This is a genomic window from Agrobacterium sp. Azo12 (genome assembly GCF_029193765.2).
GTDB lineage: Bacteria > Pseudomonadota > Alphaproteobacteria > Rhizobiales > Rhizobiaceae > Agrobacterium.
Map to the genome: position 1 here is coordinate 1,151,336 of NZ_JARFYO020000002.1, position 57,671 is coordinate 1,209,006.

Here is a 57,671-nt window from a genome sequence, read left to right on the forward strand (position 1 = left end):
AGATAGGCCGTGTCGCGTGCAAAAAGCGAACCGACTGATGCAACGAGCGATTCCATGAACTGCCCGACATCGTCACGCACCACTTCCGCACGTTCACCGTGACGGCGGCGTACCAAGCCTCTCGTTTCAAGGATTTGCAGCGCCTCACGCACCGAACGCGTGCTGACACCAAAGTTGCGAGCAAGCTCTGCCTCCGAAGAAAGCCGCTCTCCCACCTGCAATTCGCCGGTCAGGATGCGGGTTTCAATATCCGCGACCACCTGCATATGCAGCTTGCCGCGATCAGGTGCAGAGATTGCCGTTGCGTTTACCATGCAGTGAACCCACCATCGACCACGACGTTTGAGCCGGTCATGTACGTTGAAGCATCGGAAGCCAGGAAGCGGATAACACCGTTATACTCACCCTTCTCCGCTTGGCGTCCCAAAGGCACGCGCTCCAGAAATGCGTCGACAAACTCCTTATCGAAGCTGCCGGTCTTAACACCACCAAACGAAATGAGATTGCAACGGACATTTTTTGGCGCCCAATAGGTGGCCACATAACGTGTCAGATTAAGCAATCCGGATTTTGAAGCCGCGTAGGAAACCGCCTTGATGAAAGGGACGCCGTCGCGTTTTTCGCGGTAGGCATAAAGCGCCTGATTTGGCGAGACCATCCCGTAGATAGAACCGACATTGATGATGCTGCCGCGGCCAGCCTCCGCCATGCGCGCACCGACAACCTGTGAACACAACATCACGCCGGTCAGGTTAACATCGATGATTTCATCCCAGTATTTCTGGGGATAGCTTTCGAACGGGCCATTCTGATCTGCCGCTCCGTTTGGTTTGCTGTCGATGCCGGCATTATTGACCAGGGCGTGCGGCACGCCCCATTCCGAGCACAGAGCATCCGTCACCGCCTCAAGCGCTTCCTTGTCGGTGACGCTCGCAACATAGACCTTCAGGCGACCGCCATGTTGCGGAAATTTTTCATCGATTGCCGCAGCATCAATCGGCCGACGGCTATAAATGGCGACCTTCGCGCCAGCATTCAAAAGCGATGAGGCAAACTCTGTCCCCAACTGGCCAAGACCACCGGTTACAACAATCACCTTGCCCTCAACGCTAAACAGATCAGTCATAAAGCTCCTCCTCTTCTTAACTCATGACATATGTCATATGTCATGAGTAGTCAAATCGAATCTCCCTATACTCACGACATGACAACTTGTCGCCGTATCCAACGACAGCAACGCGCTTAGTGATTGAAAGGAGAGAGAGAGAGAGAGAGAGAGAGAGAGAGAGCACAACTCATTGCCGCACTACTCAACAACGTTTCGGTGAGGGCATGCGAGGATCAAGGACACCTTATTCCGCAGCACCTTCAACTATGGGCAGAGCCCCCGCGCGCGCCCAATTCGACAGGGACGACACCAGGATTGGTTGCCCTGACACCAGACAAAGAAACAGCGCGCCGCATCACCATCTTGGCCAAGCGCCCGCAACGTACCCCAGGGCATTGCGCACCCACACAGTTGAAGAAGCCACAAAAAAAGGCGGCCCACATGCGTGAAAGCCACCTTTTACGAAGTCAAATCAGCGACAATTACTGCTGTCAAATCAAACAGAAGCCCTGCGACCACACCATCAGCTGGAAGAACAGAACACCCTTTAAACGAAGCTTCCCTTCGTGTCGCGGCTCCAGCGGCTCATCACGTCATTGAGCGTCTCAGGGAATTGGAATTCGTTTTGCTTCAGCCAGTCAGGATAGATATCAGTCGAGCGAACCAACTTCGTCACACGCTCTGGGTGAATGCCGACCTTCGACAAACCAAGCGACTTGATAAGCGTTGCGGCAGATGAGACAGCGCCACGCGGCACCATATATTCCCGCGCAGTTGGGAAGTGATCCTTGATAAGGACCGACACAATTTCTTCCAGCGTATATCTGCCGGGATAAGCGCCATTAAACAAAACAAACTTGTCCTCTTTCGCTTCAGCAAAGAGAATAGCGTTTATGAGGTCCTCAACGTAAATACATGCTTTAATTGTATTTTTTCGACCAGGATAAATAAAGAAGCCTTTTTTTAGCAACTGCGCAAGACGCGTGAAATTTCCACCCTCACCCTGACCAAACACCACTGCTGGGCGCACGATAACCAGCTTATTATCAGCCGCACGATCGAGCCAGGCCAAATGGATCTTTTCAGACAGCAACTTCGAGTGCCCGTAATCAGACTGAGGCGCAGGTACACTGCCCTCGGTCTTCATCTCTTCACTCGGCCCATAGACAGAAATAGAACTGGTAAAGGTGATTTTTTTTACACCATTTTGCTCTGCAAACTTGGTGATCTCGCTGGCACCAGCGACATTCGCAGAGTAGTACTCATAGGGCTGATGTCCCGGCGTCGTGTGCACAGCGGCAAAATTATATATGTGATCAACCTCAATGCCTGCCTTGAAACCAGACAGATCCCGAACATCAGCCACGCGATAATCAACGTTTGGCAATCTTTCTCTGGGCTCTTTTAGATCCAGCGAAATAACTTTTGAGCCCTCAGCAACCAGCCTACGCGTAAGTGTTGTTCCGATGAAACCGGATCCACCTGTCACGAGATATGTTGGCATAGGTTTATGTCCTTAAAAAACTGAATGAAAATCTCTGGTACAAACAATTCAAAAAAAATCTGTTCGATTTTATCTATCTAAATCATATGCAAATTCGAGCGACTGTGAAGCACGATGTCTTGAGCAGGGGCCTGAAATACACGCACCAATGTGGCGCAACAGACGAATCTGCACCAACACCAACTTTTAAGTCCCAATATTTAATATTGTTCAAATTTTGACATTGAGCGCAAATCATCGCATTATCAAAAAACAAGAGCCGACGAATTCAGCTTTCTAGAACTTCATAAAATGCTCATCACCATCAAACAAGAAGGGCCCAGACCTCCGTCAGAGAAGGCCTGAACCCCGTTTTAAACTCAATAAACTCGAGAGACTCTCATTTTCACAATGAGGAATTCTCTAAGTCGATCGACAATCACCTAGGCAAAAAGCCTGGGCAAAGCATGATACAGACAACCTCCTATTGGAGCATGTCTACTTAAAGCTACACCAACATGCCCCGCACAAAAAGTGACGCGGCAGCCCCGCCGCTATCAATAGAAGCCGAAATCGCCCTTGACGAGATCAGCGCCGTTTACGGACTTGATAGCGATGCTATATTCAAGGCCAGTAGCACTGTCGGTCAGCGTGTAGATGCTTAGACCTGGATTGTGAACGCCCGCGTCAGCCGATAGGGCAACATTCTTCACCAATGTCGATTCTGCACCAAAGCCTGTGAAGCGAAGGAAATCGTTTCCAGTAGCGCTCCAGCCACCAGCACCCTCAAAGTCCCAGATGTAGTCCTGAGCGCCGTGCCCCAGACCAGAATCGAAGTCATTCTTCGAAAACGCGAAAGTGTCGTTGCCTGCGCCACCGTACAGGTAGTCAACGCCCTTACCACCCATGATGAGATCGTTACCAGCGCCGCCGTCAATACGGTCAGAACCTGCACCACCGTAAATTTTGTCGTTGCCTGCGCCGCCACGAATAACTTCGCTACCTGCAGTACCGGTAAAAGTATCATCCCCTGGGGTCAAAACTGTTGTTGCCATTTCATTAATCTCCAATTAGAAAATTTAATAGGTGATTAATTATACGTTGCCCAACCTGTGTCAATATAGAAAAGTCGACTTTAAAACATTAAGATTAATTTAACCATTGCAACTTGAAACAATCAACAAGTAGCCGGAAAAATAAAATACATAACATATTATTAAAATTGCCTACAAGTTCGTAGACTCAAACGAACAACTGAGAAATACCCTCAACAGTTCTACGTTGATTCTGCACCACCACCAAAGAAGCCGCAATCATCACGCTTAAAGCCCTGACAATAATAAGAAAAGCTAGTCGAGGCTCCATCTATGCTATCGCAATGAATAAATGCGAGCGCAAAGTTCCTGACAAAGGGCACCATGACGCCCATAAAAGAGGGTGTAGTTTTCATCCGTAACAGATGGCAGATCTATCGGACTCTCAGAATGCCCCAAACGGACGAAACAAGCGATGCAAGTCAGCAGTAGATCGGCTTCATGAATTACATTAGCCACTTAAGCGGCGTTATTCCGGCGTCATATCGCCAAGAAAAACCATGCACCAAATTAATAATTGGGTGCATCTGCTCCTAGTCCATGCCAGAAAATGGTGAAATATCGATCAGCAGAGCAAGACGCAATAGACAACCGCCGACCACTAAAATTGACAGCGATGCGGCAGTTGGCATATTTTCAAGCCAATTATCTTACGGTCACCGCGCAATCCGGAAACCAAACATCGACCCGCATTCAAAATTAATGACTTTAAACAATACAACACCGCACCAGCTTACACCTGATACAAACCACAAAAGAACAGTATCTCATAGTGCAAACATTATATTATAGCCTATAAAAATACGGGTATTTACATTGGAAAACAAAAACAAAACTCACGTGAGCACGGAGTTCATTAAACCGCTAATATCTGTAGTGATGGCAAATTATTGTGGCGAGCTATATATTGAGGACGCAATTAATTCGGTCCTGCAGCAAAGCATCAAAGAGATAGAGTTAATCATATCGGACGATGCATCATCTGATCGCAGTGTAGAAATCGTCCGAAACATGATGAAGTCTGACAATAGAATTAGGTTGCTGACATCTGAAATCAATCAAGGGCCAGCAAGGGCTCGCAATAGAGCGCTAGACGAAGTACGCGGTGAATGGGTATCGATCGTTGACTCTGACGACTTGCTCCATCCATGCAGGTTTGAAAAACTGTTGCTTGCTGCTGATCATTTTAATGCTGATATCGTCGCAGATGACCTACTCCACTTTAACACGTCCGATAGCAACGACGTATCCTTTCTCCTAAGCGGACGGTATTTTTCTCAACCTTTTAATCTAACACTGGACAGTTTTCTTGGAGATCAAGACCAAAACGCACCTGCGTTCGGCTATTTAAAACCACTGTTTCGTGAGACGATCCTCAAGGGAGTTCGATACGATGAAACTTTGAAAATTGGCGAAGATTATGAATTGGTTTTGAGGCTGCTTATCAAAGGCGCACGATATACCGTCATACCGCAACCATTTTATCTATATCGACGACACAACAGTTCTATTTCCTATCGATTATCAGTGAAAACCGTGGAAGCAATGATTGTCAGCCACGAAAAAATTCGGTCTGCTCACGGACCATTCAGCAATAGCGTCGAAAAAATCTTCGATGCGAACATACGCTCACTCAATAACGCGCTCTTATTTGAGCGTTTCATTGCTGAAATCAAAGCTCGGCATTTTGTTTCCGGTGCGAAACTGGCGATCCGCCACCCGGGGCTTATCGGGAAATTTGCCAGAATATTTGGTGAGCGAACAGCCAAATTACTTAAGCGTCGCGACAAAGTCGCTCCTGAAACCCAAGCAAAAATTACGATTTTTTTTGAAGACACGCAAACGCTCCCGGTCGACCTGACCACAGCAAATGACTTCGCATTGAAGCACAATTCGACGCTTCTGATCGAAGCGGTTCCTGATTTACAAGACACAGCCACTTTATGGGAAAAACCATACGACGTACAAAAGAAACAACACCAGCGACTGGCCCGTTTCTCGGGCCTGAACACCGTAGCGCTGCTTTACAATAATCCAGCAGGTTACTACTACTCTGGTTTTATCCCTGCACCTGAGAAACGAACCAAACTGACGCCGATCAACAACTAAAGCGCATATACCCGGCGGGCCAAAAGACATAGAGAAAAGCGTTAATTTTCAAATACACCAGAGCCAAAACTAATATTTTAAGACGATTCACAAGGTAAGTAGTCAGTGGTTAATCGCTCAAAATTAAATATTCTTGCTCCTGTAGGTTATCCTTGGGATTTCAGCGGGCCTCGTCATTCAAAAAACAACGTAAAACGCAAACGTTTCGTTCCTTTCAACAGAATAAGAGGTGGACTTGACGGCTTTACGGTGTTCAATCCGGTCGACACATGGTCGTCCGATTTAATTCATGCATTCAACCGCATACCGTTAAACGCCAAAAGATTTGTGATTGGTTACGAGTCTCATCTCCCTCGCTTCTTCGGCAATCATAGCGGTTCATACGAAAAATTTCTGTACGGTCAGCTCCTATCTAAACGTTGCAAGAAGATTGTTGGTATTTCCAGATACGCTCAAAACAACTTCATCGAAGCGTTAGATAACGCCGATCTAAAAGACGAAGAGCGGTCGCTACTGAGGGGGAAACTCGACATACGATATCCCAATATGGATATTCCTGAGTGGAACAACCACGGACCGGTTTGGGAGGGTGAAATCAATCTGACGTTTGTCGGAAATCACTTTTCCAGAAAAGGTGGGTGTACGGTTCTGCGAATGGCAGAGCTGGCTTTCGAACAAAAGCTTCCTTATGTTTTTAACATTGTTTCAGCTTTGCAATGCGGTGGCTCCATCTGGACGGACCCATCGCGTGAAGAATTTTACACCCCATATCTTCGGTTGCTCTCGCTACCAAATGTGAGACATCATAAGACGCTACCTAACCCTGAAGTCATGAAGCTGCTGGAGCGTAGCCATTTTTCGTTGCTCACAACCTTCGCAGATACATTCGGCTACAGCGCGATAGAATCTATGGCGAAGGGAACGCCTGTTATTTGCACAAACCAGGGTGCGCTGCCGGAGTTTATCTCGGACGGCGTCAATGGATTTTCGCTGGCACCAGCCACGACCCAAGGCGCACCAGATTGGCGTCCGGACTTTAATAGTCGTGGTAATGCAGATTTCGAGCAGTTATTCGCTGGCAATGTCGAAAGGTTGGCAACCGGCGCAGTAAAGAAGCTGACACAAATCACAAATCCAGATCAATACGCTAACATGCGCAAAGCCGCGCACAACACCGCAAAAGACTTTTTTGATGCAAATACTGCGAGTGCGTATTGGGACGAATTGTATAACGTCGTATTAGATAGAAAATAGAGCTGTATGCAGATTTTTATTATTGGTTCAACAAGCCTTAGGGGTGCTCCACAATCGCAATATGCGAATTAGCGATCCTACCGTGACACACCCAAAAATCCGCGCAGACCGCCTTCGACGATCTCAATAACTCAGTCGTCTCACCTCTCTCCAGGCGGAGAATGATGAGTAACTAGCCAACAGGTATTTAACCTTCTTTCGGCAGACAGAAGGCGCTCGCTCAATTACCGGGTGCTAGGTTTGTTCGCTTTTAAGAGCTTTATTTCGAAGCCTAAAATACACTCCAAGGAGGACTGTTCAGGCGTGTGTCAATTCTCGACAGGTTACCATATTTTCGCGATGCGAGTACAACTCCTGACAACAGGCCGTGCAGCACGTTGACTATTCCTCTCTGAAGGCTCTTTCCAGCTGATCTCTGAGCGGCTTCATCAGGTAGGATAGAACTGTTCTGTCACCGGTCTGAATAAGAACTTCAGCCGGCATGCCAGGCACCAGAACAAGGCTGCCAAGCTTCTCAGTTTCATCTCTGCGAAGGAATATACGCACCGCATAATACGACATACCAGTTCTCTCATCCAACGTGAGATCGGCAGCGACACGGCTGACTTCACCTTCCATTTGCGGTGTAGTGCGTTGGTTAAAGGCTGTAAGCCTAAGAAATGCCAACTGGCCAACCCTAACCTGATCAATGTCCTTCGGTTGGATGCGCACATCAATGGCAAGCTCGTCTCCAACAGGAACAATCTGCATAATCGTTTCCGCCGGCGTGATGACACCGCCCACCGTATGAGCGGTCAGTTCGTGCACAGTACCGCTCAAAGGAGAGATAATGTTGATACGCTTGAGATCGTCTTCGGCAGCGATTTTTCGCTCGACGTACTCGCCGATCTGTGCCTGAACTTCTCTAAGTTCTGTTCCAACCTCAGTCCTGAAATCTTGATCAATCGCGAGGATTTCAAGCTCAGCTTCGGTGATTTTACCGGCAACCTGAGCTTGGAAGGCAACTTTCTCACCACGCTCACCGCCATAGGTCGCAGCCTGTGTCTTCAGACTGTTAAGTCTCTGAACAGATACGGCGCCCTTGTTTCGCAACCCCTCCAGTGAGGTAATTTCTGAATGAAGCACAGAAAGTCCATCGCTGTAGGCGACTTCCTGTGCCTTGAGTCCATCAATTTCATGATTGAATTGGATAATACGTTCCCTGAGGCGCGCTTTTTTACTTTCGCGGGACTCTTTTCTGAACGTAAAGATACGTTTCTCGGCATTTACCTCGTCCACGTCGTTTGTGAGCGCGAATGGTGCCGTCGCTTCGTCAGGTGCAAAGCCGTCTCTGTCATCACGCTCGGCTTCCAGACGTAACCGGCGCGCATTGAGTTCATCAAGACGCTTGCTCACGATGGCCAGGCTTGCCTGTACTTGCGTAGGATCCAGACGCATAAGTGTCTCACCAGCTTTGACGACTTGCCCCTCAGAGACCAAGATTTCGTCAACGATGCCACCTTTAGGGTGCTGTATCTTCTTTACGTACGTATTAACAACGAAGTGCCCCGACCCGACAATAGCGCCTGCGATATTCGTCAGGGCAGCCCAAGTGCCGACCACGCCGAAAAGCAAAACGGACGCAGCGAATCCAACCAGAAAATGCCGTTTGATAGAGCTGTAGGCTTGTGTGTCTTCAATGTCGTTCACTTGGGATCTCCGAAGTGTTGTTTTCTTCGGTCATATGCAAATCTTGCTTTGCAACGATCTTGAATTGCTGCCCACTTTGGCTCGGTTGAGAAGCACGCGCGGCGTTGGGCAACTGAAGAACCTTTGAGAGCACCTCATCACGCGGTCCGAAGGCCTTCTGCCTGCCGTTTTCCATCACCAGAACATAATCCACAGCGCTGATTGCGCTCGGCCTGTGCGCAACAACAATCACAATGCCACCGCGATTGCGAACAGCAAAAATCGCACGGACAACTGCTGCTTCACCTTCTGCGTCAAGATTGGCGTTTGGCTCATCCAGGACAACCAGAAACGGATTTTTGTAAAGCGCGCGAGCAAGACCAACACGCTGACGCTGTCCTGCGGACAGTGCATTGCCAGCTTCGCCGATATTGGTTTGATAGCCATTTTCAAACTGCAATATCATTTCATGCGCACCAGAAATCTTGGCAGCTTCAATAATTGCAGCTTCGTCTGGATTTTCCTCAAAACGAGCAATGTTATCTGCAATCGTTCCGTTGAATAGCTCGATCCCCTGCGGGAGATATCCAACGTGTTCCCCCAAAGCACGAGGGTCCCAGTGCTGGATATTCGCGCCATCCATTCGGACCTCACCAGCTGCCGGTTTCCAAGCGCCGACGATGGCGCGCGACAAGGTTGATTTACCTGACCCGGAGGCTCCCACAACACCAACTGCACTGCCAGCATTAACAAAAAAATTAACGCCTAATACGGAAGGTCTATTTTCACCAGGAGGTACAATGACGATGCCACTTAGTCTCAGTTGCGAGGTCGGAGGCGGAAGGGCCGTCAGTTCCGTTTCCAGTTCAATTTCTGCAGTTGAAGCCGTAAGCTTTCTCCAACTCTGAAATGCCATCTGCACGGATTTCCAGCTTGCAACAGCCTGTTCAATCGGTGCGAGTGCGCGTCCCATCATAATTGAGCTTGCGATCATAACGCCGGCCGTCACTTGTCTATCTACGACCAACCATGCGCCAACCGCTAATATCGCAGATTGCAGGACAATGCGGATAGTCTTCGACAAAATTCCAATTCCGCCAACAACGTCGCCGACTTTTCTGTTTTCTTCGATGTAGGCGAGGTTGGATTTGATCCACTGGTCCCGAAAACGGGATTCGAGGCCCATCGCCTTGATAATTTCAGCATTACGACGTGCAGAATCGGCAAGACTATTACGTGTAATGTTTTTTGTAATTGTTTCCTGAATGGGCTTTTTGGATAAAAAGCTGTTCAGAATAGACAGGGCGATCAACAGAAATGTTCCAACCGTTGCAGTCACGCCAATCCAGAAGTTAAAAAGAAAACAGACAGCAAGATAAAATGGCATCCACGGCAGATCGAAAATCGCAGCGGGCCCTGGGCCGGCAAAAAAGCCTCGAACATTATCCAAGTCTCGCAATGGCTGCAGACCGTCGCCGGTCATCCGCGAGGTCAATGGACGTCGAACGATCGCGGTGTAGACTTTTTTCGAATACACATTATCGAATAACTCACCCACTCGTAAAAGCAGTCGCGATCTCGTTGTGTCCAGAATAAATTGGAAGAGGTAAAGGATGATCGCGAGAAGTGACAGCCCCAACAAAGTTGGCACACTTCCGCTGGCAAGCACACGGTCGTAAACCTGTAGCATAAAGATGGGTGATGTCATCACCAGAATGTTGATGACGCAACTCATTAAGAAGAGGCTAAATGCCATAGATTTCGCATGAAATTTCATAACAATACCGATTGAAAAGACCGTTAGTATCTACGGCAAATAAAATCGACTTATTAGATGTTGTGCGAAAAAACACAAATAAAAAATTATGTATTGCTTAATATCAATGATTAATTTTCTGCCGCAGCAAACAAAAAAAACAAAATCTTACAACACTGCATTGCGATTCATGGATTATCACACAAAATCACTCAAGATTTCAAAAGAAACCCAGGCTGTATCTCCTTAAACCACAAATACAATTGCAATGTTTACGTTACCAACGACAAAGGCTCGACGACCCAACGCTAAAGCAGCAGCCGGCCTGACGTGACAAGGAAGAAATGCTCGTCCCCATGTACGGGCACGGGCGAATAGCGGCGGGCGACGCACAGACGCCCGCCTCGCTCCTCTCTGACGCGATATCTTAGAGCCAAGTCGTTAGTGCCTACAGTTGACCGGACGACTAAACCTTTAAAACGACATGAAATTTAGACAAGCCTACCGACGGCACGCCGCATCTTCACAGGCATTAATCTCCGCAAACACTGCTAGCGCTGCGCTTTTTCACGGGATTGTGGGATGCCTTACCTTACTCAAGAATTCGTAAAACTCCGGGTAATTTTTTCCCACAACGCGGATCAACAAACCTCGCGACATCGCTTTCAGCTTCGCACGGAACGTGAGTGCATGTGACTGATGAAATCCGATAAGGAACGATTTTAACAAACCATATTCTCTTTCGGAAATGCTGGAACGAAATGCTTCATTTGTAATATAATTTTCTTTTTCATTTTTGCCCGCAGAAAGCCACGCCAGACGCTGCAAGCTTTGAATACACCTTTTGAGGTCCAGTTCTCTTTTGAGATAGGAAGCATCAATTTCGGCATTACGTGTTGTCTGCTCCGCATTCTCCGCCCAAGCAGCAAGCGGCGTCATAGCTACGTAAACAGGCTCGCTAATAGCGTATGTTCTGAGATATTCTTGCGCCGTAGCGGTGCACTTTACACCAATTTCTAGTGTGCTTTTCGTATGCCGTGACCAGAACAAGCCACCATTTGACACACCTATACCAGTGATCAGCGAGAGCCGAAATCTTTCTGGCGGATACAGCCCTTCCTTAAAAAGATGGTTCAGTACTCCCACGTCACTTAATCTGGCATTCTCAGTTCCACTGGCAGTTTCAATCACTTGGTTACGTAGAACGACATTCACGTTGTGGAGATGACATAACTCTATATTCTCCTCGATAAATCGTTCGAATACGAAATTATCGTCCTCTAATACGAAGAAAAAATCTGCTGAGTGAGGATTCTTTTTCGTGAAGCACTGGTCGATATTTTTAGAGGCAAAGTTCTGCGGTGAGTTGTGGTTGTAGCGTATACGGTCATCATTGAGAGAAGCGCAAACCTCTCGGCCTGCGGCATCCGGATCGTCATCATAAACATCACAAATCCAATTGGACCACGTCTGATTGATGAGCGACTCTAATGCACGACGCAGCATAACTGGCCTGCGGTAAGTTGGAGTGCGAACGTGAACCAATTCATTCGATAACATTAGAATTTGCCCTATAGTTTGCCCCTGAAAACGGGAAAAAGAGATTATTCAATTCAAACAAAATATAATCAGATGTGCTTTGCCGAGAAGTAACCCTTTGCCAATCTGATGGCAACGCCTAGATAACCGGCACGCGAAGCCTCATTGCAAAAAACACCTTGCTGCCTCCTCATACGACACATGCAACGTGCTTTACCCTCGACGAAACCCATTAATCCGATACGGCTGACGCCCGATGATTTGGCGCTCCGTAGGGACGTTCGATGCTTCTCTTAAAGCGCGAGAGCTTTGCGCAATTTTTATATACGCGATGTATGGCAAGAATGATTGGACAGTAAACTCAGTAAAAAATGTCACCTCACTGAAACTACGAGAGATGCTGAATGCGACAATCGTGAACCATAGGACATTGTCTGCAGAAGGTGCTGAAACACATAGCTTGAAACCTCTGTAGAGCGCCAAATACAAGATTGCTACTTGTATTGCCACTCCAACATATCCAAGCTCCACGGCGTTAGAGATATAGGTGTTGTGAAAATTAAATCCGGCACCAGATGGAACATCAAATTCGGCCCAAAGCATTTCTGCGTCCGCGTTACCGATCACCCAGAAACCTCGGTAACCTACTCCAAACAGCGGATTCTTGGCGATCAGATAATAGGCGTAATCCCAAAGCTCTGTGCGACCCGTCAAGTCGGGACTCTTTCCAAAATACTCCAGCACACTCGATGTTATTTCTTCTGAGTACGTGGAGAGAATTGATCCCATGATTACAAAAAAAGCCACCAGAGCGAAGGTCGCTATGATCCGTACCGTGTGAGACATCCTTACAAGCATGCGAAAAAAAACGATACTCGCCAGGATAGGCATAATTGCCAGAATGGCTCCGGCGGACTGAGCAAGAGCAATAAAGATCGGCCCAACAAAAATGTAGCCTAGTGCAACAAGCCTCCACATCCGCATTTCCGGCATTTTTTGAACAGCAAAAGATAGTATCCACAAAATGGAGGCAAGAGCGGCAAATCCGTTTTTACTTCCAAAAAATCCAGCCCATGCTTGCCCTCGATTACCAGCCAATTCCATCAAGACACATATAACGCAACCTATCAGATAGGCGTAGAAAATCGCGCGTATTAATTTGGTCGAACTCAGCGACGTCGCAAATATTATAGCTATGCTCAACGTTATTAAGAGTTGAATTGCATAGCGGAAGGTAATGTCAGGATAATTAGACCATAACGCCGAAATTATGCAGTAAGCTGGAAGTATCAAAAGATGGCTATATTTCGCGGCATCACTGACAATCGATGGAAATCGTACAATACAAAAAGCTAGCCCGAACAGAATGAAACCTGCAGCTCCAAGATTTCCGACAAGTGGAATCAGCATCAACGCGAGAATCGAAAAAAAAGCGTTTGCAAACAACCACAACTCTACAGAAAGCCCGGAACTCTCTCCTCTACGAGCATTTTTTGACACAATATTCAAACTAACTTCCAATCATTGTAGCCGTTACCCCGTAGGTAAAAATTTGTTGCAATAAATCCGGCGACGTTCGTGTATGTGTCAGCAATGAATCATTGTCCTCAATATAACGTCACAAACCGCGACCACATTTCCAATAATATTTTTTCCCCAAACTCACAGCATAATCGCGAAATCGGCAATAGTACGACTTTCTTACGCGACACGTAATTTGTCGTCATGTTTCACCGACGCAGCGGTAACGACTTTAAGCCCTCACCGCTGCACCTTGCGACACCTTAAATCCCTGTCTTACTTACACAGTGAGGGAACCCACAAAAATCGATATCGACACGCTCCATCCTATACGAACGCAAATCGAAAGTATGGTTATCACAATGCGGTGACCTTGTAGCCGAGGACTTGCATGGTTAGTTGTTCGCCACCTGACAAGGGTTGCCAAGCACCGGCCCAGCCAGGATCTACACCATTGGCGGCCCAAAGGTCGAAAAATGCCTTCATTGGTAACGACGGAAATGATCCTTTGGTATCATTTGAAGTAATTGTTATTAGCTTCTGGCCATCAACATAGTAGGTGATCGACTTACCAGCCTCGTACTCAATGCCCAATTTGTAGCGCTTGCCAGAGAGATTTCCGGGAATAATCGGCTGATTGGGCCCCCTGCTCCACACCGCTGACTTAACGCCATTAACATTGGTCCACGTTGTAAGCGTAAGCCCCTTGGTGCCAAGGAACTCGAAATCAACTTCGTCCGACTTGTCGCGGCTCATCAACCAGAGAGGCGCAGCAACAAGACCGGAACGCATCTGGGGTAGGACGACGTCAATTTCCCAGAGCGCGTGGCTATAATATTGATTAGCTTGCACCTGAGCTGATGCTTTTTCGGAAACACTTAACAGAAGAGTGCCGCCAGATATGCTCGCATTGGCAGCCTGCCAGTTATACCCACCGAGCTTTGCCTCTCCCCATTGCGAAGGAAAAAAATCATTGGTGTAATTCCAGGTTTCAAGTTTAACTCCGGCCCAACTTGGGAGAGATTGCGCTGACACCGCGAACGGAACGAGAAATGCGAAAAGGAACGGGAGTAGCCTAGTCATCATTTGTCTACCTTTCGTAATTGATTGGTTACATGGATTTCTTTGCAGCTTATGTCTGCGAAAATAAATTGGCATAACGAAGGGGCACTACGTCAAATACCCACCCGAGGAGCGCAGGTAATACACTCCCAAAAACAGAACGACGCGTCGGAGAGGTCCGGTGCGCAAATCACTATAAAAAAGTGGTGTATGTGAGGGCAACCCAAAATCCGTCGCTTTGAACTCAATCTAAGGCATCCCGCAACAAACGCCCTAAAACGGCTAGAACAAAGTCAAAGAGGCGTCAGCACTGCAAAAAACTACTAATCCCAATTTTTCTTCGACCATAATTGCCGTACTAACTTAATATGTCCTTGATTTAAAAATTAATGTGATACGCGTCGCCACATATAATATCAGAATAATTATACGGAGATCATTTTATGAAATTGACCTATTTCAAGGGAACAGTGCCAAATTTTGGTGACGAACTAAACGAATATATGTGGCACAAATTGGTACCGCCCGGTTTTTTGGATGAAGACGAAAGCGAACTGTTTCTGGGAATTGGCTCAATCATTTGGAACAACCTGCCTAAAACCGCGAAAAAGCATGTTATCGGCTCTGGCTATGGCGGATATACCGACATGCCAAACATGAATGATGGCTCATGGAATGTGGTTTTTGTACGAGGCCCAAGAACAGCCGCCCTGTTGGATATTCCTGCGGAGAAGGCAATCGGTGACAGCGCAATTTTGCTGAGGCTTCTGGAGTTGCCCGCGCCTGAAAAGAAGCTTGATATCGCCTTCATGCCGCATTTTCACAGCTTCGACAGAGGCTTTTGGCCCGAGGTTTGCAAATTGGCTGGCATTCGGCTCATCGATCCACGCGGTGATGTCGAAACAATCCTGTCAGAAATTCGCGGCGCAAAGGCACTCATCACCGAAGCGATGCACGGTGCCATTGTTGCTGATGCAGTGCGAACCCCTTGGGTGGCAGCAAAACCGATACATGTCGAAAATCAGATGAAGTGGCTAGACTGGGCCGAATCGCTGAATATTTCTTTACGGCCACACGCTCTCGCTCCTTCGAGCCTGCTCGAAGCACATCTTCGGCTTTCGAAGACACGCAAAAACCATGGCCAAAGGGCATTCAGGTTGAACAAATCGGCATTGGCGAAACCTTTCAACCAAATCCTCACCCATTTCGCTGCTCGTCAACTACAAAAGCTTACCTCGGTCGAACCACAACTCAGCCAGGATAGCGACATAGCGCGCGCCACAGAAAGAGCGTCAACTGCCCTCGATCAATTTGTCGCCGGTCGCGCTTAGGTTAGAACGCTGTTAAAATAAAATGTTTTACCGATGAATTCGCGGCCTGACTTTTTGTCGGCCGCGAAAATCTCTGATGTAAGAACTATAATCTGACGTACTGCTTTGCCTTGATGTTCGATGAAATGCCGTTGCGAAACTGAGTTTAGAGCAAACAGCTTGGTCTCTCGTGTTGAAGCGGCGATGGCCTGGCCGTGATGGTGACACAATCTTTTCAGACAGGCTTCATAAGAGCAGTCTACTACACATTAAAAAGGCGCTTTGGGAACCTCAACTGTAAGAAAAAACACCCGTTAACTTCTACAGCAATGTCAACTTTCCAAACGCTCAACAATAAACTAAGATGCCGATAAAATTCTAAATATAAATATCTATAATCAGTATAGGTTAGAATTAATACCCGCGTTAACTTATTAATTTTCCACAAGGACTGTATTTTACATAATAGCCGCTGCTCCGACCTTGCGCGCCTTTATTGAACTACAATTCTATCGTCTACAGCGCTGCCGAGCCGCACATAATCATTTTGAAACGACGAAAACACAAAAGAACTGATGTTATGAACGTTTTATATCTTGTTCACGATTTAGCAGACTCAGCGGTACGAAAACGTATCAAAATGCTGAAGGCAGGCAATGCCACAGTATCGGTGGCCGGCTTTGTCAGAGAACAATCTTCCGGCGCCGTAGATATTGAAGGCTGCCAACCGATAGTTCTTGGAACAACCAGAGACGGCAAATTTGGCGACAGAGTTCTAAAGGTTCTCTTCAGTAGATCTGTTACGCAGCTCCACAACCAAAAATACGATGTGATTATTGCAAGAAATCTGGAAATGCTGGCGCTCGCGAGACGCGTCACCTTTTCCTCGAGGTCAGCGACAAGAATCGTTTATGAGTGCCTGGATATACACAGGATCATGCTCAATCAGGGCACGTTAGGAAAATTCGCCAGAGCAGTCGAACGATGGTTGCTTCGTAGCACATCAATGCTCATAACCAGTTCACCTGCTTATTTGACTAATTACTTCAAACCCAAACAACAACTGACGAAGCCTGTATTGTTGGTCGAAAACAAGGTTCTCGATCTAGAACAAAACGATGCTACCGCTGTAACAGAGCGCAATTCTTCTGCTGCGCCAACATGGCGAATTGGCTGGTTCGGTATATTGAGATGCCGTAAATCTCTCGCCATATTGAGCGCATTCTCGCGAATGATGGATGGCAAGGTCCAGGTTGTCTTGCGTGGAAAGCCTGCTTATCAGGAATTCGATAACTTCGATGCTGAGGTGGCGGCTGAACCTTACTTGTCGTTTGAAGGTGCGTACAAGTCTCCCGAAGATTTAAAATCGATTTATGAAGACGTGGACTTCATCTGGGCGATCGACTTTTTTGAAGAAGGATTGAATTCGAGTTGGCTTTTGCCAAATCGAATTTATGAAGGCTGCCGGTATGGCAGAGTGCCGATTGCCGTAAACGGGACCGAGACTGCAAACTTTTTGAAAAATAGTGCAATTGGGCTAACGGTGAAAGAGGCAACTCCCGAGGTTTTACGGGACATTTTTTCACAGATTACGCCATTAGAAGCAGACAAACTTAAGCAACGTGTTCAGCAAAGTGATCCGCGAAAGTTCACTTTCACCAAGGCATCATGCAGCAGCCTGGTAGACGAGATTAGTAAAGAGCGAACCGGGTCCGCTCAAATCACGATTTTAGAATAAAATATTAGGAGATAAAATTGAAAAACATCATCGTTATCCCCTGCCTGAATGAAATAAACCACATCAGCTCAATCATCGACAGCATGGCCAAGCAGGCTACTCTCATCGGTGCTGATTTGATTGTTGTCGATGGCGGCAGCACAGACGGGACTATTCAAGAAATAAAATATAAAGAGAATCAGTACGACAATGTATTTTTTCTGGACAACAAAAAGAAAATACAAAGCTCGGCAATCAACCTCGCCGTAGAGCATTTTGGCGCAGGTGCAGAATATCTGATCAGGATTGATGCTCACGGCGGTTATCCGGAAAATTACTGTCAAATCCTGATAGAAGAAGCTACGAAAACTGGCGCAAGTTCAGTTGTTGTTCCCATGAAAACAGAAGGTTTTGGTCTTTTTCAACGGGCAACGGCGATTGCTCAAAACTCCAAACTTGGTACCGGAGGGTCAAAGCACCGGGTAGGTTCGGATGGTTGCTGGGTGGATCACGGACACCACGCATTAATGCGCATTGATGCGTTCCGCAGTGTGAATGGCTATGACGAAACATTCACGCACAACGAAGATGCGGAGTTGGACTACCGCCTCCTGAATGCCGGGCATAAAATATGGATGACTGACAAGACCAGGATGATTTATTACCCACGTCGAACCGCGAAAAGCCTCTTCCGGCAATATCTTGGTTACGGCAGAGGCCGCGCCAGAAACATCATGAAACATCGCGCAATTCCTAAAATTCGACAGATGGTACCCTTGTTGGTTGCTCCGTCTGCCTTTCTTGTTGCGCTTTGCGTCATCCACCCGGTTGCAGCTTTGCCATTTTCTCTCTGGGCAGGAATTTGTATTGCAATTGCGGTTCTCACAATGGCACGCGAACGCAGTTTTGCCGCCCTTTTGTCCGGACTGCCAATCATGATCATGCACATGGCATGGTCGATTGGTTTTTGGCTCCAGATAATTGGCATGCAAAAAAAGAGCTACACCTAAACAAGCTGATAGCTGTGATGACGTGTAACGTGAGTTCCAGAGAGAACTCCGTTATGCGTCCTATGAAAACAACCCGACTTCGTGTATGGTCAAAAGCCTATTGATTAGAGCTTTGATAAAAAACGTAATTTCAAATAAGTGGATGATTATTCATGGTGCCGGAAACGGTAATTACGATTTGCATATGTACCTTTAGACGGCCTCAAATAACACTTACACTAGGATCTCTTTCCGGTATCAAAACGGACAAGAGCTGGAACGTTAACGTTATTGTCGCTGATAATGATTTTACGCCAAGTGCCCGCGAACTGGTTGAGGCATCTGCAGTGGGGTTTCCATTCCCTATCCGGTACATTCACGCGCCCGCTAGCAATATCTCTATCGCAAGAAACGCATGCCTTGGCGCGGCAAAGGGCGATTACCTGGCATTTATTGACGACGACGAAACCGTTACCACTGACTGGCTTATCGAGTTGATGAATGTGGCAACAAAAAACAATGCCCATGCCGTTCTCGGTCCCGTAAGAGCAATTTTCTCCAAAGACTCGCCAAACTGGATGGTGCAAGGCAATTTTCACTCAACGTTCCCCACGTTTGTAAATGGAGAAATCATAACGGGCTACACGTGCAACTCCCTTCTGGATATGCGCCAGCCTACACTTTCCGAGCTAAGATTCGATATTGGTCGGGGCAAAAGTGGAGGAGAAGATACTGACTTCTTCGATCGGATCTACAGCAACGGCGGTCGGATTTCTTATGCCGAAAATGCTTGGGTGGAGGAGATCGTGCCGTCTTCTCGGGCAAGTTTAAAATGGCTTGCGACACGGAGATATCGCTCGGGTCAAACACACGGCAAAATCCTCTTGAAAAAGAAAAAGCAGGCCATAGCTCGCGCCTACGCTTTTCTAATCACAAGCTTCAAGGCGGCGTATTGTTTTTCCGGCGCGGCGCTCACTGTTTTTTCTCCCGTATCCTGGCGGCGAAACTATATAAGGGGCGCGCTCCACATTGGCGTGCTCTCCGCGTTGGTAGGCGCCCAGGAAATCGAACAGTATGGAGCCACGCTCACGGATGGAAAAAACACCAATGCCAGGTGAGAAAGACAAGCTTCCCTCACAACAGGCCGGCGATTCTTATCAGCATTTGAAATCCGGACGCGCTAAAGCCGCCATCGTTGGTGTCGCATGGTCGACGATGAACAGCCTAGTTCCTCTGGTCGTGAGCGTTGGCGTATTTACGATTACCTCTCGCTATCTGTCGCCCGCCGAATTCGGCGTCGTTGCGTTCGCAGCAGGTATTGCCAGTTTCGCGAGCGCGATTGCACCAATTGGATTTGGCGAAGCAATCGTACAAAATACTAATATCGAAAAAAAACACCTGGACAGTGTTTTCTGGCTTTGCGTAGCGGCAGCCGTAATCATATACGGCGGTCTACTTCTTGCGGCGTGGCCATTATCAGGCATGTCTGGTGAAGAGCAGCTAGCGGCATTTATTGCCGTTATTGGCGCTCGTGTAATTTTCGATCTGGCAGCAACTGTGCCAAATGCCCTGCTCACTCGCTCAATGTCATTTGATCGACTAGCGCTTCGAACGACATTGGCCGCAGTTGTTTCCGCGGTTGTGTGTCTCACGACGCTCGCAATGGGTTATGGCGCATGGGCCTTAGCTATTTCTCAATTGTCAGCGGCAATGGCCGCCTCTGTAGCCGCTTTTCTGTCTGTAAAGTGGAAACCAAGTCTGCACGTAGACAAGGCATCTCTTTCTGAATTGAAAAGATTTGGACTTTTTGCGTCTGGAAACCGCATTCTTACAACAGTAAGCGTCGACCAGGTAATGGTAGGCTTTCTTCTTGGAACAACGCCTCTTGGCCTTTACGGTTTTGCTCAGCGTATTCACCAGATACTCAGCCAGCTTATTGTTGGTGTTTTGAGCTCGGTTTCCTTTCCTCTTCTTTCTTCACTTAGAACAGAGCAAACAAAACTCAGAGAAGTATTTTTATCGGCCACATTTGTATCTTCAGCAGTTTCATTTCCAGTTTTCCTAGGACTAGCCGTTGTCGCCCGCGACTTAATCCCCTTCGTATTCGGAACGCAGTGGGTTGATGCCGTGCTACCGTTGCAGGCTTTCTGTGTAATAGGCCTTCTAACCTCAATTGGTGTGCTGCAATCGTCTTTGATCCGCAGTCAGGGCAAAGTTGATTGGTGGATGTGGTATATGGCGACAAATCAATTACTGACGGCTTTAACCGTATTAATTTCCTACAGTTTTGGCGTAGGGGTTATGGTTTTCGCTATTGCGCTGAAAACATTGCTATACTGGCCTGTCTCAGCTGTATTGACTGCAAAAATCCTGCAAATGAACACATGGTCTTATCTGAAAATCTTCACGGTTCCGCTTGCCGCAGCGATCTTAATGCTATTAGGCACAAGCTTGTTGCATGAATACCTCGGCACGCAAAAAGAGATTGTGCGCCTACTCCTCGAGATAATTTTTGGAGCGAGTATTTATGTTTGCATAACGTTCTATTTTGCCCGAGATAAAATATCGAATTTAAAGTCTGTATTTAAGAAAACACGGTCGTAGGCACCACAATAAAGCTCGCCTCGTGTTACGTGATACTCAATTTTCAACATTGAACTTCGATCAATAAATCGACCAAATAAAAGGCTTCAAATGAAACTGGTTTATTTCAAAGGTACAGTTCCAAATTTCGGCGACGAATTGAATCCTTATTTGTGGGAGAAATTGCTGCCCCAGGGTTTTCTGGATAATGACAGCGCGGAACTTTTCCTCGGTATCGGCTCCATTCTCCATAAGCATGGTTACCCACAGGAAGCGAAGAAACACGTTATCGGATCAGGCTATGCTGGATATGGGGAACCGCCGCCCGTCAGTGATGGCTCTTGGAATGTCGTATTTGTAAGAGGCCCGCGCACGGCAGCGAAACTCGGTTTACCTCCTGAAAAAGCTATCTCCGATACCGCGATACTTCTGCGCACAATTGATCTACCCCCACCTAGTGATCCGTGTGAGATTGCCTTCATGCCTCATTATGAAAGTCTTGAGCGAGGCTTCTGGCCTAAGGCATGCCAACTGGCTGGGGTAAAACTTATCGATCCAACCGACGACCTCGAGAAAATCATGTCGCAAATCAAGGGCGCGAAGCTTTTGATCACAGAGGCCATGCACGGAGCAATCGTCGCAGACGCTCTTAGAACACCTTGGATATCGGCAAAACCAATTTACAGCGGCCATCATGCCAAATGGTTCGACTGGGCTGAATCTTTGTCAATTGAATTGCGCCAAACAAGACTTTGGCCATCCAGCATTTCCGAGCTTTATACCCGCTTAACGAGACGCGGCTCGCCGGAAAGCATCGTGGGACGGCTTAATAAAAAGGCAGTGGCGGCTCCAGCCAACGCAATCTTGACATATATTGCCGCACAAAGACTGCTGCAACTGGCAAAACTTGATCCGCAATTAAGTGCAGACAGTGCTATAAAGCTTCAAACTGAAAGAGCACAAGAGGCCGTTTTCGGTTTTGTTGCTCAACACAAGAAGTGAACTGAAAAGATTGTAGGCTTGCTTTCATCATTTCGCGAGAGACGGTCTGAAATTCAGGCCGTCCATGCTGTAATTTTCATGGCGCTCGCAAGCTGAGCCACGACGTTGTAGTGTCATAAGACACTAAACAGCCGCGAATTTTCAACCAACATTCGTTTGGCTCAATCGCATCGCTTGGCAACACGGCCAAATTGACAAAACCGCACCTAAGGTCAATATAATTCCTTACGACTTAACTAGCACTCCCTGACACATCTCAGCGTGCCCATCAGTAAAGTTTCGAAATGAAGATTGCTGTCGCCGGACTTGGTTATGTTGGACTATCTAACGCCGTACTCATCGCTCAAAACCACGAAGTCGTCGCCGTTGATCTTTTGCAGGAGCGCGTTGATCTTGTTGCAGCACGCAAGTCACCAATCGTCGACAAGGACATCGAAGAATTTCTCTCGACAAAAGAGTTAAAGCTGTCAGCAACGACCGACAGTGCGGCAGCGTACACCGGCGCAGATTTTGTTATCATCGCAACACCGACAAATTACGATCCACAAACAAATTATTTCAACACAACAGCTGTGCAGTCAGCAGTCGACGCAGTGCTGGCGGTTAATCGCAACGCCTGTATTGTCATCAAGTCAACTATTCCAGTTGGTTTTACGGAAAGTTTGCGAGAGCAGACAGGCTACAGCAACATCATATTCTCTCCAGAGTTTCTTCGTGAAGGTAAGGCCCTTCACGATAACTTACATCCATCGCGTATCATCGTTGGCGACAAGTCAGATGCCGCCAAAGCCTTTGCTAACTTGCTACTGCAAGGTGCATACAAAAAAGACGTGCCTGTTCTTTTTACCGGTTCAAGCGAAGCTGAAGCAATCAAGCTGTTCGCCAATACATATCTTGCAATGCGTGTGGCATACTTCAATGAAGTAGACACCTATGCTGCATCACGTGGGCTGGAAACACGTGACATTATCGACGGTGTCTGCCTCGATCCACGCATTGGAAATCACTACAATAATCCATCGTTTGGATATGGCGGTTACTGTCTTCCAAAAGATACCAAACAGCTGTTGGCGAATTACAGCGAAGTGCCACAGTCACTGATCCGGGCCATCGTGGACTCGAATTCAACGCGAAAAGATTTCATATCGGAAAGCATACAACGCCTGTCTCCTAAGGTTGTCGGCGTCTATCGCCTGACCATGAAGGTTGGCTCAGACAACTTTCGTGACTCCTCTGTCCAAGGCGTGATGAAACGTATCAAGGCAAAGGGTATCGAGGTTGTGGTTTACGAACCCAGCTATCAGGAAAGTGAGTTTTTCCGCTCAAGGGTCATCACAGACCTTGAAGAGTTTAAATCTCGCAGCGACGTCATTCTGGCTAACCGTATTACGCCTGAGATCGCTGACGTCGCTCAAAAGATTTACACGCGTGACATCTTTGGCGTCGATTGAACCTTGCGGAATGCTTCCAGGCACAGTTTGACAACTAATACGCCTTGCGGAATGTGAGATTGTATCTGACATGACCGGTTTTGGGATGATCGCCGTCTTTCAACGTCAGGACACCGTGGTAGAACAGGCGTGAGGCGCCGCCCCAGACAACGACATCGCCATGCTGCAGCAGGTATTTTTTGACCTCATCTGTTCGTCTTAGACCTCCGAACTGGAATGTCGCCGGCAGACCGAGAGATATGGAGACGATTGGGTTTTGAAAATCCTTTTCGTCCCGATCCTGATGAAGCGACATGCGTGCGCCGGGCTCGTAACGGTTTATCAGGCAGGCGTCGGGTGAAAAACCTTCGTATCCCGCCTCTGCCGCGGCCTGTTCGGCAAGTTCGCAAAAAACATCAGGCATCTCAGGCCACGGCTGTCCCGTCTCCGGATCATTCTCCTGATATCGATAACCTCGACGATCCGTAACCCAACCTGCCCTACCGCAGTTGGTCATGGCAACCGACATGGAAAAGCCGCCAGGCGTCATCATGTTGCGAAACGGCGCGCGGTCGGAAATCTGGCACACCCCATCCAGTAACTTGTCCTCCACGTCAAGCGCCCGTTGACGTAGCAATACGGCGCCTTCTGCCAAGTCCTGCCGAGACGGCTCTGGTGATTTCATCTCCGCAAATAAATCATCCATTATCAGAACCTCCTGTGCTTGTTTGTCTTGAAAGAGATACGCCATATCGTCGCACGTAACAGAGGTTATTCGCACCCATTCCATGCCCAAATCCTATTTTTTTGTCCCTTTATCAACCTGCCTGTCGATCAAGCAAATTAACACCAGAGAAATTTAGAACCGTTCTGAAATAGGTTTTTTGACATCGTAAACCTGAGCAATTAAAGATGACGAAAGATATCATATTAATGTCCAACCACACTTAAATGTGGCTTTCTTCATTACGGGACAACAAAGGAAATGTCAGTGAACTTCAAGCCCCTTCACCCTGCCCGCCTGTTTGCTGTCGCAGCTTTCGGGTTCGGCGCCCTCACAGCAAACGCTCAAGACATCAGCATCAAGCATGGTCAGGGAGAGACTGTACTCAAGGGCGTTCCGCAGAAGGTTTTGGTTCTCGACATCCCTTCACTGGACACCATGGATGCTTTGGGCGTTGAGCCCGCGGGTGTCCTGGCCTCCAACCTGCCAGCATATCTTTCCAAATATTCAGATGCCAAATATTTGAAGGTTGGAACGCTTTTTGAGCCGGATTATGAAGCAATCAATGCAGCAGAAGCAGATCTTGCCATCGTTGGTGGCCGTTCTCGCGCCAAATATCCAGAAGTCTCTGCAATTGTCCCAGCGCTGGATATGTCTGTCGATGCACAAAACTACATCGCCAGCACCAAGGCCAATATCCTGACGCTCGGCAAGGTGTTTGGCAAAGACACTGAGGCTGCAAAACTCGATGTGACAATCGACGAAAAAATTGCCGCCCTCAAGGCTGTGGCTGCCGACGCTGGCACAGCAATGATCCTTGTCACGAATGCGGGCAAAGTTGGCGCTTATGGCCCTAACTCACGGGTTGGCTGGCTGCACAAAGAAGTTGGCTTCAAGACGGTTGCAGAAGACATTGACGATCGTTTCCACGGTGGCGACATCGTATCGTTCGAGTATCTCCTTGAAGCAAATCCTGATTGGCTGTTCGTCGTAGACCGCGACGCTGGTGTGGGCAACAGTGGCGGTGATGCATCCCAAAAGGTTCTCGACAACGAACTGGTTCACCAAACCACAGCATGGAAAAAAGGCCAGATCGTCTATCTGGACCCACAGGCCGCCTACATTGTCAGCAGCGGCTATACAGCCCTTACAACGCTGATCGATCAGGTTTACAAAGCAGTGTCCGAAAAGAAATAATTCCAGGCTCTTCATTTCCGCTCCCGATGACCAATGCCATTGGGAGCAATCGCGCATTAGGACACTACGTTGAAATATCTGGCTCTAGCCCTGCTCGCAGCCCTAATGTTGGCCGTCACCAGCCTTTTCATCGGGGTCAGCAATGTGTCACTTTCGACATTGATGTCGTCGGATACGGAAGCGCGCGCCGTGCAAGTACTGGTCGTCAGCCGCATCCCCCGGACGCTCGCCCTTATACTTGCCGGCAGCTCCATGGCAATTGCCGGACTTATAATGCAAATGCTGGTTCGCAATCGCTTCGTTGAGCCATCGACAGCGGGCACAATCGAATCCGCCAGCCTCGGCCTTCTGACTGTTACTCTTCTTGCACCGCAAACTCCCATTTTTGGTAAGATGCTGGTGGCGGCGGCATTTGCACTGGCAGGAACCGCGCTCTTCTTGCGGATACTGCGTGAAATTCCCCTGCGTGACATGCTGCTCGTTCCGCTCATCGGCATTATGCTCGGGGGCATCATCAGTGCGATAACGGCATTTTTTGCTTACCGTTACGAACTCACGCAGTCCCTTTTGGCATGGACAACAGGAGACTTCTCCGGCGTTTTGCGTGGACGCTATGAATTGCTTTGGATTGGCTTTTGTTTTGCCATTGCAGCCTATCTGGCAGCAGACAGATTTACCGTCGCCGGCATGGGCCGTGACTTCACAACCAATCTTGGCCTCAATTACCGCCGCGTGGTGACATTCGGTCTGGTCATTGTGTCCCTGGTTTCAGCCGTCGTCGTGGTCACAGTCGGCATGATCCCTTTTCTCGGGCTTATCGTGCCGAACATTGTCAGCCTGATGATTGGAGATAACATGCGCCGTTCCGTGCCATGGGTTGCGACCCTTGGCGCAATCTTTGTGCTGTCTTGCGATATTGTCGGCAGGACAATCCGTGCACCGTACGAAATTCCGATTGGAACCGTCGTCGGGGTCGTTGGTAGCGCTTTATTTCTCTATCTTTTGCTTCGGAAGCGTGACCATGCCCACTGATCTGCAGCAGAAACGGCCCGTCATTATCCTGGTGGTCCTCTCCGCTCTGGCAATTGTTGCCATCATTGCCTTCATGACACTTGGTGCAAAGGGAAGCTGGGCATTCGTACTCAAATTCCGCGGCATAAAATTGGCGGCACTTTTGCTGGTTGCCTATGCGATTGCGGTCTCAACCGTCATGTTCCAAACGGTGACCAACAATCGCATTCTGACGCCAGCAGTCATGGGGTTCGATTCCCTATTTGTGCTGGTGCACACATTCATGGTCTTCGCCTTCGGATCTTCCGAAGTGCTTTTGATCGATCCTCGTTTGCGATTTATCGGTGAAACCCTACTGCTGGTCTTTTTTGCCAGCATTCTTTTCCGCTGGTTGTTTTCTGGCGGCGAGCGAAGCCTACATCTGCTGGTACTAGTCGGGATAATCTTCGGTGTGCTGTTTCGCAGCCTGTCCAGTTTCATGCAGCGAGTGCTGGATCCGAATGAATTCATGGTGTTGCAGGACACACTGTTCGCCAGCTTCAATACCATTGATACAACGTTGTTGGCTATTTCCGCTGCTATTGTTGCATTGGCCAGCCTCGCTGGCCTGAGACTGTTTCATACCTTTGACGTCCTGTCGTTAGGAAGGCCTGCAGCGATCAGTCTCGGCGTCGCGCATAAACGTGTTGTCACCGCGCTATTGGTGCTCATTTCCATTATGGTTGCAGTGTCCACCGCCCTTGTCGGCCCGGTGATGTTTTTTGGGCTGCTCATTGCAGCCCTTGCACATTACTTCACCGGCTCAGGCAAACATCGCCATGTGCTGCCAGCCGCAATCTTGATCGGCATCATCTGCCTTGTTGGCGGACAGGTGATCCTGGAACGGGTCTTCGCGTTCGACACCGCACTCTCAATCGTCATCGAGTTTCTCGGTGGCATCGTCTTTATTGTTCTCATTCTCAAACGGGGTGCTCGATGATCGTCACCAACGGCATCAGCAAGTCATACGGTAACTCTTTGGTTGTCGATGATGTTTCCATCACAATTCCGGTCGGAGGTTTGACCTCGATCATCGGTCCCAACGGTGCGGGAAAGTCGACACTACTGTCCATTATCGCGCGCCTGATGGCTATGGATAAGGGAACGGTTACCGTTGACGGCATGGACGTGACGAAAACGCAAAGCGACCAGCTTGCCCGTCGGCTTTCCATACTACGACAGGACAATCATATTTCATCACGCCTTACCGTGCGCGATCTGGTGACATTCGGCAGATATCCCTATTCCAAAGGGCGCCCGACTGTCGAAGACAAGGTGCATGTCGATCAGGCAATGCAATATCTCAACCTTGAACCTCTTGCAGACCGCTTTCTCGATGAGCTATCTGGCGGGCAACGTCAACGCGCATTTGTCGCAATGGTTCTGTGCCAGGACACCGATTATGTGCTGCTGGACGAGCCCTTGAACAACCTTGATATGAAACATGCCAGCGCTATGATGAAAATATTGCGCAAGGCCGCCGACGACTTGAAAAAGACCGTGGTGCTGGTGCTGCACGATATCAACTTCGCCTCCTGGTATTCCGACAATATCATTGCGATGCGCGACGGAAAGGTGTGGGGCACTGGAACGGTAAATGACATTATCGACACCGATGCGCTAAGAGAGATTTACGATATGCAAATCGCCATTCATGAGATCGACGGGCGACGCATCGGATTGTTTTATGAGTGATCATCCGCCGCGATAGATCATGTATTTTTTGATAATTTCATGGTTTTCAAACCGCGCCTTCAGACAGGACGGAACCTAGTCGGGTCCATAAAAGTTTTGAACGAGGCCAGTTCTGACTGCCAGTAAAGAGAGAAGGAAGACAGACGTGAAAACCCATAAGACCAAAAATGATTTGCCATCGAATGCCAAGACAACAGTAAGCGCATTGTTGAATGAGGCACTTGCTTCGATCATTGATCTGGCACTGGCAACCAAGCAGGCACACTGGAACCTTAAGGGCCCACAGTTCATAGCCGTTCACGAGATGCTGGATGGTTTCCGCAACCAGCTTGATGACCACGGCGACACAATTGCTGAAAGAGTTGTGCAATTGGGCGGCACTGCACTTGGCAGCCTGCAGGCTGTTTCTGCAGCAACAAAACTTGCTGCGTACCCAACGGACATTTACCCCGTGCACGACCATCTTCAGGCGCTGATCGAACGTTATGGCGATGTTGCCAACATGGTTCGCAAAGCCATTGATGAAGCTGATGAAGCCGGTGATGCGAACACCGCCGATATTTTCACGGCAGCGTCTCGCGATCTGGACAAAGCCTTGTGGTTCCTGGAAGCTCATGTTCAGGAAAAGAACTGAGACACGTTCCCATAATCAAAAAAGCCCCGGCAAAACCGGGGCTTTTTTCGTCACTCAATCTCGTTTGTAGTCGTCTTCGACGCGGATAATATCATCCTCGCCGAGATAGCCACCAGTACGCACCTCGATAATCTCGAGCGGAATGCGGCCCTCATTGGCGATGCGGTGTAGCGCGCCAATTGGGATGTAGATAGATTGGTTTTCGGTTAGAAGTAGGGTTTCCGAACTGATCGTCACACTGGCCGTGCCCTTAACAACGATAAGGTGCTCGGAGCGATGCATGTGCTTTTGCAAGGAAGTCCGAGTGCCGGGATCAAGCATGGTTCGACGCACACCAAACCGTTCGCCATCATCCATGCTCTCCACATATCCCCACGGACGGTAGGCACGGGTGTGAACTTCCGTTTCAACATTCCGGCCTTCGGCCTTCAGCTGCTCAACGAGGCCTTTCACAGCCTGTGTCTTGTTTTTCGGTACAACCAGAACCGCATCCTTGGTTGAGACGACAACAAGATCCTTTGCACCGACAACTGTCGTCATCAGACCGTGTGAATGCACAAGGCATCCTTCGGAATCGACTATGAGACCATTGCCTTCAATTGCGTTGTCACCTTGCTGTTTGTCGGCAACCTCCCAGATTGCGTCCCAACTGCCAATATCGGACCAACGGAAATGACCACGCACCACCGCCATACGTTTGGTTTTTTCAATCACCGCGTAATCAATTGAGTTTTTAGGAGATGCCTCAAAGCTTTCCTGATCCAGACGGACAAAACCAAGGTCCTGTTTTGAAAGGTCCACGGCCTTTTCTACAGCGTCCAAAATCTCGGGTGAAAATGCCCGCAGTTCCGCAATCATCACGTCGGAGCGAAATAGGAAGTTACCTGAATTCCACAGATATCCCTTTTGCAGATAACTGACCGCCGTTTCAGCATTCGGCTTCTCGACAAAGGCTTCGACGATGCGCAGATCTTCGTTATCGGAAAACAACTCACCGGGATTGATGTAACCGTAGGCGGTCCTAGGTTCAGTCGGAACCAAGCCGAAGACAACAATGTTGCCTTGTTTTGCAGCTTCACATCCCAGTTTCACGGCGTCAGAAAACAGCCCCTCGTCCAGCACAACGTGGTCGGCGGCCAACGCCAACACCAAGGAACCTGCTGAGCGCCGTTCGGCCATGACGGCTGCAACCGCCATCGCCGCCGCACTATCGCGTCGTGCAGGCTCCAACACCACTGTGGTCGGCACCTCAACATCTTCTGCCTGACGTTTGGCGAAAAACCGAAAGTCCTCGTTGGTGATGACAAGCGGCGACGCATAAAGCTTGGGATTTGAGACACGTTTCAACGTCTGCTGATAGGTGGAGAGATTTCCAACCAATGGCTGAAATTGTTTAGGCAATTGATCACGTGAGACTGGCCATAACCTTGACCCCGAACCTCCTGCGAGAAGCACCGGGGTAATTTTATCCGTCATATCACTCATACCAATCAGCCCATTCTAAAACAATTTTGAACATATACCCTAAATGCATACACGTAATAAATGTTCACCAGGAAAAGTTTGGGGTCAAGACAAACGGTTATCCCCCGAGTAAACTCCACACATGAATTGCATAAAAATTAAGCGATGAACCAACCTTGATATTGATGCATTATGATGACATGAGGCACGAGATCGGAAGGATAGATATGACCTTATCGTCACCGGCGAGCCGGGTGAATACACTTGAAAACAGGGTTTCTGAACTACGTCGATGGCTCGACGTGGATGCCTTGCCCTTGTGGATCAAAACCGGTCTAGCAGCAGACGGCCGTGGCTTCCATGAGCGCATTGGCCAAGACGGAATCCCGATATTCAGTGACGACAGGCGTTCGCGTGTTCAACCGCGACAGACTTATTGTTTTGCTGCTGCCGGGCACGCTGGATGGACTGGCCCTTGGCAATCAGCCGTTGAGCAGGGTGTCGCTTGGTTTGATAAAACCTATCGGTTGGAAAGCGGTCTTTACGGCAATCTCGCCTCGGCAGATGGCCAATTGATTGATCCAACATTTGACCTATACAATCAGGCTTTTGCACTTTTTGCCTGTGCAGAGCTTTCTATCGCAGTGCCTGAGAAGAAAGCTGAAATGCGCGCCAAGGCGCTGTCCATACTGGACGCTTTAAAAAGAGAGTATAAACATCCTGTCGCTGGGTTCGAGGAAGCCAATCCGCCACGACAGCCCCTTGGTTCCAATCCCCACATGCATCTGTTCGAGACAATGCAGGCCTGGGAAAAGGTCGATCCGACCGGACCTTGGATGGAATTGACTGACGAGATCGCCGCGCTTGCAATGAACCATTTCATTGACGCAGACAGCGGCGTGCTGCGTGAATTTTTCGATCACGATTGGCAGCCAATGCCAGGAGATGCAGGAAAGGTGGTCGAACCGGGACATCAATTCGAATGGGCATGGCTTCTGGTTCGTTATGGCTCTTCACGGCACTCGCCGGAGGCAATTCAAAAGGCAAAACGACTGTTCGAAATTGCCGAAACGCATGGCGTTTGCCCAGATCGCAAGATCGTCATAATGGGCCTGAAGGACGACTTCACCGTGAGAGATAGCCTGGCACGGTTGTGGCCGCAGACCGAATGGTTGAAGGCGTCATTGCAACTAGCACTCAATTCAACCGGCGACGAACGGCAACGGTACCTTGCCTCCAGTTCGAAAGCATTGGATGCACTTCAACCCTTTTTGGAGACACCAATCAAAGGCCTTTGGTACGACAAGTGGATCAAGGACGGCGGCATGATTGATGAACCGGCACCCGCCAGCACATTTTATCATATTGTCTGTGCAATCCACGAAGCTTGTGACGTTTTAGAGCGCATCGATAAAAGCTAATAAAACTAGACCATCACAAAACAAAAACCGCCGCAAGCCATGTCTGCGGCGGTTTTTTTGTGATACTGCAAGCTGTTACTTAAAGAGGCTTGGTAACCAGAGCGACAGCGCTGGAATATAGGTTACCGCCAGTAGCACCAGAACGCTCGCGCCGAAGAACGGCCAGATGGTTCGCATCGCCTCTCGTATCGATATTCCTCCGACAGCACATCCGACAAACAGCACTGTACCAACGGGTGGCGTGTTGAGACCGATGCCTGCATTGAGGATCATCACGACGCCGAAATGTACGGGATCGATACCAAAGGCCTTCACAACTGGCAGCAGCACTGGTGTGGAGATGATCACCATCGGTGCCATGTCCATGAATGTACCAAGCAACAGCAGAATGATGTTGATGACAAGCAAAACGATGATCGGATTGTCCGAGATCGCACTGATGGCACTGATCATAAGGGTCTGCACCTGAAGGAAAGCCATTAGCCACCCAAATGCAGCGGCTGTACCGATAACCAGCAACACCATGGCAGTCGTACGCACGGCCCCCATCACCGCCTCAACAAAACCTTCCCAGTTCAGCTCACGGTAGACCAACATGGCAACCAAAAAGGCGTAGAGCACCGCAATGCACGAACTTTCCGTTGCGGTAAAAACACCGGAACGAACACCACCAAAGATAATGCCGATCAACAGGATGCCTGGAAACGAAGCAAGCAAGTAATAAAACAGCTTGGAAAAGCCCGGAAACGGCTCAGCTGGATAACCCTTTCGACGTGCAACAATATAGGCGGTTACCATCAAGGCAGCGGCAAGCAGGAAACCCGGAATAATCCCTGCTGTAAACAAATCCGCGACCGAGACATTGCCACCAGCGGCGATCGAATAAAGGATCATGTTGTGCGATGGCGGGATCATCAGCGCAATGATCGCCGCATTGACAGTTACGTTGACGGCGTAATCCTTGTCATAACCACGTGCAGCCATCTGAGGGATCATCAGACCACCCACAGCCGATGCGTCAGCAACAGCGGAACCAGAAATACCGCCGAACAACGTTGACGCCACAATGTTGACCTGCCCAAGCCCTCCACGCATGTGACCAACAAGGCCTGCCGCGAACCGTATGAGACGATGTGCAATACCGCCGCGCACCATCAGGTCACCCGCAAAGATGAAAAACGGAATAGCCATCATGGCAAACACGCTCATGCCCGAATTCATTTGCTGGAAGATAACAACCGGCGGAAGCCCCATATAGAGAACGGTGGCAAGGGAAGCGATGCCGAGACAAAATGCGATAGGTGTGCCGATCAACATTAACAGGGTAAAGACCCCGAAAAGAATAGTGTATGCCATTTACGCAGCCTCCTGCACGATCACATCCGCTGCAATTTCCTCGCCGAGAGCAACATCAATGAATCGCTCAGTGCCAAAGAGTGCAATAAGAAAACCACCACCGATCAGCGGGAAAAAGTCCACACCGCCAGGCCATCCCAGAACCGGAATCGTCGCCGTCCATGTGCCCATGCAAAGCTGCACGCCGTAAAAGGTCATCGCCGCCCCAAAGAAGACAATGAGGCCGAGACTGATCATATCCATTATTTTCTGGATGCCGGGTCTCATCATGTAGCGAATGATATCCAGCCCAAGATGTACGCTTTCACGCACGCCAACAGCTGCCCCAAGCATGATGAACCAGGCCATAAGATGAATGGACAAAGGTTCGGACCAACTTGGCGAATCATTCAATATGTAGCGGCTGAAAACCTGCCAGCCGATAATCAGCGTCATGATAACCATGCCGACGCCAGCGACATAAAGCGATGCACGATTGAGCGCACCAAGACCGGGGCGTATCGCCCTCATAAAATTTCGCATGTTCCCGTCCTCCACAACTCCAGCCCATGCAGCTGGAGATAAAAAAAGACCGGCTCAATAATGAGCCGGTCCTCCGTGTAACTGTTCACTTGACCGCCTGAACGCGCTCCAGAAGATCTTTCATCTTCGGATCGGTTACGAACTTGTCGTAAACCGGCTTCATAACGGCAGCGAATTCCTCCTTATTGACTTTGATGACATTGACGCCACCGGCACGAACTTTTTCTTCGGAAGCCTTTTCACGAGCACTCCAAAGTTCGCGCATTTTGCCAACAGAATCCTTGGCGGCCTGACGAACAAGCGTCTGATCTTCAGGCGACAGCTTGTCCCAGGACACCTTGGATATAACGAGGATTTCAGGGTTCAGAGAGTGTTCAGTAAGAGTGTAGTTCTTGGCCACTTCGAAGTGACGGGCGGATTCGTACGAAGGCCAGTTGTTTTCCGCGCCATCGACAACGCCGGTTTCCAGCGACGAATAAACTTCGCCCATAGGCATCGGTGTCGGGTTGGCACCAAACGCTTGCATCATCGCGATCCAAAGGTCGGATTGCTGAACGCGAATTTTCAGCCCCTTGAGGTCGTCGAGTTTTTCGATTGGCTTTTTGGTGGTGTAGAAAGACCGCGCCCCGGAATCATAAAATGCCAGACCAATCAAACCATGGGGCTCGAAGGCGGCCAGCACCTCATCACCAATCGGACCGTCCACCGTGTTGTGCATATGCTCGGTAGAGCGGAACAGGAAAGGTAGACCCAAAACGGTCGTTTCCTTGACCAGGTTATTGAAGGGAGCCGCGTTAACGCGGTTCATGTCGATGACGCCGAAGCGGGTCTGTTCGATGGTGTCTTTTTCGCCGCCAAGTACAGCGTTGTTCATGACCTGTATTTTAATGCGGCCATTGGTGCGCTCAGAAAGCAGCTCACCCATATATTTGACGGCTTCGACCGTCGGGTAGCCATCCGGATGGATATCAGCAGAACGCAAGTTAATCTCCTGCGCCTGCGCAGAAACACTGCCAAGGGCCATGCCCATGGCAACGCAAAGCATGCCAGCAATCTTTTTCATTATTAGTCCTCCTCCGTTAAAACGGCCCGACCTTCCCCAGGTCCCGGGTCCGCTGTCGTCCTGCCCGTTCGGGCGGGTATGCAATGCCTTTCATTCTCTGGGCACAATGCGCGGGAGCCTCCACTCCCCCGGCGCATGCGGTTAAACTTATGCCGCTGTAAATGCAGGCAGATTAAAGAGAGTCTCAGGGTTGGAAACCAACGCAAGCCTGCGGGCGGCATCGTCAGCAAGCCAGCCAAGGACGGCGTCAGCCAAAGCCGCATCGTCAGGATAGTCAGCAGTTGTTTTCGCCAGATTGTGTGGCCAGTTCGTGCCCCAGACGATGCGCTCAGGCGCGTAGGCCGCAATCTCACGTGCCACAGCAGCAACATCCTCATAGTCAGGACCAGCGCTTTTGGCGGATTCGTAAACACCCGCAAATTTGAACCAGCAATTACCCTTATCGATCAGACGCTTCAGCACATCGATCTGCGGGCTTTGCGGTGTCACGCCACAAAAGAACTTGCCATGATGATCAAGCACCCAGCGGGATTTCAAACGCGACAGGCGTTCTTCGTGATCCCCAATGTTACTGCCATCGAACTGCACGGCAACCATCCAGTTGCGCGCCGATGCCCGGGCATCCACCTCTTCCAGTGCCTCAAGACCAACCGCACCGCCAGGCAGATCCATTATACGTGCGCCAACAACGCCGGCGTCTGCCAGCGCATCGAGATCACGATCAGTTGTATCAGCTGAAATCACCGCAACGCCCCGCGCCGCCTCGCCCATTTCTGTGAGGCAGGCGACCAAATTGCCATTGTCACGCTGGTGAGCATTGCCTTGGGTGATGATGACGCGATCAATACCGAGCCATTTCATAAAACTGCGATATTGCTCCGCGTCCGGCAGCGCGCCTGCCGGCAAATCAGGGCCGCCCGGCAAAGCCGGAAAGCCTGGCAGATACATGTGCATCTGCGTGTCCACTGCGCCTTTGGGCAATGTAATTTTCGGAGCGGGGCCAGAGAGGGTCCTGACAACCATATCAAGCCTCCTTCAGGCGGAATTCCGCCAGCGCGTCACGGTTTATCTCTATGCCAAGGCCGGGCGCATTCGGTATGGAAACCACACCGTTGACATGCTCCAGCGGTGTCTTGACGATAGCCTGACGATAAGGATTGTCCGTGCGATCAAACTCAAGGATAGGCTCAACAGGGTTTGTGCGAACAGGGTCTGGCACCATTGATGCCATGAACTGCAAGGCTGCAGCAATCTGTACCGCAGTTCCCCAGACATGCGGCACCACGCGCACGCCGTGAATGGACGCAAAATCCGCAACACGGCGGGCCTCTGTAAAACCACCCACACCACAGAGATCAGGCTGAATAATATCGACCGCTCGGGTTTCAAGCGGCTCCTTCATACCCCAGCGACTATGCCATGTCTCACCACCGGCAACCGGAATGGGCTGCTTGGCGCGCACCTCACGGTAGGCAGCCAGTTGCTCCGGCACAACGGGTTCTTCAAACCAGTCGATATTGTATTCAGCCGCCTTGCGACCGAGTTCAATGGCTTCAAGAACACCATAACCGTGGTTGGCGTCAATCATCAGCCGCATGTCCGGACCAATTGCCTCGCGGACGGCACGAATGACCTGAAGGTCTTCGGCAACACCAAAACCGATCTTGATCTTGCTGGCGTGAAACCCTTCCGCGCGGTAGCGGGCGGCTTCCTTCGCGTTGTCCTCAACACGATTGACGCCATCACGTTTGAAGCTGCCCGTGGCATATGCACGGACAGATTCACGAAAACGACCACCCAGCAATGTGGAAACGGGAACACCGAAGTGCTTGCCCTTGATATCCCATAGCGCGATATCGATGCCGGAAAGCGCGGTCAGTGTAAGACCGCGCTGCCCCTGGTCGCGAAGCGCATTATAGAGCTTCGCCCAGAGCTTCTCCGTTTCCAGCGGGTTTTCGCCAATCAGCCAGCCCGCATAGGTTTCGACGACGGCAGCATTTGCTTTCGCAGGGCCAAGGCATTCGCCCCAGCCAATGGTGCCATCATCACAAACGATCTCTACCAGAACATGCAGGCGACGATCGAAGCGCATTGAAGCACTTTCGAAAGGAACCGAAAGACGATGTTCGAGCAGATGTGTGCGGACTGCTGTTATTTTCATGCGCTGCGCTTCCAGGTACCGATGAGCTTGTCGAGGATTGCTTCTTCTTCCTTGGTCAGATCATCAAGCGGCGGACGAACCTTGCCCGCATCGAAGCCCTGGAGGCGAACACCGGCCTTAACAGCGGAAACCGCATAACCCTTGCGGCGGCTGCGCAAAGCCATGAACGGGTAGAAGAAGTCTTTGAGAATAGTTTCACACTTTGTGCGATCACCCGCACGTAGGGCATTGTAGAACTCCATAGCCAGACCGGGCACGAAGTTAAACACGGCAGAAGAGTAGGTTGTGAAACCAGCGCCCAGATAAGCTTCTGCGAACAGTTCGGCGGTCGGCATGCCACCAAGATACGTCAGACGGTCACCCATCGTTGCACTCACCTGACGAACGAGACCAATATCGCCGGTACCGTCCTTGAAACCAACCAGGTTCGGGCACTCGTCACACAGACGCTTCAACGTGTCAGCCTGAAGAACGGAATTGTCGCGGTTGTAGACCATAACGCCAATACCGATGGACTGGCAGACGCGCTTCACGTGCTGGTAAAGACCTTCCTGTGGGGCATCAATCAGATAGTGTGGCAGAAGGAGAATGCCGTCAGCGCCCGCCTTTTCAACGGAACGCGCCAGATCGATGGCCATTTCCGTGCCGTAACCACAACCAGAAACGATCGCAGTCTTACCAGACGCTTCCTTGGCTGCGCGGACAATGTCGGGAATTTCAGACGGAGCCAGCGAGAAAAATTCGCCCGTACCGCCAGCAGCAAAAAGCACAGGAGCGTCATAACCAGCTAGCCATTCAACGTGACGACGATAGCTTTCAGCCTGGAATTTGCCTTGTGCATCAAAGTGCGTGACGGGGAACGACAATAGGCCCGAGCCAAGCGCGACCTTGATTTCTTGCGGATTCATCACTGATTTCCTTTTCTACGTACTCAGTTAACTTGTCATACGTCTAGGTCGGAAAAGTGTCAATAGTTATCATACATGTTTTCGCTGCTCGCGCAGCAACGCTCTGTATCGGGCTTGGCTACCGCGCAAATGAGCACGCATCGCTTCTCTCGCCGCATCCTCGTCACCATTGGAAATAGCCACAACGATTCGATCATGTTCTTTATCAAGAAGCTTGATATAGGCAGCTTGATCAGCCTCTGACTCGTCACTGCTTAGCGCCGCACGCGGAATGGCATTGCGGCCAATCATCGTCAAAAACTCCGGAAACCTCGAATTGTTGGCAGCCTCAGCAATGGCAATATGCAACGCGAAATCCGCCTCAGAACTGGATGTACCGGCATCGAGACAGGCACGCACGGCGTGATGACATTCAAAAATTACTTCTTCCTGCGCGGGCGAGCGACGAAGCGCTGCCAATCCGGCAGCCTCAACCTCAACCGCCGTACGCAATTCCAGCAACTCGATCATTGAAGAAACGCGAGCTGGATCAACAGCATGCAAGGACAGGAGACTATCATTAGCAACAGGCGTCGTCAGAACGAATACGCCAGCTCCTCGCCTCGCCTCGACCAGTTTATCAGCGCGCAAGGCAGCGATCGCCTCTCGTACAACGGTGCGGCTTACGCCATGAGCCTCAACGAGCTGCGCCTCACTGGGCAATTTTGTGCCGGGAGGAAACTGCCCTGCGGCGATTGCCTGGCGCAGATTCTCACCCAGCCGCTCCGTCAGCGTGCCCGCACCACCTTCTATTCTGGTCTGTGTGTTCATCCCCGCCTCTTTCCCTATCCCGTTCATGCAAATGCCAATTTCCGGGTTGGCTATCATAGAAATTACGCAGAACCCACACCTTACCAATCACACTGGTTGACCACACCATATCAAGATGTATGATAACTTCAAAGCCATATTACATTAAATCATTATACAGCCTGTGAGGGCTGGCGACGGGAGGAAGAATTTTGAAGCGACTTCTGGTAACGGGAGCAGCCGGTGGGCTTGGACGCGCCATGCGCGACAGATTCTCCAAAATGGCAGACGAAGTGCGTCTTTCCGATATCGTCGAGATACAAGGCGAGCTGGCGGCCAACGAGACCTTCGTGCGTTGCGACCTTGCTGATGCAGCAGCGGTACACACATTGGTGGAAGGATGTGACGGCATCATTCATCTTGGCGGCATTTCAGTGGAGGACAAGTTCTCCAAGATCCTGAATGCCAATCTGCTTGGTCTCTACAATCTCTACGAGGCGGCACGCGCCAACGGCCAGCCACGCATTATCTTTGCAAGCTCCAACCACACCATCGGCTTTTATCGCCAGGACCAGCATATCGACGCGAGCGCGCCAATGCGCCCGGATGGGCTTTACGGCGTTTCAAAATGCTTTGGTGAAGCGCTTGCCCGGATGTATTTTGAAAAATTCGGACAGGAAACTGCCCTTGTGCGCATCGGCAGCTGCGTCGAGAAACCGGTCAATTACCGGATGCTGTCGAGCTGGATGTCCTATGATGATTTCGCGTCATTGATCAATTGTGCGTTTCGCGCGCCGCTGCTCGGCTGCCCGATCATCTGGGGCGTTTCCAACAATGACAGTCGTTGGTGGGACAATTCTCAAGCGGAGTATCTGGGCTGGCGCCCAAAGGACAATGCAGAAATTTACCGCGCCGAGTTGGAAAAAACCTTGCCTCGTCCCGGCACCGACGAACCGCTATCGCTTTATCAAGGCGGTCAGTTCGTCAAGGACCCGATTTTTATAGAAGGCTAAGCAACGGAAAGCCACCTTTCCCGCTTCTCACAACTCAATTGTCTCGACCCGCAAATCTGCGGGTCTTGAATTTCTGATCACCCGCTCGCCATTGGGAAGGTCATTGCCGTAAAGCTTGTGAGCAATACCGTCGGCGTCCATACCAATATCCGTCCAACGTTGGGTCAACCGTTCAGTCAGGACATCGGCATCAGGACCGATAAATATCGTATAATCAAAGCAGCCATCAAGCTTTGTCCACGGACCTTGATTCAACAGGAGGTAGTTACCTTCCACCAAAATGAAACGTGTCTCTGCGGCGATAGCGCGAGCAGAGGCAATGGCAATTTCCCGTGACCGGTCAAACACCGGCACAAGCACTTCCTGATCAGCTTTGCGAACCGCAGCAATAATGTCCAGGAAGCCCCTGACATCAAAGGTTTCCGGCGCACCTTTGCGCGGTAGAAGTCCACGCGCCTCCAACAGTCCGTTGTCCAGATGGAAGCCGTCCATCGGCAGGATTTCCGCGCTGACTCCTTTTGCCAAAAGACGCTCACGCAGCGCCTCAGACACGGTTGACTTGCCGGCAGCTGGCGGTCCCGCAATGGCGATAATGAAACGCGGGCGTTCAGCCGCGCGTTTCATGATGTCTGCAACCAAATCTTCCAGTCTCATGCGGCAACTACATCCTTTGGTGCTTCTCTTGCACCGGTCATGAATGCCACGGCATCCGACATCGAATAGTCCTTCGGTTTGATAACACACAACCGCCGTCCAAGCCGGTGGATGTGAATGCGATCTGCAACCTCGAACACATGCGGCATGTTATGTGAAATCAGCACGATCGGAAGCCCTCTAGACCGAACTTCCTGAATAAGCTCCAGAACCCGTCGGCTTTCCTTTACGCCGAGTGCTGCAGTCGGCTCATCAAGAATGATAACTTTTGAGCCGAATGCTGCAGCACGGGCCACGGCAACACCCTGGCGCTGACCGCCTGACAACGTCTCCACCGCCTGATTGATGTTCTGAATGGTCATCAAGCCAAGCTCGGAGAGCTTTTCCCGTGAGAACTTCTCCATGGCCGGGCGGTCCAGTGTGCGCAACAGACTGCCACGCAAACCGGGTTTTCTTATCTCGCGACCAAGGAACATGTTGTCGGCGATGGACAAGGCCGGAGACAGCGCGAGGTTCTGATACACTGTTTCGATACCAGCCTTCCGGGCCTCGATTGGCGAGCGAAACTGGACCGGTTGGCCGTGCAGCCGAATTTCACCTTCATCCGGTGTGATGGCCCCGGAAATCGCCTTGATCAACGAGGACTTTCCCGCGCCGTTGTCACCAATCACCGCCAGAATTTCACCGGGATAGAGGTCAAAGTCTGCGTTATCTAGAGCGGTGACGCGGCCATACCGTTTAACAATACCGCGGGCTGTGAGAATGGGTTCGTTCGACATCAGCCAGCTACCTTTCTGATCCATTGGTCAATTGCAACGGCGGCGATAATCAGCACACCGATGAGAAGGTAAGTCCATTGCGGGTCCGTGCCGATAAGACGCAGACCAAGTGAGAACACACCCACGATAAGAGCACCGAACAACATGCCAAGAATGGACCCACGCCCACCAAACAGTGACAGGCCACCAATCACCACCGCCGTGATGGATTCGATATTGGCAAACTGACCGGCTGTAGGGGAAACCGAGCCGATACGTCCAATCAGCGCCCATCCGGCAAGTGCACAGATAACACCAGACAAAGTGTAGACCGAAATGAGCATGCGCTTGACGTTAACACCCGCAAGTTCTGCAGCCTCAGGGTCGTCACCAACAGCATAAACGTGTCGGCCCCAAGCCGTGTGGTTCAGCACATACCAGAGCAGAGCAACCAGCAGGACCATGACGATCACGCCATAGGTGAATACCGCATTGCCCATGCGCACGCTCTGGCCAAAAAACTGTAATATCGGCGCATTCTGGGAAATATCCTGCGCCCTGATCGTTTCGTTGGCGGAATAGAGGAAGTTTGCAGCCAGCACGATCTGCCACATGCCAAGCGTTACGATAAATGGTGGCAAACGCATGCGGGAAACAAGGAAACCATTGATGTAACCGCAAAGGGCACCCACTGCAAAACCACAGACAATCGAGAGTGTGGGCGGCAGGCCGTAGCGGAACGTGAATTGCCCCATGATGACTGAGGACAACACCATGATGGCGCCGACGGAGAGATCGATACCTGCCGTCAGGATGACCAGCGACTGAGCAGCACCGACGATCCCGACGATCGCAACCTGCTGCAAAATCAGGGTTAGCGAAAAGGCCGAGAAAAATTTACCACCCAACAGCAGGCCAAACACTGCCAGCGACATGACCAGCACGATCAACGGCACAGCCGCGGGGCTGGAATGCAGGAAGTGCTGGAATTTCTCGATGGGTGTTTTGTCGTGTGTATCGAACGCGGCAAGCTGCGCAGAACTGCCCGTCAGAACTTTCTCGAATTCATTGTGCGGTTGGGCACGTGTTGTTGATTGGTCGTCCATACCACTCCTCCCCGGTCGTCCGTATTTTTCGCCGTCTGCTGTGCGGATGATATGCGAACAGAAGAGACGTGGGCACATTGAGGGAAAGGTGCCTCAGCACCTTTCCTGTTTCGGGATATTATTCAGGCGATCAGCCCCAGCACTTTGCCAAACCCTGCTTGGTATCGATGGATTCAACGCCAGCAACAGGCTTGTCTGTGACCAGCGTCACGCCGGTATCAAAGAAGTTCTTACCTTCAGTTGGCTTTGGCTTCTCGCCGGTATCAGCAAATTTCTTGACGGCTTCGACGCCAAGTGCTGCCATCGCCAGCGGATACTGCTGCGATGTTGCGCCGATTACGCCTTCCGCAACGTTTTTAACGCCTGGGCAACCGCCATCGACCGACACCAGCAACACATCCTTTTCACGACCAACAGCCTTCAGCGCTTCATAAGCGCCGGCAGCGGCTGGTTCATTGATAGTGTGCACGACGTTGATGGTCGGATCTTTCTGGAGCAGGTTCTCCATTGCGGAGCGACCGCCCTCTTCGTTACCGTTGGTGATATCATGACCAACGATACGAGCGTCGTCTTCGTCACCGATCTTGTTGATGTCTTTCACATCAATGCCAAAACCCTTCATGAAGCCCTGGTTACGCAGAACGTCGACGCTCGGCTGTGATGGCGTGAGGTTGAGGAAAGCGATGCGCGCATCCTTTGCCTTGTCGCCGAGAGTGGCGGCAGCCCATTTGCCTATCAGTTCACCAGCAAGCAGGTTATCGGTCGCGAATGTCGAATCAGCAGCATCAATCGGCTCAAGCGGTGTGTCGAGTGCGATGACCAGCAGGCCGGCATCACGAGCCTTCTGAACAGCCGGTACAATACCCTTCGTATCGGACGCCGTAATCAAAATACCCTTTGCGCCATCGGCAATGCAGGTTTCGATGGCAGCGACCTGGCTTTCAGAATCGCCATCGATCTTGCCGGCATAAGCCTTCAAGGTAACACCGAGTTCCTTGGCCTTGGCTGTCGCGCCTTCTTTCATCTTCACGAAGAAGGGGTTCGTGTCTGTTTTGGTAATGAGGCATACGGATGTATCAGCCGCGGATGCCATGCCTGCAAAGGAAACGCCAAGCGCAAGTGCGCCAATAAAGGCGGAAACGGTCGTCTTCATATAGTCCTCCTAAAGACGTGCGGATGCTTCTTATGAAACTATCCGGGGGCCAACCTCCTCCAAGGTGTGAGCGGCACCACCACGCAAATGGAAACACCAAATGAACAAAGTGTCAATAAATAAATCCAATTGAATTATTAATTCGATATGGCATGCTCTGGACGCGTCAACACAATGCATGTCCGGTCAACTCGCCTGTGCAAGAGCGGAAAACAGGACCGAATACGCAATCAGGTGGCTTGTCGCGAACCCTTACTGGCGGCATATGCAGTCATGAAGGGAGGGAGGAAATAATGTCTCGAGTAGCCGAGCCGACATGGCCTGCAACGAATGCCACCCTTGATATCAGCGGCGGCTCTAACCAGGTGCGTGTCCGCGCCTATAATGAGCGGCTCGTCCTGTCTCTGGTTCGTCGCCATCATGCGCTTTCAAAGGCCGAAATCGCCCGTCGCAGCGGGCTTTCCGCCCAGACCGTAACCGTCATTATGCGCGCGCTCGAAAATGACGGACTGCTATTGCGTGACGAACCCAAGCGCGGCAAGGTCGGCCAACCCTCCACCCCCATGCGACTTAATCCAGACGCTGCCTATTCCTTTGGCGTGAAAATTGGCAGACGCAGTGCTGATCTGGTGTTGATGGACTTTCTTGGCAAAATCCGGCTGAAACTGCGCCGCGCCTACCCCTATCCGCTGCCAGAAGGAATCATCTCCTTTGTAACGGACGGCATACGGGAGCTTGAAATGAAGCTCGACGAAAGCGAACGCAAACGCATCGTCGGCGCTGGCATCGCAGCGCCGTTCGAATTGTGGAGCTGGGCGGAAGAAGTTGGTGCTCCACAAGCGGAAATGGACACCTGGCATGGCGTAAATCTGCAGCAAGAGATAGCCGACCGCATTCCTTATCCCGTCTACCTCCAGAACGACGCCACAAGCGCCTGTGGGGCGGAGTTGGTATTTGGTGCTGGCCAGAACCACGCCGACTTCCTCTATCTGTTTATCGGCTCGTTCATCGGTGGCGGCGTCGTTCTCAATTCCGCGCTATTTTCAGGTCGCACGGGAACGGCTGGTGCGGTTGGTCCGTTACCCGTCCAGCGACGGGACGGAAAAACCGTCCAGCTTTTGAAGATCGCCTCGATTTTCGTTCTCGAAAATATTCTGCGTGATCATGGCATTGATCCAAAGCCATTATGGTTCTCACCTGACGACTGGATCGATTTTGGAAAGCCACTGGATATCTGGATCGATGATACCGCAGCAGCCTTAGCACAAGCGGTAATCGCCGCAGCATCTGTCATCGATTTTTCAGCCGTGGTGATCGATGGCGGCTTCCCGAGTTGGGTACGCGAACGCATTGTAAATGCAACAAAAAAGGCACTCGGCGCGCATGACCTGCAAGGTGTTGTCGTGCCAGATATCATTGAAGGCATGGTCGGCAGCCAGGCCCGTGCCATAGGCGGTGCAAGCCTGCCACTCTTTGACCGTTACCTCTTGGACCACAACGTACTTTTCAAGGAAACAGGCTGAATCAGATAAACTAAAAATCGGCCTGACGGCTATGAAAGCAGATCTCCACAGTAAAGCCTCCTTCAAAAAGCTCTTGCATTTTTATTGTCACGATAATGTCCCGTTTACGGAACAAAACGATCCCCGTTGAATTGAAATAAAGATTGCGCAATACAATTTACCTGCTGGGGGTATACAAGGAGAAAAACATGAAAAAGACCGTTACCATGGCCCTGCTTGGTTCTGCGTTGGCTTTGGCTGGCGCGACCTCATCTTTTGCCGCTGATTTGGCGAGAGAATATCCTGCCTATCAGAACGACGACGACCGTAACGGTGTGAAGATCGGTTATCTCGATTGCTCTGTTGGCGGTGGCGTTGGCTACGTACTTGGCTCCGCAAAGGAAGTAGAGTGCACATTCCAGTCCACCGTCGGCCGCAAGGCGACGGAACAGTACACCGGCGCTATCCGTAAAATGGGTATCGACCTTGGCTTTACCGCCAAAAGCCGCATCGTCTGGGCCGTATTTGCACCCACTGCCGGTTACCACCGCGGTTCGCTGAGCGGTCTCTATCAGGGCGCGTCTGCAGAAGCCACGCTTGGCGTTGGCGTCGGCACCAACATCCTGGTTGGCGGCACCTCTGGTTCCATCCACCTTCAGACAATCAGCGTCCAGGGCCAGGTTGGCCTCAACGCAGCCGTAACCGGCACGTCGATGACACTGACATCTGTTCAGTAAGCCTGACGTGTTGTTAATCTAAACAGATTTTCTTTTGTAGACACCGTCATCCCCTAGGGGATGACGGTGTTTTCATTTGCCAAGCCGCGTTTTCAGCAGCGTTAGAACACGTTGGGCAAGTGCCTCATAGTCACCGTCAAAATGATGTCCTCCTTCGAGTGCAACCACATTGGCACCTGAACCTTCCAATGCTGGACAGGCATTTTCGTCGTCGTCCTTGCCGTAGATGCATTGCACCATGCTGGCATCCATTTTCTTGATGTAATCAACCGGATCGCCGGCAGAACCCTCGCCCTGAATACCAAGCCACCCCTCCACGGACACCTTGTAATCAGCCTGATGTGACAGTGCCATCAGTGACATCAGGGCGACACGTTTCTTGTCTTTTTCCGGCAAGAGATCGTAAAGCGCAGGCAGAATATCGGCGCCGAATGAATAACCGACCAACAGCACATGATGGACGCCCCATTGATGCCGGTAGGTTTCGAGGATCCGTGCAAGATCGTCGGTTGCTTCCTGTGGTTTACGCTCCGACCAGAAATAACGCAGCGAATCCACGCCTACCACTGGAATACCTTGCTTTTGCAGATATCCACCCATTTCCTTGTCGATATCACGCCAGCCGCCGTCACCGGAATAGATAACAGCCATCGTATCCATGCTTGGTTTGGCGTCGAGAATGGTCAGCGGCAAACCAAGCGGTTGATCCGTGTCTCCGGCCGCATCCACCCGGTCACTAAGCGCCTGCAACAGTTCATCATTCGCCTGCCCTGTCACATCCTGAATATCGATATCGGGGTGTTTGGTTTGCAAGGCTGTGGCATGGTCACGCCCTTCCTGCTTTGCAGCAGGGGAAAACAGCACAGTTACGGGCGCCGGCAGATCGCCATCTGTCAGCCCATAAATCGTGCGGTTGCCAACCTTTTCCTTGGTCGCCGGTGTGCAGAGTATCCTGTTTTCAAGAGGAATGCCTGCCAGCGGATCAACGGCGATCGCTTCGCCGATGGTCGATGCTGGGCTTTGCGCAATCATAGCCAACGCCAATGTACCGCCTTCACCAACACCGGCAAGGATAGGCAGTCGGTAGGTTTGTGCTTTGGCCTCGCGCTGGATTTCGTGCGCCAGTTCTTCAATATCTGAGATCATGTAGACGCAGTCACCTTCATCGGCACTGAGCGCCTTCATGTAGGTAGGAAAGTCTATACCAACGACGGCAGCGCCCTTTTCAACCAGGGCCTGCGCCTGTTTTTCTTCCTCGTCGCCCCATCCGTCTGCATCAGAGATCAGGAAAATGTTGGCCTGCACATCGCCATCCGGCAGCATGATATGGCCAGGGGGCAGCATGCCCAATTGATAGTTTGGTTTGTCCTGCGCCTTCACCGTATGCGGCAGAGCCATGAACGCGCAGCCAAGGGCAGCATAGATCAGACGTGATACACTCATTTCCCAACCACTCCCCTTACGCCGCCTCCAATCAGAAGCGTTACATCCATCAAGGCAAGAGCCGCGCCTGCGCCATTCGAGACGGCAAGATAACGGGGCTCCCATTTCGGGTGAAATTTGGTCTTAAAGGCACGCAGCCCTTTGAAGTTATAGAATTTTTCGCCGTGTTCGAAAAGCGTGCCACCAATCCAGTCCCAAACCGGTGCGATGTCACGTTTAGACATGCCCGACAGTGGGGCCATGCCAAGGTTGAAGGTACGATATCCTTCGCTGCGCATTTGCTCCATGATGCTGATGAACAGAAAGTCCATCGCGCCACGGGGCGCCTCCGGCAGAAACCGCATCAAATCTACGGTTGCTTCCTGTTTGGTGTCAGTCACCATGACAGTGGCAAAGGCGACAATCTTGTCATCCTTGCGCAGGACCGCTACCGGCTGCGACAGCACATATTCATCCGAAAACGATCCGAGCGAAAATGTCTTTTCACGGGTGTTATGATGGGCAAGCCAGGCATCTGAAATGTCCCGCAAATTGCCAAGGACAGACTTTGCCTCATCCGGTGTCAGCAGGCTGAATGCCAGTCCATCACGCGTGCCACGGTTCAGCGCCTGGCGCAGGCCCGAAAGCCGACTGCCCTTTAAGTCGAAGGTCTCAAGGTCGACAATTGCGAGTTCGCCCAGTTTGAACGCACGAAGACCAGCATCCGCGCAATAAGAAAGCAGTTTCGGCGACACCTGATAGAAGGCGGCGCGTCCGCCCGCCGCTCGCGCCGTCTCGACAAACTGCCAAACCAGCTCCGACATTTCGGATTCTTCACCGATTGGGTCCGTCAGTCCAATCCAGGAGCGCCCCTGAATGCCATACATGATGAAGGCATTGCCATCTTGCGAAAACATGATGTGCTTGTCGGCCATCCGCACCAGATTGGCATCGGCCATATCCTGTTTTTTAGCAATGGCGATGGCCTTTTCGAGATCGGCGCCCCCCATTTCATCGGGTCTATAGGTGACGGGCCGCAACAGGCTGAAAATTGCCAGGGCACTTGATGCCAGAACCAGCCCCAGCAGAGCACGCAGGCTGCGCGGCGCTTCCTCGGAAAATTCGAATTCCCACCAGAGAGAGTGGCTATATTGCGTATCGCGGTAAACGAAGAACAGGATGGTCGCGGCGCCGGCAATGATGATTGCTATTGCCGATAACCAGGCTGGCCCCATTCTCATTCGCAGCAATGAGGCGTGGCGGGTAAATTCGCCCGCACTCAGCAACATGACCGCAATAAACACGCCGAGGAACATGGCCTCGAATACGGCGACAGCTTTCAGCAACGATAGGACAAGTGCCGCAGATGCTGCAATAATTCCAACCCACCAAGCACCATCCAGCCGTTGGCCAATACCGCGTGACGCAACGACCAGTCCAAGTCCGAGAATGCTCGAAAGGAAATGCGCGGCCTCAACAATCGGCAGCGGCAGAATGCTCGATAGAAAATCGAGATTATCGTCAGGTGTTGGCGTAACGCTCGAAAAAATCAGCATGGCGCCAACGATAAGCGCCAGTGTCGAGAGCAACGACGGCGCAAGCCGGACCGTTATCTGTCCTATATCGGCAAATAGTGGCCTCGCTGCAAGCTGGCGGATTTCACTCGCCACCAACAAGACAGTTGCCAGCATAAGCGGCAGCACATGATAGATGATGCGATAAAGCACAAGGCTGCCAAGAAGCGTGTCGATATCAATGGCATTGCCGAGCCCGGCAATCATCACCGTTTCAAAAACGCCAAGTCCAGCCGGCACATGGCTTAGAACGCCGAGACCAACTGCCGTCGCGAAGATCGCAAAAAACGATGGCCATCCAACATGGGTGTCAGGCAACAGCACATAAAGTGCCGTGGCCGTTGCAGCGATATCGAGTGCCGAGACCAGAAACTGGCGAGACGCCGTACGTGTATCCGGCAAACGCAGTCGCAGCCAGCCAATGCTGACGGTGCGCTCACCGCGGGCCACAACAAACAATGCGACCATGATACCAACGACAACAACTGCGCCAATCCGCAACCAGAGTGGATCCAGCCCAACAATCGAGGCTACGCGTGGTGCGACCATCAGCAACGAAAGCGCTGTTACAGCAAGAAGGCCAAACCCGAAGGACAGCGTCACAAACGCAATAATGCGGCCAATTTCACCGGGGTTCAGTCCGAGGCGAGAATAAGCACGAAACCGGATCGCGCCGCCGCTCAGCGCACCAAAACCGGCAGTATTGCCAATAGCATAGGCGCTGAACGCGGTAATCGCGACGGTTGGCAATGGCAGTTTTTTGCCGATGTAATCGATAGCGTTTACATCATAACAAATCAGCGCAACAAAACTTAAACCCGTAAACACGATCGCCAGCAAGATCGAGGTCCAACTGGTGCTGAGCAACGCGGTCTCGACTTCGTCGTAACGAACTTCGGAGGTTAGGTGGTAGATAGCGAAGGCCGTCAGTGCGAAAACCGCAATGATGGCAAGTGACGTCAGATAGGGCTTAAAACGAATGAGAAACGCCCAGATCGCCGAGGACGCGGGCTGTTGTTCAGGCACTTGTTCTTGTGCAGGCATGGAACACCGAATTGCTGTTCATTTACATTGAAGATAGCAGGAAATGTCACGCCGAAAAGCTCGGTGGATGTGCTGCAATGCGCATTAATAAAGGCGGAATAACGGCGCTATTTTTCACTCCGTTTTATATGCCCGCATGATCAACCAACCGAAGGCGTGGACAACAACCAAAGCCCGAAGACGGTATAAAACACCATGAGAGCCGCCAGCACAAGTTGCGAGACCACAGCTCTCTTCGCCTCACCGAAATGACGCAAGGCAATTGCGTGCGCCAGAACAATGCCAATCACATGGCCTGCCACGATAATGCCGGTCTGTGTCAGCCAGATAATTCTTACATCATCGATGTTGAGCAGGAATGATGTCGTCACATGCCAGTGCGCCATGCCAAACAGGTTCCAACCCAGTGCAAACGGGTCGGACATCATGATCAAGAGATACTGCCCATTGACGAGGAGAAGCGTCAAATAATGCGCCGCATGAAATGCAATCGAAATGGGAATGATGGAATAAACGAGTTTCCCGGAGAGACCCATCCATCCGGTTATATCTCTTTCTCCCGCAAGCCACGCACCCGCGATCACGGCTTTATAAAACAGCACGACAAGAATAATAGGCGAGGCAAGCAGACCTAACGTATTGGCAAACATCACGCCACTTCGACCGGGAAACTCCAATGGATTTACGCCGATGAAACCAAGCCAGGTGAACGTCTCGGAAAAACCGTCAAATGACGCGGTCGCCAATGTCAGCAGAATAAAGATAACACCACTTGGTGGTAGAGCATCAGCAACAAGAGAACGGTCGCCCGGCCATCTCAATACAAACATCTTGCCGCTTTCCGATTGCGACACCCCAATGGGCGACAACATACCGATCATGCGAAAGAACACTGAAAAGGGCTCACCTCTCGACAGCCATGCCTTTTCGCCAAAGATCAAGATGCCAGTGAAACTTACCAACCAATAGACAATAACAGCGGTAGAAAGCCGAGGCGGATCATCTGGTGCGAGCGAGACAAGCTCAAACCATGCGAAAGCTGAAAACTGCAAAATTGCCGGCAGGAAACCGACAGAAACCGGTAAATTCACATGTGAGGCTTTAGCTAGCCTCGGCCCAACAAGCTTGCGAAGCAGGGAAACTGGACCGTTCCACGGATTAAGCCACGGCCAAAGACTGCCTGTGACCACCTGTAACAGCGTAAAACCAACCCACCAGCCGGTCCAGATCAGCAAGGGCAGCGGATTGCTTAGTGGATCGGAAGGCGCAACAAAACCCGCGACAACACACAGCAGCAGCAGCAGAAAAGACAGACAACTGAACGGGGTCTTCGGCACCGCGAAATATGGAGCGATTTTTATGCTGGCGCCTTTGGCAAACCAGGCGCTCGGCGCAAATGCCAGCAAAAGAAATGAAAACAACACCGCCAGCGCACCGCCGGTGACATAAAATCCTGTGGGCAACAACATGACCAGGCCGCGCTCTGCGCCATGTGCACTGGCGTCACCTGCCATCATCACAAGAAACGCCACGGCAGCGAGTTGCTTCAGGTGGACGCTACCGCAATGTCTCACCACCCTCTCCTCCTCCAAAACCCGCCCGTTTCCGCTCCGTTGAGTCGGTTCATCTCACGCAGGCACGATGTTTCGCAAGCTGCATTTGATCGCGAAAAGGCCGACAAAACTCCAATAACTGGAATAAATTTCAGCAAACAACCTTTAAGCGTTAAAACAGTTTGTGCTTCAAACGTTTCAGGTGAAGAAAATACGACATTTGGTGGTCTTTAAGCGCCAAAAATCAAATGCTCTGTTTACGACGGCTAAAGCTGTTGTCATAAGATTGGTCAAACCAGTTGCCTTACCTGCCGCCACGGTCCGACAGAGGAGAATTGTCGCCGTTTCGTATGCCAGTGAGTATGCCTGTACGCTTGAAAGCGGCAAATTCAAACAATGATCATGAGCCGCAATGTGCTGCCAGAACGGCTGCATTGCCGGGATAATCTTTACGCCATTTGCATGAGAGGGGAGTTTCATGTCCGACAAGATCATTAAGCCCGAGAATGCCATTATTACCCGCCGCTCTACCCTGTTGGGAATGGGCGCCGTTGTCGGAACAGGCCTTGCAGCGACTGCAGCACCGGGCTTCGTGCGCTACTCACAGGCGCAAACTTCGGAACCGATCAAGATCGGCATGCAGCTCCACCGCACCGGCATCGGCGCATCCTACGGTCGCTGGTATGAGCGTGTGGCAAAGGCCGCTGCCAAAATCATCAACGACGAAGGCGGCATTAACGGACGCCCGTTGGAAATTATCATTGAAGACGATGGTACCGACGCCAAACGCGGTGCAGAAGTGGTCGAAAAATTCGCAACCCAGCACAAGGTCGATGCGATCTACGGCACGCTTTTCTCGCATGTCGTTATCGGATCCGCGCCGCGTGCTGGCGAGTTGAAAATGCCATACATCGTGGTCTCAGAGGGCTACCATGTCGCGTCCGGCAATCTGAACCGTTATTGTTTCCAGCCGTGCATTACCGATGTTCGCAGCCAGGTCACGGCCATGGCGCCGTGGGTTTCGCAAAACCTCGGCAAAAAAGCGACGATGATTTTCCCGGATTATGCCTTCGGCCATGATCACCGCGACTATTTCTCGGCAGCCATGAAAGCGCAGGGTGGCGAGATTGTCGAAATGATCGCTATTCCGCCAACTGAGACATCCTTCACCCGATATCTGCCGCGTATTCCCTCGGACACCGAAGTTCTCTACCACGTCATGGTCGGCCCATCGGTCCTGACCTTCGTGACCGAACTCGGTCAATTCTACGGCTCACAACGCCCGGAGATTTTCGGGTTTATCGACAGCCTCGAAGCCGTTGATCTGGCCACGCCACAACTTTCCTATCTCGACGGAACCTATTTCTGGGAAGGCATGCCGCGTTATGCCCAGAAGGATCAGAGCGAATGGGACAAATTTTACCGTAATGCCATTGGCATTGATGACAACGGCGCCAGCACGGCCGATGCGAAAGACATCTCCACCTACGCCCATATGTTTGGATGCTGGGAAACACTGTTCGTCATCAAGAAAGCCATGGAAAAGGCCGGATATCGCGGACCGCAAGACAAGGCTGCCTTTATCGAAGCCATGGAATCCTTCGAAAAATTTGATGAGGGCCGTGATCACCCGCAGGGCGACAAGCTTTTTAATGGCAAGAACCACCAATGTTACGGCCACCAGTACATATCGAAGGTCGAAAACGGCAAACTGAATGTAGTCCACAAGACCTCAATTGAGGATGGCGCCTATGAAGTTACCGCCGACTACACTAAAATGCCGCTCTGATCCGTGAATTACCTCACATCGAGTTAATTTAACTTTATGCAAATTCATTCAATGCGTTAACGAGCATTGAATGAATTTTGTTTTGGCGCAGGAGCTTGTTTTGGCATTCGGTCCATTTCTGTTACTGGCAACACTGGAAGGTTTGCTGCAAGCGGCAGTCCTGACGCTGACTGCGCTTGGTCTTTCGCTGGTTTTCGGGGTGATGCGGGTGGTGAATGTCGCCCATGGTGAGTTCTTCATGCTCGGTGCTGTCATCGCATGGTGGGTGACGTCCATGCTCGGCCTTCCGCCTGCGCTTGGTTTCGTTGCCGCATTGCTCATCAGCCCCCTCGCCGTCGGCGCCATTGCATATGCAGGTGAAAGGCTCGTGTTGCGACACCTCTCCTACAATCCCGAGGCAACAATCGTCGCGACGATTGGCATGCTCTACATTATCCAGCAAACAGTCCTTTTGACCTACGGCCCGGATGCTCGTCCGGTAACGGCACCCTTCTACTATCGACTGCAACTGCCATGGTTTGGTTATTCGGCATATAACCTCTTCGTTATTGCCGCTGCAATCATCGTCCTGGCCATCACATGGTTCGTGCTCACCAAAACCAAAATTGGGCTGATCATGCGCGCAGCACAATTTGACAGTGAAACCGCACAGGCCTTCGGCATTCCAATCGGCAAAGTCTACGGCCTGGTCTTCGCAGCCGGTGCGATGCTGGCCGCGATCGCTGCTGTCTTGATCGTACCCATCCGACAAGCCCACTATTTGATGGGGCTTGATCCCCTGCTGCTGTCCTTCATCGTGGTCATCATCGGCGGACTTGGCAGCATTCGTGGCACCGTGGTTGCAGCCTTGGTGATTGGCTTAAGTGACGGCATTATTTCTATGTTCTTTTCGCCAACACTCGCCAAGATGTTGTCGACGCTGCTTGTTGCACTGGTGTTGGTGTTCAAGCCGGAAGGGCTTTTCGGGGCAAAGACACGATGAACACCGCGCCATCCTTAAAAGTCCTGCTGCTCCATATTGCTGTCATCGCTATCTTCTTCGGCCTGCAGTTTGTTCTGCCGGAGTATCATCACCTTGCCATGACGCGCGTTATGGTGCTGGCCATTTTCGCCATGGGGTACAATCTTCTTTTTGGTTACACAGGACTTCTCAGCCTCGGCCACGCCCTGTTTTTTGCCAGCGGCCTTTATGGCGCGGGTCTTGCAGCCTACCATCTGGAATGGAGCGTGCCAGCCGCCTTCCTGTGCGGCATCCTGGCAGGATTTGTTATGTCTCTGTTCATTGGCCTGATCTCGCTGCGTACAACCGGTGTGGCGTTCATGATTGTGACCATGATGTTTGCGCAGGTTGCCTATCTGGCCAGCTTGTATTTTTCGCAATGGACACGTGGTGAGGAAGGGCTGGTTTTACCGCAATCGGCACGCAGCTTCGACCTCGCCGGAGTGACCTTTGATCTGACCGATGCCGCGACCCGCTATAATCTTGCGTTCGTCTTGATGACTGTGGCGCTTTTGATCTGCTTTATTATTGTGCGCAGCCCGCTGGGCCGCGCAATGATCGCCGTGCGCGAAAACGAACCCCGGACGCTGATGCTTGGATATGACACATTCCGGCTGAAGCTTGTGGCACTGATAGTGTCGGGCTCGCTGTCGGCGATGGCTGGGGCGACCTATGCACTGCTCTTTGCCTATATCGGTTCGTCTTTTGCATCGATACAATATTCCATCGAGGCGTTGTTGTTCACCCTGCTGGGTGGGGCCGGCACCGTACTTGGGCCATTGCTGGGCACCGTTTCGATGTTTTACATGATCGATATCGCCAGCAATTACACGCCGGCTTACATGCTGGTGACTGGCATCATGCTTGTCTTTCTTATCCTGTTTTTCCCTCGGGGCATTTTGGGAAGCATCCGTGAGAGGTGGTTGAAGTGGCTGCCATGACGTTGCTTTCAACACAAAACCTGACCCGTCGCTTCGGTGGCTTGACCGCGGTCAACGCTGTGGATTTTGAGATCACGCCAGGTGAAATCCATGCACTGATCGGCCCTAATGGGGCGGGCAAGACGACCTTCGTATCCCTTCTGTCAGGGCGACTTGCCCCGTCTTCCGGACATGTCGTATTTTCCGGAAAAGACATTACTGCAATGCCTGCATTCGAGCGAGTAAAGCAGGGAATTGCCTACACATTCCAGATTACCAGCATCTATCCAAATCTGAGTGTCTACGACAATGTCGCGCTTGCCGCTCAAACTGCGCAGCGGAGGAACACCGGGCTGTTCAGCCGAATAGATACCAATCTGCTTTCGACTGATGTTCACGCCGTACTCGAACAGGTTGGCCTTGCACAATACGCCAATGAGACGGCAGGCGCCTTGGCTTACGGTCACCAGCGACTGCTGGAAGTCGCGATGGGACTAGCCTTGCAGCCGAAGCTTCTGATCCTTGATGAACCGACACAGGGGCTTTCAGACCCGGAAATTGCCAATTTCTGCGGGTTGGTCAAAGCCATTTCAGGTCAGATCACCACATTATTGATAGAGCACAATATGGATGTGGTCATGCAACTGGCTGACAGAATTACCGTATTGAACCACGGGCAGGTGCTGGCGACAGGAACACCGGGCGACATTCGCGACAATAGCGCAGTACAAACCGCCTATCTTGGAGGACATTGACCCGTGCTGAAGCTTGAGGATCTCAATGTCTACCACGGCAGCAGCCGCACATTAAAAAGCGTGTCCCTGTCACTTGCCAGCGGCGAAGTCCTCTGCCTATTCGGCCGAAATGGGGCCGGTAAAACAACAACCCTGAAAGCCATTATGGGCCTGTTACCGGCTCGTTCCGGCCGGGTGACGTTGGATGATGTGGAACTGACGGGACGGGCAGCGCATGAGGTGCCGAAATGCGGCATTGGTTATGTTCCGCAGGGCAGACGTCTGTTCGCAGAACTGACGGTGGAAGAAAATCTCGAAATTGGCCTGATGGCACGCGGAACGGATCGCGAAATTCTGACCGAAGTATTTCGGTTGTTCCCCATCTTGAAAGAACGGCTGCCACAGGTTTCAGGTACGCTATCGGGTGGAGAACAGCAGATGCTGGCCATGGCCCGTGCCTTGTGCCTCGATCCATCGGTTGTCTTGCTGGACGAACCAACGGAAGGCCTGATGCCTTCAATGATTGCCACCATTCGCGATGTCATCCTCGAACTCAAAAATAACGGCAAAGCCGTGCTGCTTGTGGAGCAACGAATAGAGGCGGTGCTGGCGGTGGCTGACCGTGTCTGCTTTATTGAGAATGGTACGGTTAAGGCAACCATGCCAACGGATGAGCTTCGTGCCGACCCGGCCTTGTTCAGACAATATGCCGGCATCGTGTAACCACGACACCGGCGAGACTATCACGCAACCTCGATAATGAAGGTTTTGCCGTCGAGCAGAATTTCAAGTCGTGCCGGCTCAGCGATTTTGACAGCACCACACAGAGTACCTGTGGTGATAACCTGACCCTTGCGCAGAAAACCGAGTGGCGATGGCGTACTGTTGGCGTAAGCGATCACACCCGCAACTGGATCGATATCCTGGTGATTTGAAGGCGCATCATAAAGCGTTGCGCCATTGCCCAGAACCTTCAGTGGAGAATCGAATGCCGGATCTTCCAATATGGCGCGCGACAGTTCCGGTCCGACTGCGTAAGAAATATTGCTGAGGCTGTCGGCAAGGCCAAGCGCGAAGATACCACCTGCACCACCCTCGTAACGGCTGCGGACAAACTCCGCACCAATCGAAACAGTACCGATTGCCGCGACAACCTCTTCGCGTGTCCAAGGCTCACCGCGCGGCGGCAGATCGCTCTGTAGCGTGAAAGCCAGTTCCACTTCCAGTACGATGCCATCGACATACTGATATCTGTCATCACGAATGACCGAAAACAGCGGAGCGCTATAGGTGCCGTCTGTCCGCTTCGACAGTTTTAAGCCTTCAAGCGGACGGCCGGAGCGCTCAAGCACCTCCGCCTGTACCTTATACGCCGCTTCAACATCCAGCGGAGCAACGGCGTTGCGGTCCAATGCCTTGCCGTTAGACATAGCGTCAAAAAGAGCGCCAGCCAGCGAAGAATTATCAATAGTGGTCATCGGGTTATGTCCTGAACTGTAACATCATCAAACAAGGGAAACGCCGCGAAATATCAACACGTCAAAACAGCTTTATGGCGCGCGTTATTGGCAATTGAAGTCCTCCCAATCCTTTGCCTACCTTAAAGTCAATCATTGATAACACAACACATCGTTTCCACTCTTCACGCCTGCCAACGCCCCGGTCGCTCACCCTGGGTTTGTGCAACTGGACATAAAATAGAAACAGATACTTAAGCCTAATCTCAAGTTGGCTAAAATTACACCCGGCGTTTACTTTAGCAAAATACGATGGATGGCGTTGTGAGTGGCACTTCGCCCATGAACGGCAACACCCGCTGAATGAATTGGCGACACAGTATTTAAATTGCGCTTGCGGGAGAGCGACATGGATAAAGTCAAGAGCTACACAGCCAATGACCACGATACGATAGCCGCCTTGGCGTTATTAGCCGAGCAGTTGCAAAACTCCGACAACGGAAACGGTCTGGTGTTCACCTTTTACGGATGTGATCACAATGGCATTCTCATTGACGCTTTTTTACAAGAAAATTTCTCTGGCAAAGCGATCATAGGCGGCAGCTCATCGGGCGGACTGATGACCGAAAATGGGTTCTGGGACAAG

The 57,671-nt window shown here is 50.9% G+C and carries 51 protein-coding genes (2 of these 51 running past the window's edge); 24 read left to right on the forward strand and 27 right to left on the reverse strand.

Annotated elements, in window-relative coordinates:
• From PYL13_RS21630 to PYL13_RS21645, 4 genes are all read right to left on the reverse strand, one after another.
• Positions 1-314, reverse strand: the 5' end (the start) of a protein-coding gene (locus PYL13_RS21630) for a FadR/GntR family transcriptional regulator (protein WP_275642308.1). 442 nt of this gene lie to the left of the window's left edge; the window shows 314 of its 756 coding nt (coding positions 1-314); its start codon is at positions 312-314; its stop codon lies off the left edge, out of view.
• Entirely contained in the window at positions 308-1,126 is an 819-nt protein-coding gene (locus tag PYL13_RS21635; protein WP_275642309.1) for an SDR family oxidoreductase, read from the reverse strand. Before PYL13_RS21635 ends, PYL13_RS21630 begins: the two co-directional genes overlap by 7 nt.
• A 529-nt stretch (positions 1,127-1,655) precedes the next feature.
• The gene (locus PYL13_RS21640; protein WP_275642310.1) at positions 1,656-2,612 is read right to left on the reverse strand and encodes an NAD-dependent epimerase/dehydratase family protein; all 957 of its coding nucleotides are present in this window, start codon (positions 2,610-2,612) and stop codon (positions 1,656-1,658) included.
• Positions 2,613-3,148: 536 nt separating this feature from the next.
• Positions 3,149-3,646 (reverse strand): calcium-binding protein, encoded by a 498-nt coding sequence (locus tag PYL13_RS21645; RefSeq protein ID WP_275642311.1) that lies wholly within the window; start codon positions 3,644-3,646, stop codon positions 3,149-3,151.
• Positions 3,647-4,501: 855 nt separating this feature from the next.
• Here PYL13_RS21645 and PYL13_RS21650 point away from each other — a divergent pair.
• Both PYL13_RS21650 and PYL13_RS21655 read left to right on the forward strand, forming a co-directional pair.
• Positions 4,502-5,794, forward strand: coding sequence for a glycosyltransferase family 2 protein (locus PYL13_RS21650; RefSeq protein ID WP_275642312.1), 1,293 nt, complete (start codon positions 4,502-4,504; stop codon positions 5,792-5,794).
• 105 nt (positions 5,795-5,899) lie between these two features.
• Positions 5,900-7,048 carry a glycosyltransferase family 4 protein gene (locus tag PYL13_RS21655; protein ID WP_275642313.1) on the forward strand — a complete coding sequence of 383 codons (1,149 nt, stop codon included), beginning with the start codon at positions 5,900-5,902 and terminating at the stop codon, positions 7,046-7,048.
• 381 nt (positions 7,049-7,429) lie between these two features.
• Here PYL13_RS21655 and PYL13_RS21660 read toward each other — a convergent pair whose 3' ends face one another.
• The 5 genes from PYL13_RS21660 to PYL13_RS21680 all read right to left on the reverse strand — a co-directional run bounded on the left by PYL13_RS21660 (position 7,430) and on the right by PYL13_RS21680 (position 14,618).
• Positions 7,430-8,737, reverse strand: a complete 1,308-nt coding sequence (locus tag PYL13_RS21660) for an HlyD family type I secretion periplasmic adaptor subunit (protein WP_250985252.1) — start codon at positions 8,735-8,737, stop codon at positions 7,430-7,432.
• Positions 8,724-10,493, reverse strand: a complete 1,770-nt coding sequence (locus PYL13_RS21665; protein WP_250985251.1) for a type I secretion system permease/ATPase — start codon at positions 10,491-10,493, stop codon at positions 8,724-8,726. Before PYL13_RS21665 ends, PYL13_RS21660 begins: the two co-directional genes overlap by 14 nt.
• Before the next feature lie 546 nt (positions 10,494-11,039).
• Positions 11,040-12,032 (reverse strand): glycosyltransferase family 2 protein, encoded by a 993-nt coding sequence (locus PYL13_RS21670; RefSeq protein WP_259146864.1) that lies wholly within the window; start codon positions 12,030-12,032, stop codon positions 11,040-11,042.
• Positions 12,033-12,224: 192 nt separating this feature from the next.
• Complete coding sequence (locus tag PYL13_RS21675; protein WP_250985353.1) at positions 12,225-13,511, reverse strand: O-antigen ligase family protein; 1,287 nt, start codon at positions 13,509-13,511, stop codon at positions 12,225-12,227.
• A 378-nt stretch (positions 13,512-13,889) separates the two neighbouring features.
• Entirely contained in the window at positions 13,890-14,618 is a 729-nt protein-coding gene (locus tag PYL13_RS21680; RefSeq protein WP_250985249.1) for a family 16 glycosylhydrolase, read from the reverse strand.
• A gap of 419 nt (positions 14,619-15,037) precedes the next feature.
• On the opposite strand from PYL13_RS21680, the gene PYL13_RS21685 reads away from it, so the two are divergent.
• The 7 genes from PYL13_RS21685 to PYL13_RS21715 all read left to right on the forward strand — a co-directional run bounded on the left by PYL13_RS21685 (position 15,038) and on the right by PYL13_RS21715 (position 23,646).
• A complete protein-coding gene (locus tag PYL13_RS21685; protein WP_250985248.1) occupies positions 15,038-15,925 on the forward strand; it encodes a polysaccharide pyruvyl transferase family protein in 888 nt (295 codons plus the stop codon).
• Positions 15,926-16,484: 559 nt separating this feature from the next.
• Complete coding sequence (locus PYL13_RS21690) at positions 16,485-17,642, forward strand: glycosyl transferase family 1 (RefSeq protein ID WP_250985247.1); 1,158 nt, start codon at positions 16,485-16,487, stop codon at positions 17,640-17,642.
• A gap of 17 nt (positions 17,643-17,659) precedes the next feature.
• Complete coding sequence (locus PYL13_RS21695) at positions 17,660-18,631, forward strand: glycosyltransferase family 2 protein (protein ID WP_275642314.1); 972 nt, start codon at positions 17,660-17,662, stop codon at positions 18,629-18,631.
• Positions 18,632-18,783: 152 nt separating this feature from the next.
• Entirely contained in the window at positions 18,784-19,728 is a 945-nt protein-coding gene (locus PYL13_RS21700; protein ID WP_250985245.1) for a glycosyltransferase, read from the forward strand.
• Positions 19,703-21,214, forward strand: coding sequence for a lipopolysaccharide biosynthesis protein (locus PYL13_RS21705; RefSeq protein ID WP_259146856.1), 1,512 nt, complete (start codon positions 19,703-19,705; stop codon positions 21,212-21,214). Before PYL13_RS21700 ends, PYL13_RS21705 begins: the two co-directional genes overlap by 26 nt.
• A 90-nt stretch (positions 21,215-21,304) precedes the next feature.
• Positions 21,305-22,195, forward strand: a complete 891-nt coding sequence (locus tag PYL13_RS21710; RefSeq protein WP_259146855.1) for a polysaccharide pyruvyl transferase family protein — start codon at positions 21,305-21,307, stop codon at positions 22,193-22,195.
• 284 nt (positions 22,196-22,479) lie between these two features.
• Positions 22,480-23,646 carry a nucleotide sugar dehydrogenase gene (locus tag PYL13_RS21715; RefSeq protein ID WP_275642315.1) on the forward strand — a complete coding sequence of 389 codons (1,167 nt, stop codon included), beginning with the start codon at positions 22,480-22,482 and terminating at the stop codon, positions 23,644-23,646.
• A gap of 34 nt (positions 23,647-23,680) precedes the next feature.
• On the opposite strand, the gene alkB is transcribed toward PYL13_RS21715, so the two are convergent.
• A complete protein-coding gene (alkB, locus tag PYL13_RS21720; protein WP_275642316.1) occupies positions 23,681-24,331 on the reverse strand; it encodes a DNA oxidative demethylase AlkB in 651 nt (216 codons plus the stop codon).
• Positions 24,332-24,616: 285 nt separating this feature from the next.
• Between alkB and PYL13_RS21725 the strand changes: the two genes are divergently transcribed.
• From PYL13_RS21725 to dps, 5 genes are all read left to right on the forward strand, one after another.
• Positions 24,617-25,546, forward strand: coding sequence for a siderophore ABC transporter substrate-binding protein (locus PYL13_RS21725; RefSeq protein ID WP_409515584.1), 930 nt, complete (start codon positions 24,617-24,619; stop codon positions 25,544-25,546).
• Positions 25,547-25,615: 69 nt separating this feature from the next.
• Entirely contained in the window at positions 25,616-26,578 is a 963-nt protein-coding gene (locus tag PYL13_RS21730) for an ABC transporter permease (RefSeq protein WP_275642318.1), read from the forward strand.
• A complete protein-coding gene (locus PYL13_RS21735; RefSeq protein WP_275642319.1) occupies positions 26,568-27,536 on the forward strand; it encodes an iron chelate uptake ABC transporter family permease subunit in 969 nt (322 codons plus the stop codon). The genes PYL13_RS21730 and PYL13_RS21735 overlap by 11 nt, the downstream gene beginning before the upstream one ends.
• Positions 27,533-28,291: an iron ABC transporter ATP-binding protein gene (locus tag PYL13_RS21740; RefSeq protein ID WP_275642320.1), complete on the forward strand. Its 759-nt coding sequence runs from the start codon at positions 27,533-27,535 to the stop codon at positions 28,289-28,291. Before PYL13_RS21735 ends, PYL13_RS21740 begins: the two co-directional genes overlap by 4 nt.
• Before the next feature lie 112 nt (positions 28,292-28,403).
• Positions 28,404-28,925, forward strand: a complete 522-nt coding sequence (gene dps, locus PYL13_RS21745) for a DNA starvation/stationary phase protection protein Dps (RefSeq protein WP_275642562.1) — start codon at positions 28,404-28,406, stop codon at positions 28,923-28,925.
• 54 nt (positions 28,926-28,979) lie between these two features.
• Here the strand turns inward: dps and PYL13_RS21750 are convergent, their stop codons facing one another.
• Entirely contained in the window at positions 28,980-30,410 is a 1,431-nt protein-coding gene (locus tag PYL13_RS21750; protein ID WP_275642321.1) for a mannose-1-phosphate guanylyltransferase/mannose-6-phosphate isomerase, read from the reverse strand.
• Positions 30,411-30,616: 206 nt separating this feature from the next.
• Here PYL13_RS21750 and PYL13_RS21755 point away from each other — a divergent pair, with 206 nt between their 5' ends.
• Complete coding sequence (locus PYL13_RS21755; protein ID WP_275642322.1) at positions 30,617-31,810, forward strand: AGE family epimerase/isomerase; 1,194 nt, start codon at positions 30,617-30,619, stop codon at positions 31,808-31,810.
• 75 nt (positions 31,811-31,885) lie between these two features.
• Here the strand turns inward: PYL13_RS21755 and PYL13_RS21760 are convergent, their stop codons facing one another.
• The 7 genes from PYL13_RS21760 to PYL13_RS21790 form a co-directional block, all read right to left on the reverse strand.
• Positions 31,886-33,166: a TRAP transporter large permease gene (locus PYL13_RS21760; RefSeq protein WP_275642323.1), complete on the reverse strand. Its 1,281-nt coding sequence runs from the start codon at positions 33,164-33,166 to the stop codon at positions 31,886-31,888.
• Entirely contained in the window at positions 33,167-33,688 is a 522-nt protein-coding gene (locus PYL13_RS21765; protein ID WP_192489218.1) for a TRAP transporter small permease, read from the reverse strand.
• Positions 33,689-33,773: 85 nt separating this feature from the next.
• The gene (locus tag PYL13_RS21770; protein ID WP_192489219.1) at positions 33,774-34,751 is read right to left on the reverse strand and encodes a TRAP transporter substrate-binding protein; all 978 of its coding nucleotides are present in this window, start codon (positions 34,749-34,751) and stop codon (positions 33,774-33,776) included.
• 147 nt (positions 34,752-34,898) lie between these two features.
• The gene (locus tag PYL13_RS21775) at positions 34,899-35,774 is read right to left on the reverse strand and encodes an amidohydrolase family protein (RefSeq protein WP_275642324.1); all 876 of its coding nucleotides are present in this window, start codon (positions 35,772-35,774) and stop codon (positions 34,899-34,901) included.
• 1 nt (position 35,775) lies between these two features.
• Positions 35,776-36,912 (reverse strand): mandelate racemase/muconate lactonizing enzyme family protein, encoded by a 1,137-nt coding sequence (locus PYL13_RS21780; protein WP_259146839.1) that lies wholly within the window; start codon positions 36,910-36,912, stop codon positions 35,776-35,778.
• Positions 36,909-37,820, reverse strand: a complete 912-nt coding sequence (gene kdgD / locus PYL13_RS21785; protein ID WP_192489222.1) for a 5-dehydro-4-deoxyglucarate dehydratase — start codon at positions 37,818-37,820, stop codon at positions 36,909-36,911. The genes PYL13_RS21780 and kdgD overlap by 4 nt, the downstream gene beginning before the upstream one ends.
• Positions 37,821-37,889: 69 nt before the next feature.
• The gene (locus tag PYL13_RS21790) at positions 37,890-38,630 is read right to left on the reverse strand and encodes a FadR/GntR family transcriptional regulator (protein ID WP_192489223.1); all 741 of its coding nucleotides are present in this window, start codon (positions 38,628-38,630) and stop codon (positions 37,890-37,892) included.
• Positions 38,631-38,821: 191 nt separating this feature from the next.
• Between PYL13_RS21790 and PYL13_RS21795 the strand changes: the two genes are divergently transcribed.
• Complete coding sequence (locus PYL13_RS21795) at positions 38,822-39,622, forward strand: NAD-dependent epimerase/dehydratase family protein (RefSeq protein ID WP_275642325.1); 801 nt, start codon at positions 38,822-38,824, stop codon at positions 39,620-39,622.
• Positions 39,623-39,649: 27 nt separating this feature from the next.
• Here the strand turns inward: PYL13_RS21795 and PYL13_RS21800 are convergent, their stop codons facing one another.
• The 4 genes from PYL13_RS21800 to PYL13_RS21815 form a co-directional block, all read right to left on the reverse strand.
• A complete protein-coding gene (locus PYL13_RS21800; protein WP_275642326.1) occupies positions 39,650-40,276 on the reverse strand; it encodes a nucleoside triphosphate hydrolase in 627 nt (208 codons plus the stop codon).
• On the reverse strand, positions 40,273-41,055 hold the full coding sequence (locus PYL13_RS21805) for an ATP-binding cassette domain-containing protein (protein ID WP_250985231.1): 783 nt from the start codon (positions 41,053-41,055) through the stop codon (positions 40,273-40,275). The genes PYL13_RS21800 and PYL13_RS21805 overlap by 4 nt, the downstream gene beginning before the upstream one ends.
• Positions 41,055-42,140, reverse strand: a complete 1,086-nt coding sequence (locus tag PYL13_RS21810; protein ID WP_250985230.1) for an ABC transporter permease — start codon at positions 42,138-42,140, stop codon at positions 41,055-41,057. Before PYL13_RS21810 ends, PYL13_RS21805 begins: the two co-directional genes overlap by 1 nt.
• Before the next feature lie 130 nt (positions 42,141-42,270).
• The gene (locus tag PYL13_RS21815; protein WP_275642327.1) at positions 42,271-43,293 is read right to left on the reverse strand and encodes a sugar ABC transporter substrate-binding protein; all 1,023 of its coding nucleotides are present in this window, start codon (positions 43,291-43,293) and stop codon (positions 42,271-42,273) included.
• 293 nt (positions 43,294-43,586) lie between these two features.
• Here PYL13_RS21815 and PYL13_RS21820 point away from each other — a divergent pair, with 293 nt between their 5' ends.
• Together PYL13_RS21820 and PYL13_RS21825 are read left to right on the forward strand one after the other, a co-directional pair.
• Positions 43,587-44,816: an ROK family transcriptional regulator gene (locus tag PYL13_RS21820; RefSeq protein WP_275642328.1), complete on the forward strand. Its 1,230-nt coding sequence runs from the start codon at positions 43,587-43,589 to the stop codon at positions 44,814-44,816.
• 188 nt (positions 44,817-45,004) lie between these two features.
• A complete protein-coding gene (locus tag PYL13_RS21825) occupies positions 45,005-45,532 on the forward strand; it encodes a DUF992 domain-containing protein (RefSeq protein ID WP_250985227.1) in 528 nt (175 codons plus the stop codon).
• A gap of 72 nt (positions 45,533-45,604) precedes the next feature.
• Here PYL13_RS21825 and PYL13_RS21830 read toward each other — a convergent pair whose 3' ends face one another.
• The 4 genes from PYL13_RS21830 to PYL13_RS21845 all read right to left on the reverse strand — a co-directional run bounded on the left by PYL13_RS21830 (position 45,605) and on the right by PYL13_RS21845 (position 51,605).
• The gene (locus PYL13_RS21830; RefSeq protein WP_275642329.1) at positions 45,605-46,975 is read right to left on the reverse strand and encodes a virulence factor family protein; all 1,371 of its coding nucleotides are present in this window, start codon (positions 46,973-46,975) and stop codon (positions 45,605-45,607) included.
• A complete protein-coding gene (mprF, locus tag PYL13_RS21835; protein ID WP_275642330.1) occupies positions 46,972-49,572 on the reverse strand; it encodes a bifunctional lysylphosphatidylglycerol flippase/synthetase MprF in 2,601 nt (866 codons plus the stop codon). The genes PYL13_RS21830 and mprF overlap by 4 nt, the downstream gene beginning before the upstream one ends.
• Positions 49,573-49,712: 140 nt before the next feature.
• On the reverse strand, positions 49,713-51,146 hold the full coding sequence (locus PYL13_RS21840) for a hypothetical protein (RefSeq protein WP_275642331.1): 1,434 nt from the start codon (positions 51,144-51,146) through the stop codon (positions 49,713-49,715).
• A 177-nt stretch (positions 51,147-51,323) separates the two neighbouring features.
• Complete coding sequence (locus PYL13_RS21845; protein WP_275642332.1) at positions 51,324-51,605, reverse strand: hypothetical protein; 282 nt, start codon at positions 51,603-51,605, stop codon at positions 51,324-51,326.
• On the opposite strand from PYL13_RS21845, the gene PYL13_RS21850 reads away from it, so the two are divergent.
• The 5 genes from PYL13_RS21850 (at position 51,604) to PYL13_RS21870 (ending at position 56,291) form a co-directional block, all read left to right on the forward strand.
• Positions 51,604-52,914 (forward strand): ABC transporter substrate-binding protein, encoded by a 1,311-nt coding sequence (locus tag PYL13_RS21850; RefSeq protein ID WP_275642333.1) that lies wholly within the window; start codon positions 51,604-51,606, stop codon positions 52,912-52,914. The genes PYL13_RS21845 and PYL13_RS21850 overlap by 2 nt on opposite strands.
• A 100-nt stretch (positions 52,915-53,014) precedes the next feature.
• Positions 53,015-53,896 carry a branched-chain amino acid ABC transporter permease gene (locus PYL13_RS21855; protein WP_275642563.1) on the forward strand — a complete coding sequence of 294 codons (882 nt, stop codon included), beginning with the start codon at positions 53,015-53,017 and terminating at the stop codon, positions 53,894-53,896.
• The gene (locus tag PYL13_RS21860) at positions 53,893-54,855 is read left to right on the forward strand and encodes a branched-chain amino acid ABC transporter permease (RefSeq protein WP_275642334.1); all 963 of its coding nucleotides are present in this window, start codon (positions 53,893-53,895) and stop codon (positions 54,853-54,855) included. Before PYL13_RS21855 ends, PYL13_RS21860 begins: the two co-directional genes overlap by 4 nt.
• Entirely contained in the window at positions 54,852-55,589 is a 738-nt protein-coding gene (locus PYL13_RS21865) for an ABC transporter ATP-binding protein (protein ID WP_275642335.1), read from the forward strand. The genes PYL13_RS21860 and PYL13_RS21865 overlap by 4 nt, the downstream gene beginning before the upstream one ends.
• 3 nt (positions 55,590-55,592) lie before the next feature.
• On the forward strand, positions 55,593-56,291 hold the full coding sequence (locus PYL13_RS21870; protein ID WP_275642336.1) for an ABC transporter ATP-binding protein: 699 nt from the start codon (positions 55,593-55,595) through the stop codon (positions 56,289-56,291).
• Between the two features lie 20 nt (positions 56,292-56,311).
• On the opposite strand, the gene PYL13_RS21875 is transcribed toward PYL13_RS21870, so the two are convergent.
• Positions 56,312-57,046, reverse strand: a complete 735-nt coding sequence (locus tag PYL13_RS21875; RefSeq protein ID WP_275642337.1) for a hypothetical protein — start codon at positions 57,044-57,046, stop codon at positions 56,312-56,314.
• 388 nt (positions 57,047-57,434) lie between these two features.
• Between PYL13_RS21875 and PYL13_RS21880 the strand changes: the two genes are divergently transcribed.
• Positions 57,435-57,671 carry the beginning of an FIST signal transduction protein gene (locus PYL13_RS21880; protein WP_275642338.1) on the forward strand. It continues 987 nt past the right edge of the window, so 237 of the gene's 1,224 nt are visible here — the first part of the coding sequence; it begins with the start codon at positions 57,435-57,437; its stop codon lies beyond the right edge, outside the window.

Coding starts and splice junctions, on each gene's coding strand:
- PYL13_RS21680 (WP_250985249.1), bottom strand. CDS start 14,618: ATGATGACTAGGCTACTCCCGTTCCTTTTCGCATTTCTCGTTCCGTTC.
- PYL13_RS21690 (WP_250985247.1), top strand. CDS start 16,485: ATGAACGTTTTATATCTTGTTCACGATTTAGCAGACTCAGCGGTACGA.
- kdgD (WP_192489222.1), bottom strand. CDS start 37,820: ATGAATCCGCAAGAAATCAAGGTCGCGCTTGGCTCGGGCCTATTGTCG.
- PYL13_RS21640 (WP_275642310.1), bottom strand. CDS start 2,612: ATGCCAACATATCTCGTGACAGGTGGATCCGGTTTCATCGGAACAACA.
- PYL13_RS21820 (WP_275642328.1), top strand. CDS start 43,587: ATGTCTCGAGTAGCCGAGCCGACATGGCCTGCAACGAATGCCACCCTT.
- PYL13_RS21765 (WP_192489218.1), bottom strand. CDS start 33,688: ATGCGAAATTTTATGAGGGCGATACGCCCCGGTCTTGGTGCGCTCAAT.
- PYL13_RS21810 (WP_250985230.1), bottom strand. CDS start 42,140: ATGGACGACCAATCAACAACACGTGCCCAACCGCACAATGAATTCGAG.
- PYL13_RS21865 (WP_275642335.1), top strand. CDS start 54,852: ATGACGTTGCTTTCAACACAAAACCTGACCCGTCGCTTCGGTGGCTTG.
- PYL13_RS21705 (WP_259146856.1), top strand. CDS start 19,703: ATGGAAAAAACACCAATGCCAGGTGAGAAAGACAAGCTTCCCTCACAA.
- PYL13_RS21845 (WP_275642332.1), bottom strand. CDS start 51,605: ATGAAACTCCCCTCTCATGCAAATGGCGTAAAGATTATCCCGGCAATG.
- PYL13_RS21805 (WP_250985231.1), bottom strand. CDS start 41,055: ATGTCGAACGAACCCATTCTCACAGCCCGCGGTATTGTTAAACGGTAT.
- PYL13_RS21735 (WP_275642319.1), top strand. CDS start 26,568: ATGCCCACTGATCTGCAGCAGAAACGGCCCGTCATTATCCTGGTGGTC.
- PYL13_RS21770 (WP_192489219.1), bottom strand. CDS start 34,751: ATGAAAAAGATTGCTGGCATGCTTTGCGTTGCCATGGGCATGGCCCTT.
- PYL13_RS21875 (WP_275642337.1), bottom strand. CDS start 57,046: ATGACCACTATTGATAATTCTTCGCTGGCTGGCGCTCTTTTTGACGCT.
- PYL13_RS21860 (WP_275642334.1), top strand. CDS start 53,893: ATGAACACCGCGCCATCCTTAAAAGTCCTGCTGCTCCATATTGCTGTC.
- PYL13_RS21800 (WP_275642326.1), bottom strand. CDS start 40,276: ATGAGACTGGAAGATTTGGTTGCAGACATCATGAAACGCGCGGCTGAA.
- mprF (WP_275642330.1), bottom strand. CDS start 49,572: ATGCCTGCACAAGAACAAGTGCCTGAACAACAGCCCGCGTCCTCGGCG.
- PYL13_RS21775 (WP_275642324.1), bottom strand. CDS start 35,774: ATGGTTGTCAGGACCCTCTCTGGCCCCGCTCCGAAAATTACATTGCCC.
- PYL13_RS21760 (WP_275642323.1), bottom strand. CDS start 33,166: ATGGCATACACTATTCTTTTCGGGGTCTTTACCCTGTTAATGTTGATC.
- PYL13_RS21740 (WP_275642320.1), top strand. CDS start 27,533: ATGATCGTCACCAACGGCATCAGCAAGTCATACGGTAACTCTTTGGTT.
- PYL13_RS21635 (WP_275642309.1), bottom strand. CDS start 1,126: ATGACTGATCTGTTTAGCGTTGAGGGCAAGGTGATTGTTGTAACCGGT.
- PYL13_RS21755 (WP_275642322.1), top strand. CDS start 30,617: ATGACCTTATCGTCACCGGCGAGCCGGGTGAATACACTTGAAAACAGG.
- PYL13_RS21750 (WP_275642321.1), bottom strand. CDS start 30,410: ATGAGTGATATGACGGATAAAATTACCCCGGTGCTTCTCGCAGGAGGT.
- PYL13_RS21670 (WP_259146864.1), bottom strand. CDS start 12,032: ATGTTATCGAATGAATTGGTTCACGTTCGCACTCCAACTTACCGCAGG.
- PYL13_RS21710 (WP_259146855.1), top strand. CDS start 21,305: ATGAAACTGGTTTATTTCAAAGGTACAGTTCCAAATTTCGGCGACGAA.
- PYL13_RS21830 (WP_275642329.1), bottom strand. CDS start 46,975: ATGAGTGTATCACGTCTGATCTATGCTGCCCTTGGCTGCGCGTTCATG.
- PYL13_RS21790 (WP_192489223.1), bottom strand. CDS start 38,630: ATGAACACACAGACCAGAATAGAAGGTGGTGCGGGCACGCTGACGGAG.
- PYL13_RS21715 (WP_275642315.1), top strand. CDS start 22,480: ATGAAGATTGCTGTCGCCGGACTTGGTTATGTTGGACTATCTAACGCC.
- PYL13_RS21685 (WP_250985248.1), top strand. CDS start 15,038: ATGAAATTGACCTATTTCAAGGGAACAGTGCCAAATTTTGGTGACGAA.
- PYL13_RS21645 (WP_275642311.1), bottom strand. CDS start 3,646: ATGGCAACAACAGTTTTGACCCCAGGGGATGATACTTTTACCGGTACT.
- alkB (WP_275642316.1), bottom strand. CDS start 24,331: ATGGATGATTTATTTGCGGAGATGAAATCACCAGAGCCGTCTCGGCAG.
- PYL13_RS21850 (WP_275642333.1), top strand. CDS start 51,604: ATGTCCGACAAGATCATTAAGCCCGAGAATGCCATTATTACCCGCCGC.
- PYL13_RS21780 (WP_259146839.1), bottom strand. CDS start 36,912: ATGAAAATAACAGCAGTCCGCACACATCTGCTCGAACATCGTCTTTCG.
- PYL13_RS21815 (WP_275642327.1), bottom strand. CDS start 43,293: ATGAAGACGACCGTTTCCGCCTTTATTGGCGCACTTGCGCTTGGCGTT.
- PYL13_RS21825 (WP_250985227.1), top strand. CDS start 45,005: ATGAAAAAGACCGTTACCATGGCCCTGCTTGGTTCTGCGTTGGCTTTG.
- PYL13_RS21665 (WP_250985251.1), bottom strand. CDS start 10,493: ATGAAATTTCATGCGAAATCTATGGCATTTAGCCTCTTCTTAATGAGT.
- PYL13_RS21700 (WP_250985245.1), top strand. CDS start 18,784: ATGGTGCCGGAAACGGTAATTACGATTTGCATATGTACCTTTAGACGG.